Source organism: Tahibacter harae (assembly GCF_024437735.1).
In the GTDB taxonomy this organism is placed as follows: domain Bacteria; phylum Pseudomonadota; class Gammaproteobacteria; order Xanthomonadales; family Rhodanobacteraceae; genus Tahibacter; species Tahibacter harae.
Map to the genome: position 1 here is coordinate 288,357 of NZ_JANFQO010000002.1, position 56,691 is coordinate 345,047.

49 protein-coding genes and 1 pseudogene (2 of these 50 running past the window's edge) are annotated in these 56,691 nt (G+C 69.8%); 24 read left to right on the forward strand and 26 right to left on the reverse strand.

The window, feature by feature from the left end:
* The 4 genes from pgaC to NM961_RS23925 all read right to left on the reverse strand — a co-directional run.
* A protein-coding gene (gene pgaC / locus NM961_RS02780; protein WP_255911023.1) for a poly-beta-1,6-N-acetyl-D-glucosamine synthase crosses the window boundary here: on the reverse strand, window positions 1-946 show its 5' portion. 308 nt of this gene lie to the left of the window's left edge; 946 of the gene's 1,254 nt are visible here — the first part of the coding sequence; the start codon lies at window positions 944-946; its stop codon lies off the left edge, out of view.
* Between the two features lie 2 nt (window positions 947-948).
* On the reverse strand, window positions 949-2,808 hold the full coding sequence (gene pgaB / locus NM961_RS02785; protein ID WP_255911025.1) for a poly-beta-1,6-N-acetyl-D-glucosamine N-deacetylase PgaB: 1,860 nt from the start codon (window positions 2,806-2,808) through the stop codon (window positions 949-951).
* An 8-nt stretch (window positions 2,809-2,816) separates the two neighbouring features.
* Window positions 2,817-5,129, reverse strand: coding sequence for a poly-beta-1,6 N-acetyl-D-glucosamine export porin PgaA (gene pgaA / locus NM961_RS02790; protein ID WP_255911027.1), 2,313 nt, complete (start codon window positions 5,127-5,129; stop codon window positions 2,817-2,819).
* Window positions 5,130-5,576: 447 nt separating this feature from the next.
* Window positions 5,577-5,936 (reverse strand): cation transporter, encoded by a 360-nt coding sequence (locus tag NM961_RS23925; protein WP_343231899.1) that lies wholly within the window; start codon window positions 5,934-5,936, stop codon window positions 5,577-5,579.
* A gap of 222 nt (window positions 5,937-6,158) precedes the next feature.
* Between NM961_RS23925 and NM961_RS02800 the strand changes: the two genes are divergently transcribed.
* The 4 genes from NM961_RS02800 (at window position 6,159) to NM961_RS02815 (ending at window position 10,549) form a co-directional block, all read left to right on the forward strand.
* Window positions 6,159-6,527: a CopL family metal-binding regulatory protein gene (locus NM961_RS02800; protein ID WP_255911029.1), complete on the forward strand. Its 369-nt coding sequence runs from the start codon at window positions 6,159-6,161 to the stop codon at window positions 6,525-6,527.
* A 124-nt stretch (window positions 6,528-6,651) separates the two neighbouring features.
* Entirely contained in the window at window positions 6,652-8,646 is a 1,995-nt protein-coding gene (locus NM961_RS02805) for a TolC family protein (protein WP_255911031.1), read from the forward strand.
* Window positions 8,643-10,034: a multicopper oxidase family protein gene (locus NM961_RS02810; protein ID WP_255911033.1), complete on the forward strand. Its 1,392-nt coding sequence runs from the start codon at window positions 8,643-8,645 to the stop codon at window positions 10,032-10,034. The genes NM961_RS02805 and NM961_RS02810 overlap by 4 nt, the downstream gene beginning before the upstream one ends.
* Window positions 10,035-10,036: 2 nt before the next feature.
* Entirely contained in the window at window positions 10,037-10,549 is a 513-nt protein-coding gene (locus NM961_RS02815; protein WP_255911036.1) for a nuclear transport factor 2 family protein, read from the forward strand.
* 21 nt (window positions 10,550-10,570) lie between these two features.
* Here the strand turns inward: NM961_RS02815 and NM961_RS02820 are convergent, their stop codons facing one another.
* Window positions 10,571-12,601, reverse strand: coding sequence for a glycosyltransferase family 2 protein (locus tag NM961_RS02820; RefSeq protein ID WP_255911038.1), 2,031 nt, complete (start codon window positions 12,599-12,601; stop codon window positions 10,571-10,573).
* Window positions 12,594-13,823: a polysaccharide biosynthesis protein gene (locus tag NM961_RS02825; RefSeq protein ID WP_255911040.1), complete on the reverse strand. Its 1,230-nt coding sequence runs from the start codon at window positions 13,821-13,823 to the stop codon at window positions 12,594-12,596. Before NM961_RS02825 ends, NM961_RS02820 begins: the two co-directional genes overlap by 8 nt.
* A 304-nt stretch (window positions 13,824-14,127) precedes the next feature.
* Here NM961_RS02825 and NM961_RS02830 point away from each other — a divergent pair, with 304 nt between their 5' ends.
* Genes NM961_RS02830 through NM961_RS02840 form a run of 3 tightly spaced genes read left to right on the forward strand, consistent with a single transcriptional unit; the run spans window position 14,128 to window position 19,204 of the window.
* Window positions 14,128-17,799, forward strand: coding sequence for a response regulator (locus NM961_RS02830; RefSeq protein WP_255911042.1), 3,672 nt, complete (start codon window positions 14,128-14,130; stop codon window positions 17,797-17,799).
* Complete coding sequence (locus NM961_RS02835) at window positions 17,784-18,632, forward strand: CheR family methyltransferase (RefSeq protein WP_255911044.1); 849 nt, start codon at window positions 17,784-17,786, stop codon at window positions 18,630-18,632. Before NM961_RS02830 ends, NM961_RS02835 begins: the two co-directional genes overlap by 16 nt.
* Entirely contained in the window at window positions 18,629-19,204 is a 576-nt protein-coding gene (locus NM961_RS02840) for a chemotaxis protein CheB (protein WP_255911046.1), read from the forward strand. Before NM961_RS02835 ends, NM961_RS02840 begins: the two co-directional genes overlap by 4 nt.
* A gap of 93 nt (window positions 19,205-19,297) precedes the next feature.
* Here the strand turns inward: NM961_RS02840 and NM961_RS02845 are convergent, their stop codons facing one another.
* From NM961_RS02845 to NM961_RS02855, 3 genes are read right to left on the reverse strand one after another with little or no spacing between them, the layout of a single operon-like run.
* The gene (locus tag NM961_RS02845) at window positions 19,298-19,480 is read right to left on the reverse strand and encodes a hypothetical protein (protein ID WP_255911048.1); all 183 of its coding nucleotides are present in this window, start codon (window positions 19,478-19,480) and stop codon (window positions 19,298-19,300) included.
* On the reverse strand, window positions 19,477-19,635 hold the full coding sequence (locus NM961_RS02850; RefSeq protein WP_255911050.1) for a DUF3309 family protein: 159 nt from the start codon (window positions 19,633-19,635) through the stop codon (window positions 19,477-19,479). Before NM961_RS02850 ends, NM961_RS02845 begins: the two co-directional genes overlap by 4 nt.
* A gap of 35 nt (window positions 19,636-19,670) precedes the next feature.
* Window positions 19,671-20,036 carry an EF-hand domain-containing protein gene (locus tag NM961_RS02855; protein WP_255911052.1) on the reverse strand — a complete coding sequence of 122 codons (366 nt, stop codon included), beginning with the start codon at window positions 20,034-20,036 and terminating at the stop codon, window positions 19,671-19,673.
* 292 nt (window positions 20,037-20,328) lie between these two features.
* Between NM961_RS02855 and NM961_RS02860 the strand changes: the two genes are divergently transcribed.
* The 4 genes from NM961_RS02860 to NM961_RS02875 all read left to right on the forward strand — a co-directional run bounded on the left by NM961_RS02860 (window position 20,329) and on the right by NM961_RS02875 (window position 23,302).
* A complete protein-coding gene (locus tag NM961_RS02860; RefSeq protein ID WP_255911054.1) occupies window positions 20,329-21,342 on the forward strand; it encodes an SDR family oxidoreductase in 1,014 nt (337 codons plus the stop codon).
* A 30-nt stretch (window positions 21,343-21,372) separates the two neighbouring features.
* Window positions 21,373-21,879, forward strand: coding sequence for a hypothetical protein (locus NM961_RS02865; RefSeq protein WP_255911056.1), 507 nt, complete (start codon window positions 21,373-21,375; stop codon window positions 21,877-21,879).
* Window positions 21,880-22,206: 327 nt separating this feature from the next.
* Window positions 22,207-22,686, forward strand: a complete 480-nt coding sequence (locus tag NM961_RS02870; protein ID WP_255911058.1) for a hypothetical protein — start codon at window positions 22,207-22,209, stop codon at window positions 22,684-22,686.
* Between the two features lie 157 nt (window positions 22,687-22,843).
* The gene (locus NM961_RS02875) at window positions 22,844-23,302 is read left to right on the forward strand and encodes a nuclear transport factor 2 family protein (protein ID WP_255911061.1); all 459 of its coding nucleotides are present in this window, start codon (window positions 22,844-22,846) and stop codon (window positions 23,300-23,302) included.
* A gap of 138 nt (window positions 23,303-23,440) precedes the next feature.
* Here the strand turns inward: NM961_RS02875 and NM961_RS02880 are convergent, their stop codons facing one another.
* Window positions 23,441-24,346 carry a LysR family transcriptional regulator gene (locus tag NM961_RS02880; protein WP_255911064.1) on the reverse strand — a complete coding sequence of 302 codons (906 nt, stop codon included), beginning with the start codon at window positions 24,344-24,346 and terminating at the stop codon, window positions 23,441-23,443.
* 98 nt (window positions 24,347-24,444) lie between these two features.
* Between NM961_RS02880 and NM961_RS02885 the strand changes: the two genes are divergently transcribed.
* Window positions 24,445-25,716 (forward strand): MFS transporter, encoded by a 1,272-nt coding sequence (locus tag NM961_RS02885; RefSeq protein WP_255911067.1) that lies wholly within the window; start codon window positions 24,445-24,447, stop codon window positions 25,714-25,716.
* Window positions 25,713-25,844, forward strand: a complete 132-nt coding sequence (locus tag NM961_RS02890; RefSeq protein WP_255911070.1) for a hypothetical protein — start codon at window positions 25,713-25,715, stop codon at window positions 25,842-25,844. The genes NM961_RS02885 and NM961_RS02890 overlap by 4 nt, the downstream gene beginning before the upstream one ends.
* Window positions 25,845-25,948: 104 nt before the next feature.
* Here the strand turns inward: NM961_RS02890 and NM961_RS02895 are convergent, their stop codons facing one another.
* From NM961_RS02895 to NM961_RS02910, 4 genes are all read right to left on the reverse strand, one after another.
* Window positions 25,949-26,278 (reverse strand): DUF411 domain-containing protein, encoded by a 330-nt coding sequence (locus NM961_RS02895; protein ID WP_255911073.1) that lies wholly within the window; start codon window positions 26,276-26,278, stop codon window positions 25,949-25,951.
* Window positions 26,279-26,497: 219 nt separating this feature from the next.
* The gene (locus NM961_RS02900) at window positions 26,498-27,001 is read right to left on the reverse strand and encodes a nuclear transport factor 2 family protein (protein ID WP_255911075.1); all 504 of its coding nucleotides are present in this window, start codon (window positions 26,999-27,001) and stop codon (window positions 26,498-26,500) included.
* Between the two features lie 57 nt (window positions 27,002-27,058).
* Window positions 27,059-27,718, reverse strand: coding sequence for a c-type cytochrome (locus NM961_RS02905; protein ID WP_255911077.1), 660 nt, complete (start codon window positions 27,716-27,718; stop codon window positions 27,059-27,061).
* Between the two features lie 300 nt (window positions 27,719-28,018).
* On the reverse strand, window positions 28,019-28,420 hold the full coding sequence (locus NM961_RS02910) for a CopL family metal-binding regulatory protein (RefSeq protein WP_255911079.1): 402 nt from the start codon (window positions 28,418-28,420) through the stop codon (window positions 28,019-28,021).
* Between the two features lie 133 nt (window positions 28,421-28,553).
* Between NM961_RS02910 and NM961_RS02915 the strand changes: the two genes are divergently transcribed.
* The 6 genes and pseudogenes from NM961_RS02915 to NM961_RS02940 all read left to right on the forward strand — a co-directional run bounded on the left by NM961_RS02915 (window position 28,554) and on the right by NM961_RS02940 (window position 35,643).
* On the forward strand, window positions 28,554-28,949 hold the full coding sequence (locus NM961_RS02915) for a MerR family transcriptional regulator (RefSeq protein ID WP_255911314.1): 396 nt from the start codon (window positions 28,554-28,556) through the stop codon (window positions 28,947-28,949).
* A 371-nt stretch (window positions 28,950-29,320) separates the two neighbouring features.
* Window positions 29,321-31,639 (forward strand): annotated as a pseudogene (locus tag NM961_RS02920) (heavy metal translocating P-type ATPase); the annotation flags it as partial.
* Window positions 31,636-32,400: a helix-turn-helix domain-containing protein gene (locus NM961_RS02925; RefSeq protein ID WP_255911081.1), complete on the forward strand. Its 765-nt coding sequence runs from the start codon at window positions 31,636-31,638 to the stop codon at window positions 32,398-32,400. The pseudogene NM961_RS02920 and the gene NM961_RS02925, both read left to right, overlap by 4 nt.
* A gap of 86 nt (window positions 32,401-32,486) precedes the next feature.
* Window positions 32,487-33,353: a sterol desaturase family protein gene (locus NM961_RS02930; protein ID WP_255911083.1), complete on the forward strand. Its 867-nt coding sequence runs from the start codon at window positions 32,487-32,489 to the stop codon at window positions 33,351-33,353.
* A gap of 55 nt (window positions 33,354-33,408) precedes the next feature.
* Entirely contained in the window at window positions 33,409-33,714 is a 306-nt protein-coding gene (locus NM961_RS02935) for a hypothetical protein (RefSeq protein WP_255911086.1), read from the forward strand.
* 156 nt (window positions 33,715-33,870) lie between these two features.
* Entirely contained in the window at window positions 33,871-35,643 is a 1,773-nt protein-coding gene (locus NM961_RS02940) for a M14 family metallopeptidase (RefSeq protein ID WP_255911088.1), read from the forward strand.
* A 67-nt stretch (window positions 35,644-35,710) separates the two neighbouring features.
* Here the strand turns inward: NM961_RS02940 and NM961_RS02945 are convergent, their stop codons facing one another.
* Window positions 35,711-36,313, reverse strand: coding sequence for a YdeI/OmpD-associated family protein (locus tag NM961_RS02945; protein ID WP_255911090.1), 603 nt, complete (start codon window positions 36,311-36,313; stop codon window positions 35,711-35,713).
* Between the two features lie 57 nt (window positions 36,314-36,370).
* Window positions 36,371-36,655, reverse strand: coding sequence for a GNAT family N-acetyltransferase (locus NM961_RS02950; RefSeq protein WP_255911092.1), 285 nt, complete (start codon window positions 36,653-36,655; stop codon window positions 36,371-36,373).
* A gap of 127 nt (window positions 36,656-36,782) precedes the next feature.
* Between NM961_RS02950 and NM961_RS02955 the strand changes: the two genes are divergently transcribed.
* Entirely contained in the window at window positions 36,783-38,219 is a 1,437-nt protein-coding gene (locus NM961_RS02955) for a phospholipase D-like domain-containing protein (RefSeq protein ID WP_255911094.1), read from the forward strand.
* A gap of 143 nt (window positions 38,220-38,362) precedes the next feature.
* Here the strand turns inward: NM961_RS02955 and NM961_RS02960 are convergent, their stop codons facing one another.
* Entirely contained in the window at window positions 38,363-40,783 is a 2,421-nt protein-coding gene (locus NM961_RS02960; protein WP_255911096.1) for a response regulator, read from the reverse strand.
* Window positions 40,784-41,151: 368 nt separating this feature from the next.
* Here NM961_RS02960 and xseA point away from each other — a divergent pair, with 368 nt between their 5' ends.
* From xseA to NM961_RS02980, 4 genes are all read left to right on the forward strand, one after another.
* Window positions 41,152-42,501, forward strand: coding sequence for an exodeoxyribonuclease VII large subunit (gene xseA, locus NM961_RS02965; RefSeq protein WP_255911099.1), 1,350 nt, complete (start codon window positions 41,152-41,154; stop codon window positions 42,499-42,501).
* A gap of 70 nt (window positions 42,502-42,571) precedes the next feature.
* Window positions 42,572-44,212 carry an acetolactate synthase large subunit gene (locus NM961_RS02970; RefSeq protein WP_255911102.1) on the forward strand — a complete coding sequence of 547 codons (1,641 nt, stop codon included), beginning with the start codon at window positions 42,572-42,574 and terminating at the stop codon, window positions 44,210-44,212.
* Window positions 44,213-44,308: 96 nt separating this feature from the next.
* Window positions 44,309-45,739, forward strand: a complete 1,431-nt coding sequence (locus tag NM961_RS02975) for an aldehyde dehydrogenase family protein (protein WP_255911105.1) — start codon at window positions 44,309-44,311, stop codon at window positions 45,737-45,739.
* 9 nt (window positions 45,740-45,748) lie between these two features.
* Window positions 45,749-47,041 carry a glycosyl hydrolase family 8 gene (locus NM961_RS02980; protein ID WP_255911108.1) on the forward strand — a complete coding sequence of 431 codons (1,293 nt, stop codon included), beginning with the start codon at window positions 45,749-45,751 and terminating at the stop codon, window positions 47,039-47,041.
* Between the two features lie 82 nt (window positions 47,042-47,123).
* Here NM961_RS02980 and NM961_RS02985 read toward each other — a convergent pair whose 3' ends face one another.
* The 9 genes from NM961_RS02985 to NM961_RS03025 all read right to left on the reverse strand — a co-directional run.
* A complete protein-coding gene (locus tag NM961_RS02985; protein WP_255911111.1) occupies window positions 47,124-47,381 on the reverse strand; it encodes a hypothetical protein in 258 nt (85 codons plus the stop codon).
* A 203-nt stretch (window positions 47,382-47,584) separates the two neighbouring features.
* Window positions 47,585-48,838, reverse strand: coding sequence for a glutamate-5-semialdehyde dehydrogenase (locus tag NM961_RS02990; protein ID WP_255911114.1), 1,254 nt, complete (start codon window positions 48,836-48,838; stop codon window positions 47,585-47,587).
* A complete protein-coding gene (gene proB / locus NM961_RS02995) occupies window positions 48,838-49,992 on the reverse strand; it encodes a glutamate 5-kinase (protein WP_255911116.1) in 1,155 nt (384 codons plus the stop codon). Before proB ends, NM961_RS02990 begins: the two co-directional genes overlap by 1 nt.
* Window positions 49,989-51,290, reverse strand: a complete 1,302-nt coding sequence (gene argH / locus NM961_RS03000; protein ID WP_255911119.1) for an argininosuccinate lyase — start codon at window positions 51,288-51,290, stop codon at window positions 49,989-49,991. The genes proB and argH overlap by 4 nt, the downstream gene beginning before the upstream one ends.
* Entirely contained in the window at window positions 51,287-52,246 is a 960-nt protein-coding gene (argC, locus tag NM961_RS03005) for an N-acetyl-gamma-glutamyl-phosphate reductase (protein ID WP_255911121.1), read from the reverse strand. The genes argH and argC overlap by 4 nt, the downstream gene beginning before the upstream one ends.
* Before the next feature lie 7 nt (window positions 52,247-52,253).
* Window positions 52,254-53,570, reverse strand: a complete 1,317-nt coding sequence (locus tag NM961_RS03010; protein ID WP_255911123.1) for an acetylglutamate kinase — start codon at window positions 53,568-53,570, stop codon at window positions 52,254-52,256.
* On the reverse strand, window positions 53,557-54,666 hold the full coding sequence (locus NM961_RS03015; RefSeq protein WP_255911125.1) for an acetylornithine deacetylase: 1,110 nt from the start codon (window positions 54,664-54,666) through the stop codon (window positions 53,557-53,559). Before NM961_RS03015 ends, NM961_RS03010 begins: the two co-directional genes overlap by 14 nt.
* Window positions 54,663-55,874 carry an argininosuccinate synthase gene (locus NM961_RS03020; protein ID WP_255911127.1) on the reverse strand — a complete coding sequence of 404 codons (1,212 nt, stop codon included), beginning with the start codon at window positions 55,872-55,874 and terminating at the stop codon, window positions 54,663-54,665. Before NM961_RS03020 ends, NM961_RS03015 begins: the two co-directional genes overlap by 4 nt.
* Window positions 55,875-55,921: 47 nt before the next feature.
* On the reverse strand, window positions 55,922-56,691 hold the 3' portion of the coding sequence (locus tag NM961_RS03025) for an N-acetylornithine carbamoyltransferase (protein WP_255911129.1). It continues 238 nt past the right edge of the window; 770 of the gene's 1,008 nt are visible here — the last part of the coding sequence; its start codon lies off the right edge, out of view — the gene reads right to left on this strand; the stop codon is at window positions 55,922-55,924.

The window sequence follows — 56,691 nt, forward strand, 5'->3', positions numbered from 1 at the left end:
CGGCCATGACATAGGCCCAGACCAGGCTGAGCAGGTATTCCACCAGCACCGGCCACATGCGCCGCGAACGCCAGTTGCGCGCCAGCGGCAGGGCGTAGCGCAGGATCACCTCCACTCCGCCCTGGGCCCAGCGCAGGCGCTGCCGCCACAGGCCCTTGAGTGTTTCCGGCATGAGAATCCAGCACATGGCATTGGGTTCGTACAGCACCGACCAGTGATCCAGCTGCAGGCGCCAGGTCAGGTCTATGTCCTCGGTAATCATGTCGGTGCTCCAGTAGCCCGCGCGGTGCAGCGCGGTCTTGCGGAAGGCGCCGATCACGCCGGAAACGCAGAACACCCGGCCGTAGACGCGCTGGGCGCGCTTGATCAGGCCGATGATGGAAGAGAACTCGCCGACCTGGAGCTTGCCCAGCAGCGTAGAACGGTTGCGTATGCGCGGATTGCCGGTGACCGCGCCCACGCGCGGCTGGCTCAGCAGGTGATGCATCATCCAGCGCGTGGCATAGCGGTCGAGCAAGGCGTCGCCGTCAATGCAGATCAGGTATTCCGCATTCGACGCCAGCGCCGCCATGCGCAGGCCCATGGACTTGCCCTGGTTGCTGGCGAAATGGATGACGCGCAGTTGCGGATACTCCTGCAGCAGCGCGTCCAGCTGTTCGCCGGTATCGTCGCGGGAGCCATCGTTGACGGCGATGATCTCGATATTCGGATAGTCCTGCTGCGCCAGGTAGCGGATGGTCTCGCGCACGTTCTCGCCCTCGTTGTGGCAGGGCACGATCAGGCTGACCAGCGGATACGCCGGCAATTGCGGCGGCTGGTCGCGGCGCGGATGGCCGCGCTCCCAGCGCAGGTAGTAGAGGATGCCGCCGCTGATCCAGATATAGGACATCAGCAGCGGATAGAAGAAGGCAAAGCCCAGCAGCAGCGGCAGCAAGGGGGTGCTCATGCTCAGGGCCGCCGGTAAGGGTGATCGGCCGCGGAAATCGCGCGGCGCACGGTTTCCAGCGGCGGTTCGTCGCGCAGGAAATCGTCGGAGTAATAGGCCAGGTGACGCGCGCCCGCCTGCTGCAGCCGATGCAGCTGGCGTACCAGGGTATCGGCCGGGATCGCCCGTGGCGTGCCGCGCCAGTCGCGCGCCTGCAGCTCGAACACCAGGCGGTCGGCGGCGCCGGGCAGACGCAGCGCCGCTTCGGCCAGGCCTGCCAGCCAGGCATCCGCATCGGCCGCCTGCTCCAGCCACGGCATGCTCATCAGCGCGACCTGGTCGTAGCTGGCGAGGAAGCGCGCCGCACTGTGCGCACTGTGCAATTCATCGGCTTCGTCCAGTACCGGCCCGGCAAACAGGTTGCGCGCGCTTTTCAGGCCGGGACGCCAGGTACCGGCGCGGCGCAGCAGTTCCTGGGTGAAGGCAATCAGCGCATCGGTGCGTGCCCGGCCCGGCGGCGGCGCGGCGGCGGCCAGCGCGTCGTCGTCGCGCAGCACCGCGTCGTCGCCGAACAGCACGCCGGCGGCATAGCCGCTGGCGGCGAGGTCCTCGTACATATCACCGATCAGCTGGCGGCTTTCGGCCAGGAACGGATCCAGCCGCGGCGGATCCTGCGGCCCGTGCGCACGCGGCGGCGCAATCTGCAGCCGCTGCTGCTGCACCGCGTCGGGCAGTACGAAGCCCAGTACCGGCATCCAGGCGAATACTTCCACGCCGGTGCGCGTGCGCAGCTGCCAGGCTACGCGCGAATACAGGTCGGCGCGCAGCGGCAGGTGGCGGTTGGGGAAATACACCGCAGCGGCGGCGCCGTCGCCGTCGGGATCGGCGAAAGCCTGCAGCCACACCTGATTGACGCCGAGCCGGCGCACGCGCTCCAGCAGCGCGTCGAGATTGCGTTCCAATTGGGCCGCGTCGGCGTCGTAGACCGCGTCCAGATCGATCTGCACCGCGCGCACCGGCCCGCGCCGCAGCGGACGGCGCAGCTCATTGGCCAGGCCGGCGGAATCCGGATTGGCGCTGAGCAGGATGCGCGCAATCGATGCGTCCCCGGCCGGCTGCTGGCCGGCCAGGCTGAAAGAGACTTCCATGCCCAGCGTCGCGGCGATTTCCTCGCCGACCCGGCTGTGCGCGCCGTAGGGCCACACCACCGCCCGCGGCGATGTGCCGGTCAACGCGCGGATCTGCTGCGCACTGCGCGCAAGATCGTCATGCAGGCGCTGGCGCAGCGCGGCTTCGGTTTCGTAGCCGGCGGCGCTCCAGATGCGCGTGGTCGCCGCCGGCTGCTGTCCGCCCAGTGCATTGGCCGGCACGGCCCGGTGCAGGTCGTAGCTGTGCGAAACCACGTCGACCAGGCCGGAACCGGCCAGCTCGCGCAGTTGCTGCGGGCTGAGAAATTCCGCGCGCACATGCTTGCTGCCGGCGTATTCCACCGTTTCTCCCGGCGCCAGGTCCAGCCAGCGCCCAACCACCGCCACCACGGCCGGATAGCGGTACGCGCGCAGCAGCGGCAGCACGCGCGTGGTGGCACTGACCAGGCCGTCGTCGAAGGTCAGCAGCACGGATTTCTGCGGCAGCGTGCCGCGGCCGGCGCGCGCGGCGATGACCTGGTCCAGGCTGACCACGCTGTAGCCCTGCGCCCGCAGCCATTCAAAATGATCGACCAGATGGCGCGTGCTGATCGCCTCGCGGTCCGCATCGACATTGCCGTCGACCGCATCGCGCACGTCGTGATAGGACAGAACCGTCAGCGCCGCGGCGGGCAGGCTCAGCGCCAGCAGCAGCAGGGCGAGCAGGACACGCTTCATCAGGGCAGGCATCGCCATTGCGGGCATCACCATGGCAGGCCGCCCCAATGCAGCGCGGCGAATACTTCGCGGCGGGTCTCGCTGCGGCCGTCGTAGGCCTGGCGGAACCAAGCCAGGCCGTAGCGCAGCGACCAGGACGGTCCCCACTGCCACTCGTGTTCGTAGTTCAGGCGCAGCACGCTGCTGCTGCCGTAATCCTGCTGCCAGTAGCGGCCGGCCCAGACGCCCAGGCGCTGGTTCCAGCGGTTTTCGTAGCGGCGCCAGCTCATCCAGTCGAGCACGCCGCCGAGCAGGCCCATGCGGTCGCGCTCCGGATTGAAATACGGCCCGCCGGCCAGGCTATTGCGCGAAGCGGCGAACTCGCCATGCAGATCCAGCTTCAGATGCGGCTGCGTGATGACCTGCTCGCGCCAGGCCAGCGCGGCGCTGTCGCGCTGGTTGCCGTCGCTGAAATCCAGCCGCGCCAGGTGCAGGCTGAGATCGCTGCGCTCATTGCGCTGCCAGCCGCCGCCCAGCGCATAGGAGCGCGCGGTGATGCCGTAGTAGCGGCCGCGCAGCGGCGCATCGCGGCTGGCGCTGCTGGTCTGTGCGCCCAGCCACCAGCGATCGGAGACGCGCCAGCGCAGCGCGGTCTCGAACGCATCGCGCTGCGAATGGCCGTCTTGCGGCGTGAACCAGGCAGCACGCAGATCCACGCCGGCATGGTCGTAGCGCAGGCCCAGGCCGTTGCGCTCGTAGGCCACCGTGCCTTCGGGAATATCGGCGTCCTGCTTCTGCGCCTGCGCATAGACGCGCCAGAAATCGCCGATCAGCGGCGTGGCCAGACTGAATTCCCCGCCCTGTTCGCGGTTGCCGAATACGGCGCTGTCGCCCTGGGCACGGCGCGCGCCCAGATCCAGCTGCCAGCCGCGGAAGGCGTCCCATTCCTCGCGCTGGCGCTGCACGTGGCGGTTGGCCGGCACAGCGGCCTCGATCTCGCGCAGCGGCGCGTCGATGCGCTCGTAGTGGCCCAGCGCGCGCTCGGCGCCGAGCAGATCCAGGCGCAGAGCCAGGCTTTCCTCATCCAGGCTGCGCGCAAGGCGGTACTGGCGCAGGGCGCGCTCAGGCCAGCCGCGGCGCAGGTAGATCGTGGCAAGTTCGCGCTGCAGGTCGGCCCGTGCCGGCGCCTCGACGGCCAGGGCTTCCAGCCGCGCCTGGGCCTGTTCCAGATCGTCGCCGAAGGAAAGCAGCAGGGCCAGGCTGATCTCGGCGCGGGCGCGCTCGCCGTTGGCCAGCGGCTGGGCCGCGCCGGGCGAGCGCGTCCACGGCGGGTTGTGCGCGATAGCCGCCTCGACGGTGCGGCGCGCCGCGGCGAAATCCTCGGCTTCGAGCTGGGCGTACATCAGCGACAACTCGACATCGGTCTGGCGCGGCTGCGCCGCCAGCGCGGCCTGGTACTGCGTGATCGCCGCGCGCGGCCGGCGCAGATAAAGCAAGGCGTCGGCATAGGCCACCTGCACGTAGGACGGCAGTTCCACGCCTTCGTGCAGCAGGGCTTCGGCGGCCACCACTGTTTCCTGCATGCGTTCGAGCTGGCGCAGCGCGAGTACGCGGTCCAGGCGCGCACGCCGGCGCTGCTCCACCGCATCCGCGCTCAGCGTGACCAGGTTGGCCTCGGCCCGGGCCAGCGCATCGCGCGCTTCGGCCAGTTCGTCGGCGCGGTTTTCCGGCAGGTACAGCGCCCAGCGTATGGCCTGGGCGGCGCGGTCGGTATGCAGGCGGTCGCGTTCGGCGTCGCTGAGCGGACCCTGCGCCAGCGCGGCCTGGGTCGCGCCGAGGTCGGCCAGCGCCGCGCGCACGCCGGCGGCGGCTTCGGCGGAATCGGCCTGCAGCCGCTGGGCGCGCTGGTAGAGATCCAGCGCATCCGCCGTACGGCCGCTGCGCTGGCGCACATAGGCCGCGGCCAGCAGCACGTCGGCACCGGCCTGTCCCTGCAACAGCGCATCGGCGCGCGCGTTGGCGGCCTCCGCATCGCCGGCCTCGGCCAGGCTCATCGCGGCGCCGGCGGCCGCGGCCGTCAGATCCGGCTGGCGCTGCAGCGCCGCGTCGAACCAGGCAGCGGCAACCGCGTACTGGCCCCGGTTGCGCGCCGCCCGCGCCGCGGCCAGCCGCACAGCAGCCGGCCACGATTCCGGCGCCTGCGGCGGCAGCAGGGACAGCGCATACGCATCCTCGCCCGCACGATGGGCCGCCATGACCGCCGCGCCGCGCAGCGCGGCGTCGTCCGGACGGCGTTGCAGCTGCGCGCGCAGCTGCGGCAGTTCCGCGCCGGCATCCGCGGGCGCGGCCTGCGCATCCATTGCCGTACAGACTGCGCAGGCCAGCAAGGCGCTGGCGGCCGCACTCCGGCGCAAGCGCCCGGCGGCACTTCCTGTCGTCACCAAATTCCCCCCGATTCCTGCGTACCGGGTTCAGCAGCACGCGGGCCAATTGTCGGCGCGCAGCCTAGGCAGCGCCGCCGCGGGGCGGCAAGCAAACAAGCCTTACCAATCGCAAACTAGTGTGTATCTTGTAACTAGTTCCATGACTTCCGCGGCGCATCGTGCGTACGCGCGGCAAACAATGTGCGTTAGTCCATCAGCGCGGCAGAAACATCGGCGCGGCGATGCGAATCGCCCATACGGCGACGTGCGCCTGCGGCCGCAGCGTCCGCGCGAGCGAGCGGCCCGCACCGCAGCAACGCAAATTCCCGCCCGCAATCCCGAATCCCGACGCACCAGCCAGTCGGCAACGCTCAGCCCGCCAGATCATCCAGAATGGGACAATCCGGCCGCGCATCGCCATGGCAGTTGTGCGCCAGATCCGCCAGGCTGCGGCGGGCCTGCAGCTGCGCGAGCTTCTCGTCCAGCGCCTGCACATGCGCCAGGGCCAGGCGCTTGACCAGGGCACTGGAGCGGCGCCGGTCGTCCGCAGGCCGAGCAGGTGTTCGATCTCCTTGAGCGCGAAACCCCGCCCGCGCGCACGGTGGCCTGCTCGCCGGCCAGGTTCACCGCCGCATCGGTAACGCCGGGCACGCGCAGCGCACGCTCCACCCGCCCGGCGCAGGACATGCGGGTAATGTCCAGATGCAGGGCTTGCCGCGGTATGACGGAATCAGTGGGGCTCATGGGTACTCCTGTCGGTCAGGAGTGCAGCCTGATCCTTCCCATCGTGGCAAGGTCAAGCGAAGGGATTCGATATTCGGGATTCGGATTTGAAGTCGAGAACTTCGCGCCTCAATCTTTCCCGCTCAACGACCAGTTTCACATCCCGAATTTCGACTCCCCGCGCTTGAAACTTCCGCCCACACCCCGCAGTCTATGCGCCGCCTTTCGCTATCCGGACCGTTTGTGCTGCGTACCGCGCTCAAGATCCTGCTTGCTGTCGTGCTCTGCCTGAACGGGTTTCTTGTGCCCGTTGCGATGGCGGCGCCGGTGCCTGCGGATGCGCAGATGCAGGCCGAAGCCGCCGTCCCCTGTCATGGCGATGCCGCCGATACGGCGCTGGCAAAGCAGGCCCGGCAGGGCGCGCCCGATTCCCCCGCCCATCCCGACTGCTGCAAGCGCGGCCACTGCCTCTGCGCGGTGCTGTTCTCGCTGCAGGTGCCCGAAGTCGGCCTGCCCGCGCTGGCGCCGCAGGCCGGCGCCGTTGGCGGACGCGATGGCGTGGACTACGCCAGTCTGCGCAGCGCGGTGGCGCTGCGTCCGCCCATAGCCTGATCGTCTCCGCGGCGCATTTGCCGCCGCCGCAGTGGAAACGCGCCGCGCCGCGGCGCATGGTTCCCCGCGGGTCCGCGTCCGCCGTCGCAAGAGGGCGCGGGCCTGCCCACACACGAGCACGATCATGCAAACCCGATATCTGCCGTTGCCGCTGGCGGCTGCGCTGGCGCTGCTGTCCGGCTGTGTCGCCGTGTCGCGCCGCGAAGGCGCAGCCAATGTCGAACAGCTGCTGCAGCCGCGCCTGAGCACGCCGTTCCAATGGCGTGCCGACCCGTCCGCCGCGGTTATCGACGCCCGCGCCGCCGAGCTGCTGGCACAACCGCTCACACCGCTGAGCGCCTTCCAGCTGGCCCAGCTGCGCAATCCGGCCATCGCCAGCCATTACGCCGAACTGGGCATCGCCCAGGCTGCGGTGGTCGAAGCCAGCCGCATAGGCAACCCCGGCTTCTCCATCGCTTCAAGCAAGGAGCAGGGCCCGGCCAAGATCACCACCGGCGTCAGCCTGCCGCTCAGCGACCTGCTGCTGTTGTCCTCGCGCCGCCAGTTCGCCGCCGGCGAATACGAGCGCAGCCAGCTGCTGATCGCCCAGGCGCTGTTTGATCTGGCCGCCGACACCGCCTCGGACTGGTACGCCGCCGCCGGTGCCGAACAGGTCGCCGCCATGCGTGCGGCCGTGGCCGAGGCGGCGGACGCCTCGGCCGAGCTGGCCAGGCGTTTCCACGACGCCGGCAATATCAGCGCGCTGCAGCTCAAGCTGGAACAGGCCGCCGCGAGCCAGGCGCGCATCGCCGCTGCCGCCGCCCGGGCCGAGGCCCAGCGCGCGCGGCTGGCGCTGAACACACGCATGGGGCTGTCCGGCGCCGAAGCCGCGCGCTGGCGGCTGGACCTGCCGCTGCTGGCGCCGGTGGAAACCGAGGACGAGGCCGCCGGCCTGCTCGCCCTGGCGCAGCAGCAGCGGCTGGATCTCGCCGCCGCCCGGCGCGACGTGGAATTGCTGGACCAGGCGCTGAAACTGGTGCGGCGCTGGCGTCTGCTGGGCAACGTGGAGGTCGGCTATGAACGCGAGAAGGAAAGCGACGGCAGCCGTTCGCGCGGCCCCACCCTGACCCTGGCGATCCCGCTGTTCAACCAGGGCCAGGCCGCCATCGCCCGCGCCGAAGCCCAGCTGGAACAGGGCCGCGCCAGCCTGGCGCAGCTGCAACTCGGCGTGGACAACGCCGTGCGCCTGGGCGTGGAACAGGTCGCCGCCCAGCGCGCCATCGTCGCCGATTACCGCGACGCCCTGGTGCCGCAGCGCGAGGCCGTGGTGCAGCGCGAGCTGGAACGCTTCAACTACATGCTGATCGGCGCGTTTGAACTGCTGCTGGCGCGGCAGCAGGAATACGACGCCTACCAGGGCTATCTGCTGGCCGTGCGCGACTACTGGCAGGCCCGGGTGGAACTGGCCCGCGCGGTAGGCGCGGAGCTGCCCAGCACCGCGGCAGCGCGCACCCGCGCGCTGGGCGTGGAATCCGTGCTGCAGCCGGCGGCCGGGGCCGGCAGCGGACACGGCGGACATGGCAACCACGGCCAGATCAACGACAAGGCGCAGGACCACAGCGCACACGGCAAGCCGCAGCAGGATGGTGCCGGCGGCGGCCATGCGGGCCGCGGCACGCAGGAGCCTGCCGACGGCAAATCGCAGGATGCCGGCGATCACAGCGCGCATCAGGGGCAGAGCGGCGAGTCGCAGGATCACAGCACTCACCAGATGCGGAGCCACGAGTCGCAGGATCACAGCGCCCATCAGAAGCAGAGCGGCACCGCGCAAGACCACAGCAAGCACCGTGACGGCCAGGACGACGAAGCCGGCAACGGCCACGAAGGCCATGGCGATCACGGCAAGCAGCCGCTCCCTGCGAATCCGGCCGGCCCCAGGAACGAAAGCACCGGCAGCAGCCACGAAAACCACTCCGGTCACAGCAACCGAAACAGCGACGGCAACGACGCAGGCCACGGCGACCACAGCAGCCGCCAGAACACCGGCAACAAGAAACCAGAAGCCGCCGACGACCACAGCCAGCACCACAACCACGGCGACCACAACGCCGCCCAGCCGCCCCACGGAGCCCAGCCATGACCACCCGACGCGAACTGCTGCAACTGATGGGCGCCGGTGGCGCCGGCCTGATCGCCGCCGCCGCGGCGCGGCCGCTGCAGGCCCAGCCCGGCGGCGATGCGCTGCCGCGGCGCCAGGGCCGCAGCGCCCAGGGCTACCGGCCCGTGCGCACGCTCAACGGCTGGACCCTGCCTTACCGCATGAACAACGGGGTAAAGGAATTCCACCTCGTCGCCGAGGAGATCGAGCACGAATTCGCCCCCGGCGCGCGCGCGCGCTGCTGGGGCTACAACGGCACCACGCCGGGGCCGACCATCGAGGCCGTCGAAGGCGACCGCGTGCGCATCTTCGTCACCAACCGGCTCAAGGAAGGCACTACCGTGCACTGGCACGGCATAGACCTGCCCAACGGCTTCGACGGCATCAGCGGCCTGAACCAGCCGCGCATCGAGCCCGGCGAGACCTATGTATACGAGTACACACTGAAACAGCACGGCACCCACATGTACCACCCGCATGCCGACGAAATGACCCAGATGGCGTTCGGCATGATGGGCCTGTTCATCATCCATCCCAAGGACGGCGAGGAAGAACCCATCGACCGCGACTACGCCTTCCTGCTGCACAACTGGGCGCTGCATCCGGGCACCTACCGGCCGGATCCGTCGGTGATGCAGGACTTCGACCTATGGACCTTCAATTCGCGCGTATTCCCGGCCATCGACCCCGTCGTGATGCGCACCGGCGAGCGCCTGCGCCTGCGCATAGGCAACCTGTCGATGTGGAACCACCCCATCCACATGCACAGCAACCCGTTCTGGGTCACGGGTTCGGACGCCGGCCGCTGGCCGCGGGCGCAGTGGCGGCGCGAAGTGACCGAGATCGTCGGCGTGGGCCAGATGCGCGATCTGGAATTCGTCGCCACCGAGCCCGGCGACTGGGCCCTGCACTGCCACATGGCCCATCACACCATGGGCCCCATGGGTCACGAGATCCCCAACACCGTCGGCGTGGACCAGCGCGGCGTGGAAGCGCGCATACGCAAGCTGCTGCCGGGCTACATGGCCATGGGCAAGGACGGCATGTCCGAGCACAGCGAGCATGTCGCCATGGGCATGCAGGGGCCGGAGAACACCTTGCCCATGATGGCCGGCCAGGGCCAGTTCGGCCCGATCGAGATGGGCGGCATGTTCACCGTGGTCAAGGTGCGCGACGATCAGGCGGCAGACGACTACGGCGATCCAGGCTGGTACCGTTATCCCAAGGACCAGATCGCGCGCCGCGTCAGCAGCGATCCGGATTTCGGCCAGCCGCAGCGGCGTGATCCTTACGGCAAGGCAGCCGCGCGTCCCGCGACGCCGGCAGCGCCGCCCATGGATCATTCCGGCCACGGCAAACACGGAGACTGATCATGCAAACCGCACCGCCACGGCCGATCCGCGCCGCCCTGATCCTGGCCACCGTCCTGTTCGCCGCGGCCGCCGCGGCGACGGAGCCGCGGGTGGAACAGCCGGCCGCGCCCGCCCTGCCCGATCCGGCGGCCACGGCCGCGGCCGCCGTGGCGGAACAGTTCCACAATGCGCTGCAGCGCGGCCAGGGCGAGGCCGCACTGCAGCTGCTGGACCCGGCCGTGCAGATCTACGAGGCCGGCCATGTGGAACGCAGCCGCGACGAGTACGCCGCCAGCCACCTCGCCGCCGACATGAGCTATGCCCGCACGGCCCAGGCCACGGTGAAATCGCGCAAGGCCGAGGTCGCCGGCGAGCTGGCCTGGGTGGCCAGCGAATCGGAAGTGCAGACCGAACGCCAGGGCAAGCCGGTCAAGCTCGCCAGCCTGGAAACCCTGGTGCTGAAGAACACGCCGCAGGGCTGGCGCATCGTGCATATCCACTGGTCCTCGCGCGAGCTGAAGCCCGCGCCCTGAACGGCGCGCCGCGGCAGGAACTCAGCCCAGCCGCCGCAGCACCTGCTCCACCGCCGCGGCATTGTCCGCCTGCAGCTGCGCGATCAGCCGCTGCAGGCGGCCGTCGCCGAACAGGCGCGCATGCACGGCGGCATAATCGTCGAGCACGCCGCGCGCCGTTTCCAGCAGATCGTCGTAAGCCGCCCACACAATGAATTCGTGATAAGGCACCGCCTCGCGCAGCGGCACATCTTCGCTGACCACGATCACGCCCTTGAGCAAGGCCGGCAGCACGCGCAGCTCTTCCAGGGTGTGGTGATCGCCGGTCTGGTGCACGTTGAGCAGGACGCGGCTGGCGCGGTACAGCGCGCCCACGCCGGCGCCGTCCCAGATGCCGCGGACGTTGCGCAGCGGCAGGCTCCGTGCGCGCGCCTGGCGCAGCAGCACGGCGCGGCGCGGCTGGCGCGGATCGGCGAAGGTGGCCAGCAGCGGCAGCGGACGCGCCGCGGCGGCGAAATCCGGCGCATACAGCAGCGGAGCGATGGCCACACAGCGCGCGAGGTAGTCGCCGTGCCGGCCGCCGGCGGCGATATGGGCCAGGTTCTGCCGGCTGTAATCGATTACCGCAGCGGCTTGCAGCAGGCGCTCCAGCCCGGCGATGCGCACCAGATAGCGTTCCTCGCCGCGCCCCGTGGGCACGGTGCCCGCCACCGCGCCGGCGCTGTCGCGGCCGCCGGGGCGGACCAGGGTGTGTTCCCACTGGAAGGCGATGCGGTGCGCCTGCCTTGTAGAAGAAACGTCATTTTCAACAACGTCGCCGAAGCACAGGCGCAGAGCCTGCGTGCGCCGCCGCAGCGCCAGGCGGAACAGGGCGACGCAGTAGTCGTGGTATTCGCGCAGGAACGGCGCGGGCCGGGCGGCATAGATCAGCCAGGATGCGCCGGCAGGCTCAGCTACCGCGCCGGCGGTGCGCGAGCCCGGCCACAGCGCAAGCCACCGGCGCCGCAGCGCGCCGCGCAGGGCCGAACGCCGCAACCGCGACAGCGCAGCCTCGGCGGCAGCGGCCGCGCCGTCATCCGATGACGCAGCGCCACCCGGCGCCGCGGGCGCGGGCCGCCCGCCGTCCTGCGCGGGCACCGCCCGGCGTGCGGGCAGCAGCGCCTCCGGCGCGACGACCTTGCCCATGCGTCCGCGCAGCACGTCGAAGACGCCGCGCAGCAGACAGGCCGCCCGTGCCGGCCGCCGCGGCGCCAGCAGCAGCGCACGTCCCAGTTTCTTGAGCGCTACCAGCGCGGCGACGCCAGTCCCCGCATGCCGCCGCGCCAGTTCGATCTCGTTGCGCGCGTGGTAGTAGTACATGCCGTCGCGCAGCGCCGGCCAGTCGCGCTGGCTGCCGCCGCCGGCGTGCCACAGGCGCGCGCGCGGCACCAGCCAGCTGGCCACGCCGGCGTCGCGCAGGCGATAGCAGTAGTCGATTTCCTCGCAGTAGAGGAACCAGGCGCCGTCCAGCCAGCCGTGTTTCTGCACCAACGCCAGCGGCAGCAGCAGGCAGCTGCCCGCGGCCGCGCCGACGCGGCAGGCCTGCGCCGCATTCCAGCGCGGGCTCCACGGCACCGCCCGGTCGCGCCGCCACGGCCGCGGCCGGCCGTCAGGCTGCAGATATTTCTGCGGAAAATTCAACACAACCGCGTCGCCGCGCCGGCACAGCGGTGCGCCGCCGTAGAGCGCGTCGCCATGTTCGCGCCAGGCGGCCATGAGTTCGTGCAGGGTCTGCGCCTCGACCTCGGCATCGCTGTTGAGCAGCAGCAGCGCGGCCGCGCCCCATTCCTGCGCCTGGCGCAGGGCAGCGGCATGGCCGCCGGCATAACCCCGATTTTCCGCGTTGACGATCAGCCGTACCGCCGGAAACGCCGCGGCGATGCGCGCGGCGCTGTCGTCGGCCGAGGCATTGTCGACCACGATGACGCGGAAGTTTTCATACGTGGAGGAATACAGCGACGCCAGGCAGTCCAGCGTCGCCTGCGGCGTATTCCAGTTCAGCACCGAGACGGCGAGCAGCGGCGCTTCAGTCATGCGCCGGCTCCACCCGCGGCAGCCCTGTCCAGGGCACGAAGGCCAGCTGCACCAGGCCGCAGACCAGCCAGGCCAGCGCGCCGGCCGTGAACCCCAGCGACGGGGTCAGTCTCAGCAGCACGGCCAGTTGCAGCGCCAGGGTCAGGCCGTTGATCAGCGCAAGGCGGCGGTGGCGGCGCTGCGCCAGCAGCCAGGCGCCGAACGGCGCATAGATCGCCAGCGCGGCCACGCCCAGCAGCATCAGGCGCAGCGGCGCAGCCAGTACTGCGGCGGTAGCCGCATCGTGCAGCCACAGCCGCAGCAGCGGCGGTGCGAGCGACGCCAGCAGCAGGCTGGGCACAACCACCAACAGCAGCGAAGCCCGCAGCATGGCCCGCAGCTCCCGGCGCGGCGCGGCCGCCGCGGCCAGGCGCGGCAGGAACGCGCGCTGTATGGGCATCTGTAACTGCAGCAGCGACAGCACCACCGTGGCGGCGAGGAAATAGCGGCCGTAGTCGGCCGCCGGCAGCAGCACCGCCAGCACCAGCCGGTCGACCTGGCCGGTGAGCAGGCCCAGCGCCGCTGCCGGCGCATACGCGGCGACGGCGCGGCCCGCGGCATACGCGGTTGCCGCGGGCGCGGCCGGCGCCTGCGCCCGCACCGCGCGCAGGTTCAGCACCAGCTCGACCAGGCCGATCAGCACGAACGGCAGCAGCCAGGCCACGGCGCTGGCTTGCCATTGGGTAATCAGCAGCAGGGCCAGCGCGTGCTTGCACAGCAGCGCCAGGGCCAGGCGGCGATTTGCCTCGCCATGGCGCTGCAGGCCGTTCCAGTAGCCCAGCGCGGCGCCGTTGCAGAACTGGAACAGCCATTGCACCAGGGCCAGGCGCAATGGCCAGGCCAGGGCCGCGTCCGGCGGATACAGCGCCAGCAGCGCCTGTCCCGCCACGAATAGCGGCAGCGCCAGCCGCAGATAGCTGCGCAGATAGGCGCCGAAAACCGCCGGCGCCCGCTCCGGCGCCGCCGCGAGATCGCGCAGCAGCGGCGGCCCCAGGGCCAGCTCCAGCGCGAACAGCAGGCCTTGCAGGGCCAGGCACTGCGCCACCAGGCCCCACTGTGCCGGACCCAGCAGGCGCAGATACAGCGGCAGCAGAAATACGGTCACCGCCGCCATCAGCAGCAGCTGGCCGTAATTGGCGAGCAGATTCAGCGCCAGCTGCCGGCGCGGCGCGATGGCGTTCATGCGCTGCCGCCGGCCGCGCCGCGCGTTGCATTGCGTCTTGGCAAACCTTCCTCCCCGCGGCGCCGCCGCTTTCCCCGCCAGCCAACGTGCACGTCCTTCCTTCCCGGCCGGGCAGTATTTTCACCCAGAGAAACCATTCGTAACCGTACAGGCCGAGGCGCCGGAAATTATTTCGCTACCATGGCCTGGCGTGCTTCTACGCCTGCGGCCGGACGGGAATTTCCGTTCGCCGCCGTATCGATCCAGGGTCCCGCGGTGCTCCTGTGGCAGGCGGTCGCGTTGCAGCGGAATGCAGGAATCGTCGATGGAAAGTCGCGCGTCAGCGTCTTGGCTGGCCAACCAGCCCATCCAGTTCAAGCTGGCTCTCGCGTTTGCCGGCGTGCTGCTCGCCTTCGTCGGCGCCTGCGTCGGCATAGTCAGCGCACTGGGCAGCCAGCAGGCCGCGCGCCAGGCGATGCAGCGCACCACCGCCGGCGTGATCGCCGCGCAGCAGCTGCGCAGCGTGATGCACGAGTACGAAATCGCCATCTACGCCGTGCTTTCCGACGACGCCGAGGCAGCCGCCCGGCTCGAACCGCTGCGCCGCCGCCTGGATGCGGCGACGGGCGAACTGGTCTCCCGCGCCGCCGGCAACGAGGAACTGCATGCGCGCGCCCTGCTGGTGCAGCAGCGCCAGCGCGACTGGATCGCCACCGCGGCCGATCCGCTGCTGGCCCAGGCCGCGGCGGTAGCGGCGGCCGAACGCGAACGCAGCCTGCACGCGCTGACCCAGCGCTTCGGCGAACTGGACCGCCGCCATGGCGAACCCGTGCTGGACCTGCTGCAGGAGATCGAACAGCAGGCCCTGGCCGACCTGGCCCGGCGCACCGCCGAGCTGGATCGCGCCACCAGCTTCACCGAGATCACCGTACTGGCCATGCTGGGCCTGGGCGTGCTGGCCGGCGTGCTGGCGCTGTGGCTGTCCGGCCGCCTGATCGTGCAGCCCGTGCGCGAGCTGACCGGCCTGATGACGCGCCTCTCCGAACAGGACCACGCCATCGTCGTGCCGCAGCAGCAGCGCCGCGACGAGATCGGCGCCATGGCGCGCGCGCTGGAAGTGTTCAAGCAGACTGCGGCGCGCACCTATCTGCAGAACTGGAACAAGACCGCCATCAACGAAGTCGCCGCCGCCCTGCAGCGCTGCGCCGACGCACGCGAATTCGCCGACACCTTCTGCGCCGAGCTGACGCCCCGGCTGCAGGCCGGCCTGGGCCTGTTCTTCCATTTCGACGAGGACAACGGCCAGCTCGAACTGAGCGGCAGCTACGGCTTCAAGCAGCGCCGCCACCTCGAAACCCGCTACGCACCGGGCGAAGGCATCACCGGCCAGTGCGCGCGCGAACGCAAGACCATCGTGCTCTCGCCGGTGCCGGAAGACTATGTCCGGGTGCATTCGGGCAGCGGCGAAGCCACGCCGCGCAGCGTCATCGCGCTGCCGCTGAACCTCAAGGAACGCCTGCTCGGCGTGGTGGAATTCGCCAGCTTCGGCCCGTTCAGCAGCCAGCAGCAGGAACTGCTGGACGAGCTGCTGCCCATCGTCGCCCTGAGCTTCGACAACCTCAGCCGCGCCCTGCGCACGCGCGAGCTGCTCAGCCGCAGCCAGGCCCAGGCGCAGGAGCTGCAGCGTTCGGAGGAAGCCCTGCGCGTGCAGCGCGAGGAGCTGCGTTCCACCAACGATGAGCTGTCGGCCAAGACCGTGCAGCTGGAGGAACAGCAGCAGCGCCTGCAGGCTTCGGAGGAAGAACTGCGCGTACAGGCCGAGGAACTGCAGGCTTCCAACGAGGAACTGCGCCAGAAGACGGAAACCCTCAACGAGCAGAAGCAGGTGCTGGAGATCCTGCAGCGCGAGACCGAGAACAAGGCGCAGGAACTGGCCCGCGCCAGCCAGTACAAATCCGACTTCCTCGCCAACATGTCGCACGAGCTGCGCACGCCGCTCAACAGCATGCTGATCCTCTCGCGCGGCCTGGCCGACAATGACGACGGCCGCCTCGCGCCGGACCAGGTCGAATCGGCGCGCGTGATCTTCGACGCCGGCAGCAATCTGCTGCGCCTGATCAACGACATTCTCGACCTGTCCAAGATCGAGGCCGGCAAGATGGACGTGCTGGTCGAGCCGCTGTCGCTGCAGAGTTTTGCCCAGGGCCTGATGCGTACCTACCGGCCGCTGGCGCGGGAGAAGGACCTGGGCTTCAGCATCGAGGTGGACGAAACCCTGCCGGCGGAAATCCATACCGACGGCTCCAAGCTGGAGCAGATCGTCGGCAACCTCGCCGGCAACGCGATCAAGTTCACCCGCGAAGGCCAGGTCGGCATCCGCTTCACGCCCTGCCCGGCCGGCCTGGCCGCGCCGCTGCAGCTGGCACCGCAGGACCTGTTCTGCATCGTGGTGGAGGACAGCGGCATCGGCATACCGCCGCACAAGCTGGCGGCGATCTTCGGCGTGTTCGAGCAGGTCGACGCCAGCACTGCGCGGCGCTACGGCGGCAGTGGCCTGGGGCTGTCCATTGCCCGGCGCCTGGCCCAGTTGCTCGGCGGCGAGGTGACCGCGGAAAGCACCGAAGGCCGCGGCAGCCGCTTCAGCGTGGTGCTGCCGCGCCTGGCCCTGTCGCGCAGCGCCGGCAGCGAGGCGCCGGCACCGGCCGTTGCCGCACCCGCAGCGGCCGTTCCCGCGGCCTATGCGCCGCTGCCCTACCCGGCGTCCGCGCCTGCCGCGCCGCCGCAGACGCCGCGCAACCTGCCGGCCGCCTGGGTCGACGACGACCGCGGCAACATCCGTCCCGGCGACACCGTCATCCTCACCATCGAGGACGATCCGCTCTTCGCCCGCATCCTGGTCGAGCAGATCCGCGCCAAGGGCTTCCGCGCCCTGGCCGCGCCCGACGGCGAGAGCGGCCTGGTCCTGGCCGGCGAATACCGCCCCAACGGCGTGCTGCTGGATGTGCTGCTGCCCGGCATGGACGGCTGGGCGGTGATGCGCCGCCTGCGCACCAGCCCGGCGACCCAGGGCATTCCCGTCCACTTTATCTCCGGCGTGGACGAATCCGCCCGCGGGCGCGAGCTGGGCGCGGTCGGCTTCCTTACCAAGCCGGCGCCGCGCGAAGCCCTGGCCGAGGCCTTCGACCGCCTGCTCGCCAACGACCAGGGCCGCCTGCGCCATGTGCTGGTGGTGGACGACGACGTGGATTCCTTCCTCATCGTGCAGAACATGCTGGCCTCGGCCTCGGTGCAGGTCGACAGCGCGCATACCGGCGCCGAAGGGCTGGACGCGCTGCGCGAACGCCATTTCGACTGCCTGGTGCTGGACCTGCAATTGCCGGACATGTCCGGCTTCGACTTCCTCGACCAGTACGCCAAGCTCGACGGCACGCCGCCGGTGGTGATCCATTCCGCGCGCGATCTCTCCAGCGACGAAAGCCTGCGCCTGCGCCAGTTCACCGACAGCATCGTGATCAAGGGCGCGCGCTCGCCGCAGCGCCTGCTCGACGAGGTGCGCCTGTTCCTGCACAGCATGCGCCAGCCCGGCGGCGACAGCTACGTGGCGCGCGACGTGGACACGGGCCTGAGCGGACGCAGCGTGCTGGTCGTCGACGACGACATGCGCAACATCTTCGCCCTGTCCAAGACCCTGCGCGCCAAGGGACTCAACGTGCTCATGGCCCAGGACGGCCTGAAGGCGCTGCGCCAGCTGGACGAGAATCCGGCCATCCAGCTCGTGCTGATGGACATCATGATGCCCGGCATGGACGGCTACGAGACCATACGCGAGATCCGCAAGCGTCCGGCACTGAAGAAGCTGCCGGTCATCGCCATCACCGCCAAGGCCATGCGCGGCGACCGCGACCGCTGCCTGGAAGCCGGCGCCAACGACTACCTCTCCAAGCCGCTGGATATCGACAAACTGCTGTCGATGATGCGCGTATGGCTGCACGCCTGATGGCCAGGCCGGACGTCGAGGAAGTCGAGGTCGAACTGTTCGTGCGCGCGCTCAAGCTGCGCCACGGCTACGATTTCGGCGAATACGCCCGCGCCTCGCTCCGCCGCCGCGTCAACGCGCTGGTGCAGAGCCTGGGCACGGAGACCATCAGCGAGCTGACCGCGCGCGTGCTGCGCGACGACACCTTGCTGCCGCGCATCATCGCCGGGCTGTCGGTGCCGGTGTCGGAGATGTTCCGCGACCCGCCGGTGTTCCGCAAACTGCGCGACGAGGTGCTGCCGCTGCTGGCCTCGTATCCGCGCATCAATATCTGGCAGGCCGGCTGCGCCTTCGGCCAGGAGGTCTATTCCCTGGCTATACTGCTGCACGAGGCCGGCCTGTACGACCGCAGCCAGATCTACGCCACCGATTTCAGCGACGCCGCCATCGCCCGCGCCCAGGAAGGCATTTTCCCGGCGCGCGAGGCGCGCCTGTATTCGGAGAACTATCTTGCCGCCGGCGGCCGCCATTCGCTGGCCGACTACTACCACGCGCGCTACGAGCTGATCACCATTGACGACGCGCTCAAGCGCAATGTGACGTTCGCCAACCACAACCTGGTCTGCGACGGGGTATTTTGCGAAGCCCACCTGATCCTGTGCCGCAACGTGCTGATCTATTTCACCGACCCGCTGCAGAACCACGTGCTGGAACTGTTCCGCGACAGCCTGGTGCGCAGCGGGTTTCTCTGCCTGGGCACGCGCGAGAACATTTCCTTCGCCCGCGCCGCGCGCGATTTCCGCGCCCTCGACGCCCGCCTGCGCATCTTCCAGCTAGAACAGTCCCGGCCATGAGGCCGCGCACGGATGTGCTGGTGCTGGGCTGTTCCGCCGGCGGCCTGCGCGCCCTGCACATACTGCTGGCCGGGCTGGATACGCGCCTGGCCCTGCCGGTGGTTGCGGTCTGCCATACCGGCTCGGACGATGTCAGCCTGCTGTGCGAACTGCTCAACCGCTCCAGCACGCTGCCGGTGCACGAAGCCATGGAACGCACCACGCCGCAGGCGGGCCACGTCTATATCGCGCCGTCGGGCTATCACCTGCTGCTGGGCGGCGACGGCCGCTTCGCCCTGTCGGTGGACCCGCGCGTAGGCTTCGCCCGGCCGTCGATCGACGTGCTGTTTGAAAGCGCCGCCGACGCCCATGGCCCGCGCTGCGCCGGCCTGGTCATGACCGGCGCCAACAGCGACGGCGCGCTGGGCCTGGCGCGCATACGCGCGCACGGCGGACTCGGCCTGGTGCAGGATCCGGCCGAAGCCGAAGTCAGCGTAATGCCCGCTGCCGCCCTGGCGCAGGCCGGCGCCGACCACTGCCTGCCGCTGGCGCAGCTGGCGCCGCTGCTGAACCGCCTGTTTGCGCCGGAATAAGGGCCGCCGCGCAGTGGATCCGCAGCGTGGCGGACAGCGCGCGGCCTTGGCGCACGGCGGCCATGGCCGGCGCGTGCCGTTCCTTTGAATTTTTCAGCCGATTTCCAACGGCCGCAGTTTCGGCACCACCGGCACATCCAGCGGCGGCGCGTCGGTGGGCCGGTGCGTGTTCTTGCGCGGATCCGGCGGATCTTCCTCGCCCGGTTCACGCTGCGGCAGGTCGGCCGGATCGGGCACGCCGTGTATGCGCCCGGGCGCGAACTTGCCCGGCCTCACAGCCAGCCACCGAAGATCAGCACGGCCAGGACGATCAGCACTACCAGCAGGCCGCCGCCAGGCGCATAGCCCCAGCTGCGGCTGTAAGGCCAAGTCGGCAGCGCACCGATAACGAGCAACAGCAGCACGATCAGCAGAATGGTCGAAAGGGTCATGATTCACTCCTTGAAGTTGCGGGCGGCAGGCGCGTTCAGCGCTTGTCCGGGCGGTCGGTCCAGTAGGCATTCCATTCGTCGCGGGAGATGGCGCCGTCGCTGTCCTTGTCGATGCGGCTGAAATCCATGCCCTGGGCTTCGTCGGCGCCGAGTTCGTCCTTGACCAGCTTGCCGTCCTTGTTCGCATCGAGCTGGTCGAACGACTTGGCGGAAACATCGCCGCGCTTCTCCGGCGCAGGCTGGGGCTCGGCCGGCTTGGGCGTCGGCATCTGGCGCCGTTCCGGATCCTGCTGCTGTTGCGCGCTGTCCACGGGCTGGGGCCGCTCGCTCTGCGGCGCCTGTGCCAGCGCCGCGGCGGACAGGCCCAGCACGGTGCCGATCAGATAGGACGTGAGCTTCATGCGCCTGCTCCGGCGGCAAGGCGGATTGCCTTGCGCCAGAGTACGCAGGAAGCATGCCGGACAGCCGCCGCGCCGTTGTGGCGGCGAAAAACCCGGCCCAGTCCGGCCCCGCCCGGCGCAGTCCGCCACCGCCGCCGCGCAGCCTGCACGAAAGCGCAGCGCCGCCTGTCGTATTGCACGGCAGGCGGCAGCGGCGCGCGGTATACAGCGGCCACAAACGCACATTTCACGGTGTTTGCGCACTGGCACCGATCTTGCCGATGTCTGCGGCAAACCAATCCGGAAAACCGCCATGCCGCAGAACGACAAACCCGCGCGCGAACAGGCCAGGGACACCGTGCAGCGCCAGCGCCGCATCCAGCAGGACGTGGACCGCAGCGAACGCAAGCAGGCCGGAAAAGCCAAGCCGGAAAGCGAGGAAAAGCGCCCCGCCGCGGTACAGGCCGGCGCGCGCGAACAGCCGGAGAACCCGCTGCCGGCCCAGCACCTGCGCAAGCCCGGCTACGAACACGAACTGGATCCGCAGCCGCGCTTCCTTGCCCCGGACTACGTCGGCAGCGGCAAGCTCGAAGGCATGGCCGCGATCATCACCGGCGCCGACTCCGGCATAGGCCGCGCCGTGGCCGTGCTGTTCGCGCGCGAAGGTGCCGATGTCGCCGTGCTGCATCTCAACGAACACGAGGATGCCGCGGTCACGCGCCAGCACGTCGAGGTCGAAGGGCGCCGCTGCCTGGTGCTCGCCGGCGACGTGCGCGACGCGCAATTCTGCAACGATGCCGTGCAGCGCTGCGTGGACGCCTTCGGCCGCCTCGACATCCTGGTCAACAACGCCGCCTTCCAGCAGCACTGCGCCTCGCTGGAAGACTTGAGCGAGGAACACCTTCAGGAAACCCTGCAGACCAATATCGCCGGCTATTTCCACATGGCCCGCGCCGCCCTGCCGCATCTGCGCCGCGGCGGCTGCATCATCAACACCGGCTCCGAGACCGGCCTGTTCGGCAGCAAGGAGCTGCTGGACTATTCCGCCACCAAGGGCGCCATCCACGCGTTCACCATGGCCCTGGCCAGCCAGCTCGCCGAGCGCGGCATCCGCGTCAACGCCATCGCGCCCGGACCGGTGTGGACGCCGCTGAACCCGGCCGACCGCAGCGCCGCGGAAGTCGCCGAATTCGGCCAGGACAGCGCCATGCACCGGCCGGCCCAGCCCGAAGAGCTGTCGCCGGCCTACGTGTTCCTGGCCTCGCCCGTCTGCGCCAGCTACATCAGCGGCGCCGTGCTGCCGGTGATGGGCGGACCACGCGGCTGAACGATCCATCCACGCCAGAGGAGAAGCGCCATGCCCCGCGGTGACAAATCCGCCTACAACGCGCGCCAGAAACGCCAGGCCGAACATATCGAGGAAAGCTACGAGGACCGCGGCGTCTCCAAGGAAGAAGCCGAGCGCCGCGCCTGGGCCACGGTAAACAAACAGGACGGCGGTGCCCTGCCCGGCCCCAAGACCAAGCACCCCCGGCGCAGCGGCGCTGCGCGCAAACGGGCTGCGGGCAAGACGGCAGCCAGCAAGAGCAGCGCGAAGAAAGCGACGACGAAGAAAATCGCCGCAAAGAAAGCAGCAGCGAAGAAAGCGCCGGCGAAGAAGACCGCGGCAAAGAAAACAGCTGCGAAGAAGGCGCCAGCGAAGAAAGCAACAGCGAAGAAAGCCACGACCAGACGTGCCGCGGGCAAACGCGCCGGTTCCCGTGCCACGAAGAAGACTGCGGCACGCAGCAGTGCGCGCAAGTCAACGGCCCGCAGGACCAGTTCCGACCGCAAGCGCACAGGCCGCCGCAGCGCTGCGAAATAAGCCGGTGCGCACAAAGAAACCGCGACTTGATCACGTTCCTGCGGCACACCCGACGCTGACCTCAGGACGCTTCATGCGCAAGAGTTCATTGGCCAACCGCGCCGGCGCAAAGCCCAACTATGCCTGCGAGCGGCGAGGCCATCCGCACAGGGCGAGAGAGACTTGGCCGCCGAAGCGCCTGACCGGCCGGTAGGGATGCATTGACGTCGAGCGGGAATGGCGCCCCTGGCGCCACCACCCACAGCGCCCGGTCCGCCCAACTTCCGGTACATGCATGGCCGCTACCCAGCCAGCACACTCGTAGGAACAAAGGACGTTCCTGTACCTATGACAATTTTGACAGTCTTCAGCGCAAACCGCTTCCTGCTGCTCCGCCGGACGGTTATCTGCGTCCTGGCCGGACTACTGATCTTCTACCACTGCACTGTCCTCTACGAACTCTATCTTGGCGGAGGCAACTACGAGGGGCTGTACGACAGGTCACTGAACGGGACGCCGAAGTCCTACGAATACATCCAGTCGGCACTGCGTCTGCTCATCGTCACCAGCCTGATCCTGGTGGCCTGCGGCATCCGCAGCGCCCTGTGGCTGATGTGGACGAGCATAGGCACACTGGTTGTTACCCACTACTGGGCGTATTTCGGCGATATCCCGGTCGCCTTTGTCGCAGGGCGTCATCCGCTCTCCTACCTGAAGGGTTTTATCTTCCCGACGATCATCACACTGATGATGCTGCTGCCGTCCCGGCCGGCACGCCCTGGTGCCGCGCTTTCGCAGCAATCGGCGTCCATCTCCCCGACGGAATGACGCGGGCGGCGCATCGAAGACATCGAAACCGTCGTTCTCCCGGCGCTTGCTGCAGGCCTGACGCGGCCCGAGGCGAAATCCGCCATCCCGGCGGAATCCCCACTGCGCAGCGCAGCGGTCCGTGGCACCATCGACCGGTCAACGACAGGACCTGCGCATGCGCCGCGAATCCGATCTGATCGAAACCTTCTACCAGGCCTTCCAGCGCCGCGACGGCGCAGCCATGGCCGCCTGTTACGCGCCGGATGCGAATTTCCGCGACCCGGTGTTTGAACTGCGCGGCGCCGATGTCGGCCGCATGTGGCGCATGCTGTGCGAGCGCGGCAAGGATCTGCGCGTGGAATACAACGCCGTGCAGGCAAATGGCGATCGCGGCAGCGCCAACTGGCAGGCCTGGTACAGCTTCAGCAAGACCGGCCGCCCGGTGCACAACCTCATCCATGCCGAATTTGAATTCCGCGACGGCCGCATCGCCCGGCATGTGGACAGCTTCGATTTCTGGCGCTGGTCGCGCCAGGCGCTGGGGCCGGCCGGACTGCTGCTGGGCTGGACGCCGCTGCTGCGCAACAAGGTGCGCGCCGAGGCGCGGCGCGGACTGGAAAAATTCACCGGGTGAAAACGGCGGCCGGCACCGCGCGGCCCCGGAGGCGCTTGGAGGCCGGCGTCGCCGCAAACCGGCGGCCGGTCAGAAATACGGCGGTGCGCAGCGCATTCCGCTGCCGTCCGGCCGCAGTCCCGCCACAGTCCGCGAAATTCAATCCGGCTGACAGCCCTCCAGCTCGCCGCGCCGCGCCAGCAGGAAATCGATCAGCGCGCGCAGCGCCGGCGAAACCCGGCGCTCGGTATAGACCAGGTTCAAGGGCACGGCCTCGCCCACCCACTGCGGCAGCACGCGCTGCAGGCGGCCGGCGCGCACGTCCTGCACTACGTCGGCCCAGATGCGATAGGCCACGCCGCGGCCCTGGACGGCCCAGCGGCGCACCATTTCCGCATCGTTGAAGGTCCAGCGCGGTGCGACCTGGACTTCGCATTCCTCCGCGCCGCGCACGAAGCGCCAGCGGTCGGCCGGACGCTGCTGGCGCATATAGCAGACGGTATCGTGCGCGGGCAGTTCCTGCGGCTGCAGCGGCAGGCCGCGGCGCGCGATGTAGTCCGGCGCCGCGCAGGCCACGCGCAGCAGCTGCGCCAGCGGCAGCGCGATCAGGCTGGAATCGACGGGATGGCCGTAGCGCAGGGCCAGGTCCACCGGCGCGGCGTAGAAGTCGGCGATGGCATCGTCCAGGGTGATCTGGAAGCGCACCTGCGGATGCAGCGCGGCGAATTCGTCCAGCCAGCCGGCCAGACGGTTGCGGCCGAAATCCGCCGGCGCGGTGATGCGTACCAGGCCGCCGCCGTCGGCGCCCGCGGCCAGCGCCAGGCGGCCGGCGCCCAGCGCCGCCAGTGCCTCGCGCGCATGCGGCAGGTAGCGTTCGCCCTCGGCGCTCAGGCGCAGGCTGCGCGTGGTGCGCAGGATCAGGCGCGCGCCCAGCTGGGCTTCCAGCCGCTTCAGTGCCGCGCTGGCCACGGCCAGGGTGATGCCCAAGGCGCGCGCGGCGTGGCTCAGGCGGCCACTGTCGGCGCAGGCGACGAAGACGGCGATGTCGGACAGGGATTCGCTCATTCTCAACTGCGGATTGATTCTGTGTCGGCGCCGCCGCCGCTGTCGCGACGATACGCCCATCGCTACCCTGGCCGACAGTTCCGCTTTTGCCGCCGCCGATGAAGCCAAGCACCCTGCCCGATTCCCCCTCCACCGCCGGCGGCTGGACCCGCGCCGCACTGATCGCGATTGCCTGCGGCGCCCTGATCGTCACCCTGAGCATGGGCGTGCGGCAGAGCTTCGGCCTGTTCATGCAGCCGGTAGGACGCGACTTCGGCATAGGCCGCGAGTATTTCGGTTTCGCCATCGCGGTGCAGAACCTGCTGTTCGGCCTGGCCCAGCCCTTCGTCGGCGCCGTCGCCGACCGCTACGGCGTGCGCCGCGTGCTGGTAGTCGGCGCGCTGGTGTACGTGGCCGGCCTGGCCCTGGCTGCGGTGGTGCTGGCGCCGGGCGGCATCATGCTCAGCCTGGGCGTACTGGTCGGGCTGGGGCTCAGCGGCACCACCTTCGTCGTCGTGCTGACCGGCGTGGCCCGGCTGGTGCGGCCGGAACAGCGCAGCATGGCCTTCGGCCTGGTCACCGCCGGCGGTTCCTTCGGCCAGTTCGCCGTGGTGCCGCTGGCGCAGGCACTGATTGCCAGCTGGGGCTGGCGCCACGCACTGTTCGGCCTGTGCGTGCTGATCCTGGCCACGGCCGCCGCCGCCGTCGGCCTGCGCAAGCCCGCCGCCGGCAGCGCCGCGGCCGGCCCGGCCGGGGACAGCTACGGCAGTCTCTCCGCTGCGCTGGCGCGCGCTGCGGCACATCCGCACTACTGGCTGCTCAATGCGGGCTTCTTCGTCTGCGGCTTCCATATCGCCTTCATCGCCACGCATTTCCCGGCCTATCTGGTCGACCAGGGCATAGCCGCCAGCGTGGGCGCGACGGCGCTGGCCCTGGTCGGGCTGTTCAATATCGCGGGTTCGTACCTGTTCGGCCTGTGGGGCGGACGCCATTCGCGGCCGCGGCTGCTGGCGGCGCTGTACGCGGCGCGCGCCCTGGCCATCGCGGTATTCCTGCTGGTGCCGCTGAGCGCGGCTTCGGCGCTGGTGTTCGCTGCGGTATTCGGCTTCCTCTGGCTGGGCACGGTGCCGCTGACCAATGGCGCGGTAGCGAGCATGTTCGGCGTGCGCTACTTGTCCACCTTGTACGGCATCGTCTTCCTCAGTCACCAGGTCGGCAGCTTCGTCGGCGCCTGGGTCGCCGGCCGTCTCTACGACAGCAGCGGCAGCTACGGCCCGATCTGGGTCGCCAGCATCGCCCTGGGCCTGCTCGCCGCTGCCGTGAGCTGGGCTACACGCGACGAATCCGTGCCGGCGCAGGCGCCGCTGCGTGCGGCGGAATCCACGCCGTGACTCCGCGCCGCTGGCATCGCGGCGGCTGGCTCGCGGCGGTGCTGCTGGCCCTGGCCGCGCTGGCGGCACTGTGGCTGCGCTGGGGCGAGGCCGTATTCCTCAATCAGTTAGGCGCGATGCTGTGCTGAACGCCGCGCCGTCACCGGCGCCGCATTCGCGCCGGTGACGGCAATCGCGCTGCGCCGCAGACCGCCGCGCGGGCAGCCTGCGGCCATGTCCGGCGCGACCGCGCTCAGCGCGAACCGTGCTGGCTGAAGGCGGACACGCTGCCGTCCTCGCCCACCAGTTCCACGGTATGCGGCGCCACCCGCCCATCCGGCATCTCCATGCCCGGCGAACCCGGCGGCATGCCCGGCAGCACCAGGCCGCGCGCGCGGGGTTTCTCCTGCAGCAGGCGCCGGATATCCGCGGCGGGCACGTGGCCTTCGACCAGATAGCCCCCGACTTCCGCGGTATGGCAGGAGCCTTTCCCCACCGGCACGCCCAGCCGCGCCTTGACCGCGCTGAGATCGTCGCTGTCGTGGACCTCGACCGGGAAGCCGGATTGCTGCAAGTGTTCCACCCACAGATGACAGCAGCCGCAGGCGGCGGTTGTGCACGACGACGCGCGGCAGCGCGGATCCGGCCGGGGCCGCGGCGTGCTTTGGCGCCGCCGCCGCAGCGCCGGCCTTCTGCGCCGGCAGCGGATGTCCGGGTTCCGCGGCGCGCGCATTCACGCCGGCCAGCAGCAGCGCGCCCAGTCCGGCAGCAAGGAAGGCGCTGAAGAATCGCCGGGAAAAATTCATCGCTGCGCCCTCGACGACCAGTGGATGTGGACGATCTTCCAGCCCTGTGCGGTCTTGCGCAGTACGGCGGTTTCGCTGGAGGAAATCGCCAGCGGCTTGCCGTCCTTGCTGGCGCGGATCTCGCTCTCGCTGCCGACCCAGACCAGGTCGCCCGAAGCCTGGGCGGTGCGCCGCTTCAGCGCGACATGGGCGGTCTTGAGGAATTCGGCGTCGTGCTTGGCGTGGCCGCCGAGATAGTCCTCGCGCGAATGCTCGGCGCCGCCGCTTTCGAGAATCAGCACCGCCGGATCGAGTTCCGCCGCAGCGCGGTCGAGTTCGCCCTGGCCCAGGGCCGCGGAGAAGCGCTCCAGCGCCGCCACCGCAGCGGCCGCGGCGGGCGCGATAGTCAGCATGGCGCCGGCGGTGTCGCGGCCGGCGGCGATCTGCGCCGTGTGTTTTTCATTGCCGTGGGCCCAGGCCTGCGGCGCGGCCAGGGTCAGGGCCAGGACGAGCGAAATCATTCGTATCATGGTGTAAATCTCCCGTAGTGAAGAGGCGCTGTGCCTCGAAATGCGAACTCAGTGTTGGTGGCCGTCATCGGCCTGGGCACCGCCGTCGGCGGGCGCGGCCATGGGATCGTCCACGGGTTCGAAGGAAGAGCGCGGCGCGTCGTGGGCGTGAGGCCCGCGGCGATCGCCGCCGCCCACGGCGGTCTCGCCGCCGCCGTGGCTGTGGCCGTCGCTGGCTGCGACCTGGGCGCGGTACTGCGCGGCGTCCATGCGCGGAAACTGCTGCAGGAAGGCGACCATGCCCCACAGATAGCGGTCGTCCATGCTTTTGCCCCAGGCCGGCATGCCGGAAGCCTTGATGCCGTGCTTGAGCGCCCAGAACGCCGCGCGCGGATCGACCTGCCCCAGCGCATCCCAGCGCGGCGGACGCGGATACAGGCCGGCGCTGAGTTCGGTCTCCGCCGCACCGGGGCTGAGATGGCAGCTCACGCACATCGCGTCGTAGTTGCCCGCACCGCTGCGGATCAGCGCGGCATCCGTCAGATCCGGCGGCACCAGCGCCGCGGCACGCACAGCGATGGAACGCTGACGGGCGATGTCGAGCAGTTTGTACGTCGCCGGCCAGTGCGGCGTATCGGCACCGACATCGTAGACGCCGGACCCGATCACGCCGGCGATGGCGGCCGCGCCGGCGAAGGCCAGCAGCAGCAAGGTCCTCAGCAGTTTCATGGACGCATCCTCCCGCGCGTTTCGCGCTGCGGCGATGCGGCGTTTGCGCCGGCAGTGGATTGGCTGCCGCGCCAGCCGGCAGGCGCACGGCCGGCACAGTCGCTTTTTGTGCCGGCAGGCGGCGGGAATGCGCGGCCGGCACAGCCGGCAAGCGGCGATACCGCCGCGGCAGGCGCGACGGCGAAAAACGGAAGTGGCATGGGATCTTCCTCACGGGCCATGCGGCGCAGGCAAAGCGCGCCGCAGGCATGGCTGCGAAGGCGGACGTGCACAGGCACGCCGCAGAAGAGCGTCAGCCGCTCAAGCCGCGGGAGGTCGGAAAGGCGGCGTGTCGTGGCCGGGCGGCGAGCGCCGCGCCGGCAGCGGGAAAACGAGGAATGCGAGCGCCGGAGCGGCAGCGGCCGGTGCCGGCATGCCCAAGGCGGGCGGCAGTACGCAGCCGCAGGCACAGGCCGCGCCGTCGCAGCAGGAGCGCTCCGGGTCGGTGCAGGAGGTGTCGTTCTGTACGGGCGCGGCGCAGTCGTGGGATGCCGCCGGCCGGTCGTGCTGCGCATGGCCAGCATCCGCAGCCGCGCCCGCTGCAAGCACGGGCGGCGCCTGGCCGTGACCGGCATGGTTCATGCGCGCCATCGCCCAAGGCGCTGCAATCCCGTTGAGGACCAGTGTCATTGCAAGCAGCAGATGGAAGGCGAGGCGGCGCATCGGCCGGCTAGACTGCCCTGCGCCGGGGAAAGTTTCAACGCAGCCACGACAGTTCTTTTTTTGTCCGAGGATTGACTCTGGACTTGAGTCCAGAGTGCAGACTGACGCCTCACGAGGAGTAAGCATGGCTTCTTTGAGCATTGGTCAGCTGGCGCAACAGGCGGGTGTCGCCATCGACACCGTGCGCTATTACGAACGCAACGGACTGCTGGCGCCGGCCGGCCGCCTGGCCTCGGGCTACCGCCGCTACGGCACCACGGAACTGCGCCGCCTGTGCTTCATACGGCGCGCCAAGGCACTGGGTTTTTCGCTGGATGACATACGCACCCTGCTGACGCTCAGCGACGAGCAGGACGTGAGCCGCATCCGCGAGGCGGCGCAGCGCAAGCGCGACGACATCGAACGGCGCATCGCCGAACTCGAACGCATCCGCGCCGCGCTGGATACGCTGATCACCGCCTGCCCCGGCCATGGCCGCGCCGAAGCCTGCCCCATCCTGCGTGCCCTGACGCAAGAGGATTCCCCATGAAACCCACGACGCAGAAAATATCCGGCTGCTGCGCGACTCCGGCTGCGGATGCGCAGGCCAGGCAATCGCCGCATCATCACGCCGATCCGGAAAAAGCCGGCGGCGCCTGCCACACCGGCGCGGACGCCGCGACGCAGGCGCAACCTGCCAGCTGCAGCGCAAGTTCCACCGCAGATCAGCAAACCGCGCATTCGCCGCAGCGTCACGCCGATCCGCACAAGGCCGGCGACGCTTGCCACACCGACGCACACACCGCAACGCAAACGCAATCCGCCAGCTGCTGCGCGCATTCCACCGCGGAACCGCAGGCCGCGCACTCGCACCATCACCCTGCCGATCCGGGCAAGGCCGGCGGCACGTGCCACGCGGGCACGCACGCAACGGAACATTCGCACCCTGCAGCAACCGCCGGCAGCGCCGGCGCCGGCGCGCTGCGCGATCCCGTCTGCGGCATGAGCGTCGCGCCGGATGCGCCGCATCGCGCCGGACACGGCGGACAGGAATACCGCTTCTGCTCCGCCGGCTGCCGCAGCAAATTCGTCGCCGCGCCGGACCGCTACCTCAATCCGGCCGCCGCGGCGCCGGCGCCGGCAGGCACGCGCTATACCTGTCCCATGCATCCGGAGATCGAACAGGATCATCCGGGCACCTGCCCTATCTGCGGCATGGCGCTGGAACCGCTGATGCCCAGCCTGGACGACGGCGAGAACCCGGAGCTGACCGATTTCCGCCGCCGCTTCTGGTGGACGCTGCCGCTGTCGCTGGCCGTATTCGTGATCGCCATGGCCGGCCACCGCCTGCCCGGCCTGTCGGCCACGCTGCGCACCTGGCTGGAACTGGTGCTGGCCGCACCGGTGGTGCTCTGGGCCGGCGCGCCATTCTTCCAGCGCTGGGCCCAGTCCATCGCCAACCGCAGCCCGAACATGTGGACCCTGATCGGCACCGGCGTGGGCGCGGCCTTCGGCTACAGCCTGGTGGCGACGCTGCTGCCGGATCTGTTTCCCGCGGCCTTCCGCGAACATGGCCGCGTCGGCGTCTACTACGAGGCCGCCGCGATCATTGTCTCGCTCACGCTGCTGGGCCAGCTGCTGGAATTGAAGGCGCGATCGAGCACCTCGGCCGCGATCAAGTCCCTGCTCGGCCTTGCGCCCAAGACCGCACGGCGGCTGCGCGATGACGGCGGCGAGGAAGACATTCCGCTGACCCACGTGCATATCGGCGACCGTCTGCGCGTGCGTCCCGGCGAGAAGGTTCCCGTCGACGGCGAGGTGCTGGAAGGACGCTCGCCGGTGGACGAATCCATGCTGACCGGCGAACCGGTTCCGGTGGAGAAGACACCCGGCAGCGCGGTGATCGGCGCCACCATCAACGGCAACGGCAGCCTGGTGATCCGCGCCGACCGTGTCGGTGCGGACACGGTACTCGCGCAGATCGTGCAGCTGGTGGCGCAGGCGCAGCGTTCGCGTGCGCCCATGCAGCGCCTGGCGGACAAGGTCAGCTACTGGTTCGTGCTCGGCGTGCTCGCGATCGCCGCGGCAACCTTGCTGGGCTGGGGACTTTTCGGCCCGCCGCCGGCCTGGACCTATGCCTTCGTCAACGCCGTCGCCGTGCTCATCATCGCCTGTCCCTGTGCGCTGGGGCTGGCCACGCCCATGTCGATCATGGTCGCCACCGGACGCGCGGCCCAGGCCGGCGTGCTGTTCCGCGACGCCGAGGCGATAGAGCGCCTGCGCACGGTGGATACCGTGATCGTGGACAAGACCGGCACGCTGACCGAAGGGCGGCCGGCCTTCCGCGAGATCGTCCCCTTCGGCAACTGGAGCGAGGCCGACGTGCTGGGCCTGGCGGCGAGCCTGGACCAGGGCAGCGAGCATCCGCTGGCCGATGCCATCGTGGCCGAAGCGCGCCGGCGCCAGCTGTCCTTGCAGCGCGTGGACGGCTTTGAATCGGTCACCGGCATCGGCGTACGCGGCCGCGTGGCCGGCCACGATCTGCACCTGGGCAATACCGCGCTGATGCAGGAAGCCGGCGTGGCGACGCAGGCGGCGCAGGCGCAGGCCGAGCGGCTGCGCACCGAAGGCGCCAGCGTCATGCATCTGGCCGTGGACGGCGCGCTGGCGGGACTGGTGGCCGTGGCCGATCCGATCAAGCCGAGCACCGCCGAAGCCATCGCCGCGCTGCATGCGGCGGGGCTGCGCATCGTGATGGCCACCGGCGACGGCCGCACCACTGCCGAAGCCGTGGCGCGGCAGCTGCACATCGACGAAGTGCACGGCGAAGTGCGCCCGCAGGACAAGGCCGCACTGGTGGCCCGCGCCCAGGCGCAGGGGCACCGCGTGGCGATGGCCGGCGACGGCATCAACGACGCGCCGGCGCTGGCCGCGGCCGACGTGGGCATCGCCATGGGCACGGGTACCGATGTCGCGATGTCCAGCGCCCAGGTCACCCTGGTCAAGGGCGATCTGCGCGGCATCGTGCGGGCGCGCCAGATCTCCCAGGCCGCCGTGCGCAACATGCGCCAGAACCTGGCCTTCGCCTTCGCCTACAACGCGCTGGGCGTGCCCATCGCGGCGGGGCTGCTGTATCCGGTATTCGGCGTGTTGCTGAGTCCCATGATCGCCGCGCTGGCCATGAGCCTGTCGTCGGTCTCGGTCGTGGCCAACGCGCTGCGCCTGCATAGCGGCCGATGATGCAAGATCCCGCTGCCAGGAATGGCGCGCCGTGGCACGGGCGCATTGCGCTCGGCGCCGGCTGGGGCCAGTTCCGCGGCCGCGCCGGCGACAGCCACGCCCACCGGCATCCGGCGCTGCAACTCGCGCTGGGCGACGGCCGGCCGGTGCGCGCCGAAATCGCAGGGGAAACGGTTGCAGCGCCCGGCCTGCTCATCGGCTCCGGCGTTGCGCACCGGCTATGGCCAGGGCCGGTATGGCTGCTCTACGTGGAGCGCGAATCCGATGCCGGCCGCCGGCTGTCGACGGCCGGCACGGACGGCCTGCGGCGTCTGCGCGCGCGGGAACGCGACCAGTTGCTGGCCCTGTGGCAGCGTCCCGCGCCGGACGCGGTGCGGCTGCAAGCCGTGATCGACGCACTCTGCGGCACGCCGGCTGCCGCCGTGCCGGAACGGATTTCGACGCGCCGCCTGCGCACCCTGATCGCCGCACTGCCGGCGCAGCCCGCCGCCGCGTGGACGCTACCGGCGCTGGCGTCCGCCGCGGCACTGTCGCCCAGCCGCTTCGCGCATGCCTTCCGCGCGCAGACCGGCATGGCCGTGCGTCCGTATCTGCGCTGGCTGCGCCTGGCGCGTGCGCTGGAAGGGGCGAGCCGGGGCGCAGGCCTCACCGCGGCCGCGCTGGATGCCGGCTTCGCGGATGCCGCGCATTTCAGCCGCACCATGCGCCGCCATTTCGGCGTGACGCCGAGCAGCATCCTGGCCGCGCTGCGGGAAGCCTGAGCCGCCGACTCAGCCACTACGTTCAAGCCGCGCCGCGCACCGGCCGGCCACACTGAGCGCCATCTTCCCCCGGCGCCGAGGCGGCCATGCAATGGAGAACGATCGTGCGCTACGGCGCTTATCCGCTGGTATTCGGCGGCGCAGCCGCAGGTGTGTTCGCCGCCGCCGATGCGGCGCACACCGCGGGGCTGCGCTTGGCGCTGACCGCCGCCGGCGGCCTGCTCGCGGTGGCGCTGCTGGAACGTCTGCAGCCGTTCCGGCCCGAGTGGAACCAGGATCATGGCGATACCTGGACCGACGCCATCCATCTGCTGGTCAACCTCGGCCTGCTGTCGGCCGCGGCCGGCCTGCTGCACGCCCTGGCCGGTGCACTGCCGGCGACAGCGCCATGGCCGCGGCACTGGCCGGTCGGTGTGCAGATCATCGCGGCGGGCGCGGTAGTCGATCTCGGTCTCTACGCCATGCACCGGCTCAGCCATCGCATTGCGTGGCTGTGGCGGCTGCATGCGATCCATCACAGCGCCGAACGCCTGTACTGGATGAACGGCGAGCGCCGTCATCCACTGAGCGCGGTGCTGCTGGCCGGCCCGGGGCTGGCGGCCACGGCCCTGCTCGGCGCGCCGCCGGCCGTGGTCAGCGCCTGGCTCACCCTGCTGACCGTGCACCTGGCCTTCCAGCATGCCAATCTCGACTACTCGCTGGGTCCGCTGCGCGGCATCCTCGGCGTGGCAGAAAGCCATCGCTGGCACCACAAGCGCGAGTACGAGGACGCCGAGGTCAATTTCGGCGAGTTCTGGCTACTGTGGGACCGCCTGTTCGGCACCTACCGCGATCCGCGGACGCCGCTGGCGGCGAACGCGGTAGGTCTGCGCGAAGCCGGCTTTCCGGCCACGTATGCGGCGCAGTGGCGCTGGCCTTTCGCGCGGCGCACCGGCCGCCCGCCGCCCGCGTGAACCCGGGGCGGCGGCGGCGTTGCTATCCTGCGCCACCGCCACCGGATGAACCGCCATGCCCGTGCTGATCCTGCTGACCGTGCTGTTCGCCGCCGTCGGCGTGTCTGTCTTTCTCGTGCTCATGCTCATGCTGATCATCGGCCTCAACGGCATGAGCGGCGCCGCGGCCCAGCCCTGGCTGATCGGCGCGGCGCTGATCCTGTTCGTGGTGCCCAACCTCGGCGCCGGCAGCCTGCTCAGCCTGATCTCGCGCAAGCTCGCCGGTCCGGGCTGGAGCGTGCTTGCGGCCAGCGGCTGGTCGGCGCTGGCCTTCATCGCGCAGTTGGGGCTCGCGGCGCTGCTGTGGCGCGGCCTGCGCTGACGCAGCGCAGGGCCGGAGCGCGGCCCAATGCGGACATTGCGCGTCCGCATACGGCCATTTCTGCGAATTGATCCGCGACATGCCGCAGCCGCATGTCGCCGCGCGGACAGCTTGGCTATGCTTGCCCGTTCCGGTCCAACGCCAGGCTACGCATCCATGATCCGATCCGCCGCCTTCCTCGCCGTCTCGCTGCTGCTGGGCTCCGCCGCCACCGCCGCCGCGCCCAATGATCTGCGCACCGTGTCGGAGCAGTCCGGCTTCAAGCGCACCGGCCGCTACGACGAAGTCATAGACCTGTGCGCGCGCTTCGCCGCGGCCTATCCCGATGCCGTGGCCTGCGAAGAATTCGGCCGCACGCCGGAAGGCCGGCCCATGCTGGCGCTGGTCGTCAGCAAGAGCGGCGCACGCACCGCGCAGGCCGCGCACGAACAGGGCATTCCGGTCAGCCTGTTCCAGGGCGGCATCCACGCCGGCGAGATCGATGGCAAGGACGCGGGCTTCCTGCTGCTGCGCGAACTGCTGCAGGGCAAGGCGGGCAAGGGGCTGCTGGAAAAGCAGGTGCTGGTGTTCGTGCCCGTGTTCAACATCGACGGCCACGAGCGCTTCGGCGCGTGGAACCGGCCCAACCAGCGCGGCCCCGAGCAGATGGGCTGGCGCACCACGGCGCAGAACTACAATCTCAACCGCGATTATCTCAAGGCCGACGCCCCCGAAATGCGGGCCATGCTGGGCCTCATCAGCCGCTGGGATCCGCTGGTCTATGTCGATCTGCACGTCACCGACGGCGCCAAGTTCGAGCACGATGTGGCGATCCAGGTCGAGCCGCTGTATTCCGGCGACGAGGAACTGAAAAAGCTCGGCCGCCAGCTGCGCGACGAGACCATGGCGCGGCTGGCCAAGCAGGGCTCGCTGCCGGTGGGCTTCTATCCTTCGTTCGTGGTCGGCGACGATCCGGCCTCGGGCTTCGCCGACGCGGTCGCGCCGCCGCGCTTCTCCACCGGCTACCTGCCGCTGCGCAACCGCTTCGCCATGCTGGTGGAAACGCATTCGTGGAAGCCGTATCCGCAGCGCGTGCGCATCACCCGCAACACCATCCTCGACGTGATGCAGCTCGTGGCCGAACGCGGCAGGGACTGGCGCGTGGAACAGCGCACTGCCGACGAACGCGCCGCCACGCTCGGCGGCACGCGCGTGGCGCTGGACTACGCCGCGAGCGAGCAGGCCCGCACCGTCGAATTCCGCGGCTATGCGTATACGCGCACGCCGTCGGAGATCTCCGGCCAGCTGATGACGCGCTACGACGAGAAGAAACCGCAGATATGGAAAGTGCCGCTGCGCGACGACGTGCGCCCCAGCGTGCAGGTGGACGCGCCCAAGGCCGGCTACATCGTGCCGGCGGCCTGGGCGCAGCAGGTCGCTGCGCGGCTGGACGTGCACGGCGTGAGCTACCGGCGCATCGAACGCGCCCTGCCCCAGCTGCCGGTGCAGACCTTCCGCGCCGCCAGCGCGACCTTCGCCAGCCGGCCGGTGGAAGGCCACAGCCGCGCCACCCTGCAGGGCGAATGGAAGGACGAGACCCGCGATCTGGCCGCCGGCGCCTTGTTCGTGCCGCTGGCCCAGGCGCGCTCGCGCATCGCGGTCGCCCTGCTGGAACCGCAGGCGCCCGATTCCCTCGCCGCCTGGGGCGAATTCAACGGCGCCTTCGAGCAGAAGGAATACATGGAAGACTACGTAGCCGAGGACGTCGCGCGCGAACAGCTCAAGCGCGATCCCAGGCTGGCCGAGGAATTCCAGAAGAAACTCGCCAGCGACGCGGAGTTCGCCAAGGATCCCGCCGCGCGCCTGCAGTTCTTCGCGCGGCGCCATGCGTCCTGGGACGAACGCTTCAACCTGTATCCGGTGGTGCGCACGGAGCGCGCGCCGGAGTAGCCGCAGGCGTCCCATCGCCTTGAAAAACCGGCGCCGGTTTCACGGCGCCGGCAGCGCCCGCGGCGCCTCAGCCCTGCATGTACTTCCAGTTGCGCGGCTTGCCCTCGGCCATCCATTCGACGGCCTGCGCCAGGCGTTTCTGCCGCGTTTCCTCGCGCTTGGCCTCGGTCAGCCATTCGATGTATTCGCGTTTGTTCGACGGGCTGAAGGCGGCGAACACGGCGGCGGCCTTGCGGTTCTTTTCCAGCGCGGCGGCGAGATCCCCGGGCACCTCGGCCGGCGGCCTGGGCGCGGCGTCCTTGGTCTTGCGCGCGGGCTGTACGCCGTCCTCGTTGAGTTTCATGGCCTGGCGGATATAGCCGGCCAGCACTTTCCTGCCCGGCGCTTCCTTGATCGCGGTGATGCGGCCGAACTGGCCCATGGCTTCCGCGTTCTTCGCATCGGCGAGAAACAACGCGCCTTTCCAGAAGCCGAAGGCGCAGTGCTGCTTGAACGCCGCCATATGGCAGAGCGGACCGCGGTAGTCGAAGAACGGCGAACTCCATTTGATGGTTTCCTGCACCTCGGGACAGTGCTGGTGCACCGCCTCGCGCAGGTATTCAAGTATGGGCCGGGCGAATTCGGCGGACCTGGCGATATAGGCGTCTACGCGCGGATCACGGGTTCCCATGGTTCATCCCGATGCAGTCGGCGAGGTGCGGCGGCGCCGGACGGCGGCGCGGTGGACTCAGTTGCCGGCGAGCAGGTCGGCCTGCTGCGGATGGCGCTGGAACCAGACCCGGGCGTAGGAGCACAGCGGGCGTATCTTCCAGCCGCGTTCGCGCGCCGCGGCCGCGGCGGCTTCGGTCAGGCGCGCGGCGATGCCGCGGCCGCCGACGGCCTCGGGCACGCCGGTGTGGACGATGCTCATGAGAGGGCCGGAAAGCTCGTAGTCCAGCTCGCAGCGGTGGCCGTCGACCCAGGCCTCGAAGCGGCGGGCAGCGGTGTCGTGGGTGATCGGCAGATCGTCCATGCGCAGGGCTCGGCGGCGGAGGGCCGGGCAACGCTACACCCTGGCCGCGCGGCTGACCAGGGCGTGCATTGGCATCGGCCGGCGCGACCACATTTCCTGTACTGACTCAGCCGTTACACTCGGGCCCATGTCCGTACCTGAATGCTTTCCCTCACCGCCCGCCTCGCCCTGGCGCCGCATGGCCGAACAGGCCTTCAGCCGCGCCGCCGGCGCGCCCCTGGTCGGCGCCAATGCGGTGGAACTGCTGATCGACGCCGAAGTGCATTTCCAGGCCTGGCAGCAGGCCATCTCCGGCGCGAAGAAATCACTATTTCTGGAAAATTACATAATCCGCGACGATTCCGTCGGGCGCCGCCTGCGCGACGCGCTGGCCGAGCGCGCGGCGGCCGGGGTCAAGGTCTGCGTGGTGCGCGACTGGCTGGGCTGCCTGGGCCTGGACGGCAGGCGCTACTGGCAGCCGCTGCTGGACGCCGGCGGCGAGGTGCGCTCCTACAATCCGCCGCGCTTCGCCAGTCCGCTGGGCTGGATCAGCCGCGACCACCGCAAGCTGCTGGTGATCGACAACGAACTCAGCTACATCACCGGCGTGTGCGTATCGGAGAAATGGCTGGGCGATCCGCGCAAAGGCATCGCGCCCTGGCGCGATACGGGCGTCAGCCTGCGCGGCCCGGCGGTGGCCGAGCTGGTGCTGGCCTTCGCCGATCTCTGGGCCCAGCTGGGTCCGCCGCTGCCGGCGGAATTGTTGCAGACCTCGGCAGAACCCGCCGGCGACGTCGACGTGCGCGTGATCGCGACCCAGCCCAGCACCGCCGGACTGTTCCGCCTGGACCAGCTCATCGCCGCGATGGCGCGCGAGCGCCTGTGGCTGGCCGATGCCTATTTCGTCGGCCTGCCGCCGTACGTGCAGGCGCTGGCCGCCGCTGCCCGCGACGGCGTGGACGTGCGCCTGCTGGTGCCGGGCGCCAGCGACATCCCGGCCGTAGCGCGGCTGTCCCGCGCCGGCTACCGGCCGCTGCTGGAAGCCGGCGTGCGCGTGTTCGAGTGGAACGGTTCCATGATGCACGCCAAGACCGCCGTGGCCGATTCGCGCTGGGCCCGGGTCGGCTCCAGCAACCTGAACATCGCCAGCTGGATGGGCAACTGCGAGATCGATCTTGCCGTGGAAGACCGCGGCTTCGCCGCGCAGATGGAAGAGCAATACCTCAAGGATCTGAGCCTCTCCACCGAAATCGTGCTGCGCCGGAAAAAAGGCCACAAGGCCGCGCGCAGCAGCCGCCGTCACGGCGGCAGTTCCAGCCGCGCCGCCGCCGGCGTGATGCGCCTGGCGCACAGCGTCGGTGCCGCGCTCGGCGACCAGCGCGTGCTGGGCCGGGCCGAGGCCACGTCCCTGCCCTGGATCGCGCTGTGCCTGCTGCTGCTGGCCGGGCTGGGCCTGTACTGGCCCTGGCTGCTGGCCTGGCCGCTGAGCGTGCTGACCGGCCTGGCCGGGCTGAGCCTGCTCGCCCGCGCGCTGCAGGCGCGCAAGCGCAGCGCGCCGCCGCTGCAGACCGCGGACAAGGGCTGAAAGCCGCCGCTTGCAGCCTGCGGAAATCCGCATCGCGCTGCAGTCGCGCGGCTTGGCGCTGCTTTGCGGCGACGCGCGGCCGCACCGCACCCGGTACCGTCGCGCCGCAGTCCTGCGTCGTGTAACCAGGCCGTCGCGATCGGCTACAGCACCGCGCCGGCGAAATCGAAGTCGAAATCCGCCAGCCAGTCGCATACCACCACGCCGTTGGCGTAGTGCGCGCCGCTGCGCAGCAGTTCGCCGATGTCGCTCATGTCCTGTACGCCGCTGGCAATCACGATCTTGCCCAGGGCGCGCACCGCGGCGAACGCATTAGCGCGCGCCGCCCAGGGCGAGCCCGGCCCATCCCCGGCCGGACGCTCGAAGCGCACCACACCGAAGGCCGCGTGCTGCAACCAGCGCTGGGCGCGCTCGCTGTCGTCGTTGGCGCGCAGGCAGAAGCGCGCGCCCACGCGCTGCAAGGCCTCTATCGCGGCATCGCCGGGTTGCTGTTCGATCAGGTCGGCGATGTCGAATTCCAGCGCGATGGCCGCCGCCGGCACCGACTGGGCGCGCAGCTCGGTCGCGAGCCAGGGCGCGAAGGCCGGATCCAGCAGCGCCTCGGCGCTGATCGGCAGGAACAGGCGCAGTTCGTTCAGTGCGTTGGCATGGATATGCGCCTGGCGCAGGGCCAGGCGGATCAGGCGCTTGTCGACCTGGGCCACCAGGCCCAGGCCGCGCGCCAGCGGCAGGTATTCCTCGGTATCGATCAGGATGCTCTGCGAACTGCGCGGCGGCTTGAGCTGCATGCGCGCCAGGTACTGTCCGCTGAGGTTGCCGGCCAGCGGCGCGAACGGCTGGTAGGACAGCACCGAATTGCTGGCATCCGCCGGCGTGCGCAGGATGGCGCGTACCAGGCGCAGGCGCGGATCCTCGCTGGCCTGGTTGGGGTCGCGCAGTTCCAGGCTGGCGCCGTTGCCGCCAGCGGCCTGCAGGTTCAGCGCCTGCTGGCGCACGCGCCGGATCAGGCTTTCGGCGCGCTCGGCCGGCCCGCTCAGGCGCAGCGCGGCCAGGCTGAAGGACAGGCGCAGCGGATCGTCCGCCGACAGCCAGCTGCGCGCGGAGAGACGCTGGCGCGCCTGCTCCAGCGCCTCGCGCAGGGCCAGTTCATCCTCGCGCTGGGCCAGGGCCAGGAATACGTATTCGCCGTAGGCGCACAGCGGCCGCGCGAACGGCAGTTCCGCGGCGATGGCCAGGCCCAGCTGCTGACCCAGGGTGCCGGCCGTGACAAAGCCGACGCGCTCGCGCACCGATTCGATATCGTCCACCGCGAGGTAGACCAGGGCCGGACAGGCTTCGCCGCCGCTTTCCAGCAGGTTCTGCAGCTCCTGCAGGAATACGTCGCGGCCCGACAGCGTGCCGCGGCGCTCGCCGCGCGCGGAACCCGCGCTGGCCGACAGCGCGCGGGCGCGGCGTACGCGGCTCTCCACCGTCATCAGCAGATGGCGCGGCTTGACCGGCTTGGTGAGGAAATCGTCGCCGCCCATGGAGATGGCGTCGAAGCGCCGGTCCAGGTCCTGTTCGCCGGAAAGAAACACCACCGGCAGGAAGGCGCAGCCCGGCTCGGCGCGGATCATCTGCGCGACTTCGATGCCGTTGCCGTCGGGCAGGTAGAAATCCAGCAGCACCAGGTCGGGATGGAAGCTGTGCACGGCCTGGGTCACGCCGGCGGCGCTGGCGCAGACCTGGGTGGTGATGCCGCGGTGATGCAGTACGGATTCGCAGAACTTGGCCTGGGCCGGATCGTCCTCGACCACCAGCACGCGGTAGCCCAGGCTGCGGCGCTGCTCCAGCAGTTCCTCCAGCCGCGCCAGGATGGTTACCGGATCGCGGCTGGAAATCACCGCGTCGGCGCCGGCGCGCTGGGCGTAGAGCACGCGGGCCAGGTCGGCCGATTCGGCCAGCACCAGGCATACCGGCGGATCGCGCTGCGCTTCGCGCGCCCGCGCAAAGGCTTCCAGCACCGCGTGCAGCTGCGGCACGAATTCGTCCTCGACCAGCAGCACGTCGGGCACGCTCTCGGCCATGGCCAGAAGCGGCGCGGCGTCCTCGAACGGGCGCACCAGGAAACGCTGTGCGCCCAAGGTCGGCGCCAGCGCCTCGATCGCACGCGCCGGCGACGCCAGGTAGTGCACCTGGCCGCGCACATGGCTGGCCACGGCGCGCCTGGCCGGGCTGCGCGGCGCCGGCCGCGGCGTATCGGACTGGGCCAGTTTGTCGATAAGACCAGCCAGCGCCTGGCGCTGAGCCGCGCTGGGAATCGCGCCGGTCTCGACGAAGGAGCACAGGAACACGATCACTTCCAGCGTCGGCGCGGCGATCTCGGCCAGGTCCTGCGCCTCGGCCTCGGCGTTGATGCGTTCCAGTTCCTCGTGCAGCAGGCTGGCCTTGGCGCCGTCCCAGGCGCCGGACTGGCTGCTGCGCCAGTCCGCGACAAATGCCTCCAGGCGCTGACGCAGATTGCGCCCGCCCGCCGAAGCCCGCGGCGCCTCGGCTTCCGTCGTCGTATCGGCCATCGTGTTCATCGCCCCTGATGTACGGCCGTACTATAGCGACTGCCACGGCGGTGCAGCGCGTCCGCAGCGGCGCGATATGAAATCGTGTGTGTCGGCAGCGGCGCAAGCTGAATCCGCGGACGCCGGAATTTCGCCGCCGTTCGCCGCGGCTGGCGGAAGATGGATCCGTCGCCGCCGCAGCGCACGACACGCCCGCAGCGCCGGCGACTGCCGGCCGCGCCAATCCGCCGCCGCAGACGCCGGCGTTTCCCTTCCGCGAATCAACCAGTTACGCCGGCAGCACGGAAACCGGCCCAAGGCCTCGCACCGGCGCTGCGGCGCCGGCCTGCTAGACTCTGGAATCCGCCCGGCCCCGCCGGGCACTGCCCAGCTCATCGATGTCCGAAGATCGCATCGACTACGCCAGCACGCGCGAGGTGCTGACGCCCTCGCAACTGACGCGGCGCGCCCGCGACCTGCTGGAGGACGAATTCGGCCTGATCTGGCTGGCGGGGGAAATCTCCAATTTTTCGCGTCCGTCCTCAGGCCACCTGTACTTCAGCCTCAAGGATGGCAGCGCCCAGGTGCGCTGCGCCATGTTCAAGCCCAAGAGCACCTGGCTGCGCTTCCGTCCCGCCGACGGCATGCAGGTGCTGGCGCGGGCGCGGGTCAGCCTGTACGAGGCGCGCGGCGAGTTCCAGCTCATCGTCGAACACCTGGAAGAAGCCGGCGAAGGCGCGCTGCAGCGCGAATTCGAGCGGCTCAAGGCCCTGCTCGATGCCGAAGGCCTGTTCGCCGCCGCGCACAAGCGCGCGCTGCCGCGCCATCCGCGCCGCATCGCCGTGGTCACTTCGGCTTCCGGCGCGGCCGTGCGCGACGTGCTCAGCGTGCTGACGCGGCGCTGGCCGCTGCTGGCGGTCGACGTGGTGCCGGTGCCGGTACAAGGCAGGGAAGCGCCGCCGGCCATCGTCACCGCGCTGCGCCGGCTTTCCGCGGCGGCCGCGCACGACCTGATCCTGCTCACCCGCGGCGGCGGCTCGATCGAGGACCTGTGGGCCTTCAACGACGAAGGCGTGGCCCGCGCCATCCATGCCAGCAGCCTGCCGGTGGTATCGGCCATAGGCCATGAAGTGGATTTCACCATCGCCGATTTCGTTGCTGACCTGCGCGCGCCGACGCCCTCGGCCGCGGCCGAACTGCTGGCGCCCGATGCCGCCGCGCTCGCCCGCGCGCTGCAGCAGCGCCAGCAGCGCCTGCACCTGCTGTGGCAGCGCCGGCTGCAGCGCGGACAGCAGCAGCTGGACCGCCTGCACGCGCAGTTGCAGGCGCGCAGTCCGGCCCAGCGCCTGGCGCTGGGCCGCAGCCGGCTGCAGGCACAGTCGCTGCGCCTGCGCCATGCCCTGGCCCAGAGCCGCCAGCGCAGCCGCGAGCGCCTGCATCTGCTGCACATGCGCCTGCTGCGCCGGCATCCGCGCGAACGCCTGCAACAGCTGCGCAGCGGGCTGGAGCGGCAGCAGCACCAGTTGCAGCAATGCCTGCGTTCCGGCGTGGACGCGCGCCGCGCACACCTGGCCGCACTCGGCCGCGCCCTGCACGCGGTCAGCCCGCTGGCGGTGCTGGCGCGCGGCTACGCCCTGCTGCAGCGCGAGGACGACGGCCGCGTGGTGCGCGCCGCCACCGATGCCGCGCCCGGCACGCGCCTGCGCGCACGCCTGGCCGAGGGCGAGCTGAAACTGCGGGTGGATTGACGTTTCTCCACATTGACCGCTTCCCGCCGCGCGGCCGAGAATCCGGCCTTGCTGCGCGAAGGAGCGAGCCATGAAGGCGTCCGACCTGTTCGTAAAGGCGCTCGAAGCCGAAGGCGTGGAATACGTCTTCGGCCTGCCGGGCGAAGAAAACCTCGACCTGCTCGAATCGCTGCGCAAATCCCCGATCAAGCTGGTGCTGACCCGGCACGAGCAGGCCGCCGGCTTCATGGCCGCGACCTACGGCCGCCTGACCGGCCGCGCCGGTGTCTGCCTGGCCACGCTGGGGCCGGGTGCGACCAACCTGGTCACGCCGGCGGCCTACGCCAATCTCGGCGGCATGCCCATGCTGATGCTGACCGGGCAGAAACCGATCAAATTGTCCAAACAAGGACATTTCCAGATTGTCGACGTGGTCGACATGATGCAGCCGCTGACCAAGTACACGCGCCAGATCGTCTCGGCCGACAACATCCCGGCGCGGGTGCGCGAAAGCTTCCGCCGCGCCGAGGAAGAACGCCCGGGCGCCACCCACCTGGAACTGCCCGAGGACATCGCCCGCGACGACACCGATGCCATCGTGCTGCCGCGCAGCTACCACCGCCGTCCCATCGCCGACGACAAGGCCGTGGGCCACGCCGCCGCGGCCATACGCCAGGCGCGGCGGCCGCTGCTGATGATCGGCGCCGGCGCCAACCGCAAGACCTGCTCGCGCATGCTGCGCGAGTTCGTCGACGGCACCGGCATCCCCTTCTTCACCACCCAGATGGGCAAGGGCGTCATCGACGAACACCACCCGCTTTGGCTGGGCAATGCGGCGCTCAGCGACGGCGATTTCGTGCACCGCGCCATCGAGCATTCCGACTGCATCATCAACTGCGGCCACGACGTGATCGAGAAGCCGCCGTTCTTCATGCGCCGCGGCCTGCGCACGGTGATCCACGTGAATTTCTCCAGCGCCGAAGTGGATACGGTGTATTTCCCGCAGATCGAGGTCGTCGGCGATGTGGCCAACTCGGTCTGGCAGCTGGGCCAGGCGCTGGCGCCGCAGGCGCACTGGGATTTCAGCTGGTTCGACACCGTGCGCGAGCATCTGGAACGGCATCTGCAGCGGGGTGCGGACGATGCGCGCTTCCCCATCCATCCGGTGCGCCTGGTCGCCGATACCCGCGCGGTAATGCCCGACGACGGCATGCTCTGCCTGGACAATGGCATCTACAAACTCTGGTACGCGCGCTACTACCGCTGCCGCCAGTCCAACACCCTGCTGCTGGACAACGCCCTGGCGAGCATGGGCGCGGGCCTGCCGTCGGCCATCGCCGCCAAGATCGTGCATCCGCAGCGCAAGGTGGTCGCAGTCTGCGGCGACGGCGGTTTCATGATGAACGCACAGGAGATCGAGACCGCGGTGCGCCTGGGCCTGGACCTGACCGTGCTGGTGCTGCGCGACGATGCCTACGGCATGATCAAGTGGAAGCAGGCACACATGGACTTCCCCGCCTACGGCATGGACCTGGGCAACCCGGATTTCGTGCGCTACGCCCAGAGCTACGGCGCCCACGGCCACCGCCCCGACTCCGCCGCCGCGTTCGCCCCGCTGCTGCGGCACTGCCTGGATACGCCCGGCGTGCACCTGATCGACCTGCCTATCGACTATTCCGACAACGACCGCGTGCTCAACCACGAGATCCGCGAACTCAGCGCGGCGATCTGAGGCCGGCCTCCCTGGTCCCGGCCGCAACGCCGAATCCCGCGACGGCAGCCGTCGCCCACGAATCCCGCGGCCAACGCCGCCGCCAAGGAGGCTTCCATGCTCGCAGCACGCTATCCCTACTACCTGGCCAGCAAGCCCGTCGCGGCCAATACCGGTCTGGAAGTCACCGACAAATACACCGGCAAGGTGGCCACGCGCGTCGCCCTGGCCGATGCCGCGGCCATCGACGCCGGCATCGCCGCCGCGGTGGCCGCGCAGGAAGCGCTGCGCCGCTTCGCGCCCTACCAGCGCCAGGCGGTGCTGGAACACTGCGTAAAGCGCTTCCGCGAACGCGCCGAGGAAATGGCCCTGGCCCTGTGCGTGGAAGCCGGCAAGCCGATCCGCGATTCGCGCGGCGAAGTCTCGCGCCTGATCGACACGTTCAAGGTCGCCGCGGAAGAAAGCGTGCGCATCGACGGCAGCGTCATCAACCTGGAAATTTCCGCCCGCGCGCGCGGCTACCGCGGTTTTTCCAGGCGCGTGCCCATAGGGCCGTGCTCGTTCATCTCGCCGTTCAATTTCCCGCTGAACCTGGCCGCGCACAAGGTCGCGCCGGCCATCGCGGCGGGCTGTCCCTTCGTGCTCAAGCCGGCCAGCCGCACGCCGATAGGTGCGCTGATCATCGGCGAAGTGCTGGCCGAGACGGATCTGCCCCAGGGCGCGTTCTCCATCCTGCCGGCGCACCGCGACGGCGCCGACCTGTTCACCACGGACGAGCGCTTCAAGCTGCTCTCCTTCACCGGCTCGCCGGCGGTAGGCTGGGATCTCAAGGCCCGCGCCGGCAAGAAGAAAGTGGTGCTGGAACTCGGCGGCAACGCCGCCTGCATCGTCGACGCGGACCAGCGCGAACGCCTGGATTTCGTCATCGAGCGGCTGGTATTCGGCGCGTTCTATCAGTCCGGCCAGAGCTGCATCAGCGTGCAGCGCATCCTCGCCCATGCGGACATCTACGACGAGCTGCGCGAACGTCTGGTGGCGAAGGTGGAAACGCTCAAGAGCGGCGATCCGCGCGAGGAAGACACCTTCATCGGCCCCATGATCGACGAGCGCGAGGCGCAGCGCCTGGAAGGCTGGATCAAGGAAGCCGCCGGCGCCGGCGCGCGCCTGCTCTGCGGCGGCGCGCGCCAGGGCGCAATGCTGCAGCCGGCGGTGCTGGAAAATGTGGACCCGGCGCAGAAAGTGTCCTGCCAGGAAGCCTTCGGCCCGGTCGTGCTGCTGCAGCGCTATACCGATTTCGAGGCCGCCCTGGCCGAGGTCAACCACAGCGATTTCGGCCTCCAGGCCGGGCTTTTCAGCTTCGATACGCGCAAGGCCCTGCGTGCCTGGGACGTGCTGGAAGTCGGCGGCGTCATCGTCGGCGATGTGCCCAGCTTCCGCGTCGACAACATGCCCTACGGCGGGGTCAAGGATTCGGGCCTGGGCCGCGAGGGCATACGCTACGCGATCGAGGACATGACCGAGTTGCGCCTGCTGGTGCTGCGGGACTGAGGAGCAGCCATGCGCCCGCTGATCATTCCCGCCTTCGCCGCCCTCGCCGCCCTCGCCAGCTCCGGCGTGCCGGCGCAGACACCGGCCCATCCGTTTCCGCAACACCTGCCGTACGCCGCCGGCAGCATCCGGCCCAGTCACCGCAGCCAGGCGCAGCTGGACCAGGATGTGCGCGAGGCCTATGCACGCTGGAAGACGGCGTATCTGCGCACCGCCGGCAGCGACGGCGGGCTCACGCTGTACCGTGTGCTGTGCGATACCGACAGCGCGGGCAATACCGTGTCCGAGGGCCAGGGCTACGGGCTGGTCATCGTCGCGCTGATGGCCGGCGCGGAGACTGAAGCGGCGGCCATCAGCGCCGGGCTGTGGCGCTACGCGGACCTGCATCCCAGCGGCAACGACAGCCGCCTGATGAGCTGGAACATCAACGCCGCCGGCCAGGTGCAGCAGGGCAATACCAGCGCCTTCGACGGCGACAACGATCTCGCGCTGGGCCTGCTGCTGGCCGCGGCGCAATGGCCCGGCGGCGCGAACGGTGTGGATTTCCGCGCCCGGGCGCTGGAGGTGATTGCCGGCCAGGCCGCCTCGGCGATGGGGCCGGCTTCGTACCTGCCCCTGCTCGGCGACTGGGTGACGCCCAACGGCGCGCAGTACAACCAGTACACGGTGCGGCCTTCGGATTTCATGCCGGCGCACTTTGTGAACTTCGCCGCCGCGGCGAACGCGCCGCTGTGGATGCAGGCTGTGGCCGCCGCACGCGCAGCGACCGAGCATCTGCAGGGCAGCTACGCGGCCAATACCGGCCTGATGCCGGATTTCGCGGTGCGCGAAAGCGCCGCGGTGACGACGCTGCGGCCGGCGGATCCAGGCTTCCTGGAAGGCGCCAACGACGGCAACTACAACTACAACGCCGGCCGCGTGCCCTGGCGCCTGGCCACCCATGCCCTGCTCCACAGCGACGTCGCCAGCGCGCGTCAGGCGCGGCGCATTTCGCAGTGGGCGCAGGCCTCAACCGGTGGCGTGGCAACGAATATCCGCCCCGGCTATCGGCTCGACGGCACGCCGCTGGCGACCGACTATTTCAGCAGTTTCTTTGCCGCGCCCATCGGCACGGCGGCCATGGTGACGCCAGCCCAGCAGAGCTGGCTCAACGCGATCTACGACAGCGTGCGCACGCGCCAGGAAGGCTATTACGAAGACAGCGTGGCGCTGCTGTCGCTGCTGCTGATGAGCGGCACGTACTGGGATCCGGTGGCCATGGACCGCCTCTTCGCCGACGGCTTGCAGCGCATCACGCCCTGAACGGCGCGAGCGTTACAGCCGCGACCCGGCGGCGCCGCGCGCTGCAGCGGCCGCCGCTGCAACGCGGCCGCCGGTGCAGGCATCAGACTTCGTCGAGGCGCTTGGCCGCGGCCACGCCGGCGGTCTGCAGCGCCGCGGCCGCGGCGCGGTCCGCCGCGTCCGGCACGACGACAATGGTCGGCAGCACGACGATGTTCTCGTAGCTCGGTGCGGCGGCGTTGTGCTGCACGTTAGGGGTGCCGGCGAACAGGCTGATCGTGGCCAGGCCCAGCGCGGTGGCGCAGGCGGCGGCGAACTTCGGCGGCAGAGTGGAAGAAGACAGGAAGCGATACGCAGTCATGGCGGTACTCCAGGGGGTTGCTGCACTTGCCCTGACTTGGATGAGCACCGGCATGAATCGGTTGCGTGGTTTTGCCCCAACTGATGGCAGGGTTCGCACGCTTCGGCGCAGCGCCGCGGAAACGGCATGACTTCCGGCCGCCTGTACGCCGCAGCCGCGGGCATGACTTGCGGCACGGCAGCGTGCACTGCCGTGCCGCGCGATCACTGCGGATGGCGTACCTGGCCCGTACCGCTGACCACGTAGCGTTCTATGGTCAGCGATTCCGCGCCCATGGGCCCGTAGGCATGCAGGCGCGTGGTGGAAATGCCGATCTCGGCGCCCAGGCCCAGCTCGCCGCCGTCGCTGAAGCGCGAGGAGGCATTGACCATGATTACCGCCGAACGCAGCGCCTGGATGAAGCGCTGCGCCTGGACCGGCTCGCCGGTGGCTATGACTTCGGTGTGGTCCGAACCGTAGCTGCGGATATGCGCAATCGCCGCGTCGAGATCGTCCACCACGCGCACCGCCAGCACCAGGTCGAGGAATTCCGCCGCGTAGTCCGCCTCGGTGGCCGGCCGGCTGCCGGCGAAGAAGTCGCGGCTGCGTTCGCAGGCGCGCACTTCCACGCCGCGCGCCTGCAGTGCCGCGGCCGCCAGCGGCAGGAACTGCGCGGCGATATCCGCGTGCACCAGCAGGGTTTCCAGCGCATTGCACACGGCCGGGCGCGTGGTCTTGCCGTCGATCAGCAGGCGCAGCGCCAGCGCGGTGTCGGCCGAGGCATCGACGAACAGGTGGCATACGCCTTTGTAGTGCTTGATCAGCGGCACGCGCGCATGCTCGGCGGCGAAGCGGATCAGGCCTTCGCCGCCGCGCGGTATGGCCAGGTCGACGATGTCGCTGAGCTGCAGCAATTCGATGATGCTTTCGCGGCGCAGGTCTTCCAGCGCGCTGACCGCCGCGGCACCGATGCAGCAGGCTTGCAGCGCCCGGCCCAGCGATGCGGCGATGGCGCGGTTGGACTGCTGCGCCTCGGAACCGCCGCGCAGGATCACGCCGTTGCCGGCCTTGAGGCAGAGTGCGGCCGCATCGGCCGTCACGTTGGGCCTGGCCTCGTAGATCATTGCGATCACGCCCAGCGGCACGCGCACACGCTGTATGCGCAGGCCGTCGGCGCGCACGTCCTCGCGCGTGACCTGCCCCACCGGATCGGGCAGGCCGGCCACATGGCGCACGCCGGCAACCATGGCGGCGACGCGCGCGGCATCCAGGCGCAGCCGGTCCAGCAGCGCCGCCGCCGTGCCACGGGCCGCGGCGGCCGCCATGTCCTGCGCATTGGCGGCGAGGATCTGCGCTTCGTCCTGCTCCAACTGCGCGGCCATGGCCAGCAGCAGTGCGTTGCGCGCGGCGCCGTCGAGTTCAGCCACCTGCTGCGCGGCCGCGCGGCAGGCCAGGGCTTGTTCCTTTACCGTGCGCATCAGGCGCCGACTCCGCTGAGGGCGACCAGATCGTCGCGGTGGACCACGGTCTCGCCGTAGCTGTAGCCGAGCAGGCTCTCGATTTCGGCCGATTTGCGCCCGGCGATGCGGCGCACTTCCGCGGCGGCGTACTGGCTGATGCCGCGGGCAATGCTGAAGACCTGGTCCTGCTGCTCAGTCTCGATTTCCACCATGTCGCCACGGGCGAATTCGCCGCGCACGCCGACAATGCCGCCGGGCAGCAGCGAAGCACCGCCGCTGCCCAGGGCGCGCGCCGCGCCCGCATCGACGCGGATGCAGCCGCCGGCCAGCGGCGCATGGCGCAGCCAGTATTTGCGCGCATGAAGGCGGGTTTCCGCGGCGCGGAAGCGGGTGCCGCGCAGGCGGTCCTGTGCCAGCAGGCGCAGCGCCTGCGCATCCGTGCCGTTAAACAGCAGCGTGCCGATGCCCGCGGCGGCGGCCTTCGTCGCCGCTTCCAGCTTGGTGCGCATGCCGCCGGTGCCGGCGCTGCTGCCGGCGCCGCCGGCCATGGCGAAGATGGCCGGCGTCACCGCGGCAACGTCGTCCACGGGCACGGCGGTGGGGTCGGTGCGCGGATTGGCCGAATACAGGCCGTCGATATCGGTCGCGATAAGCAGCAGGTCCGCATCGACCAGGGCGGCGACGATGGCGGCCAGATTGTCGTTGTCGCCGAGTTTGAGTTCGTCCACGGCAACGGTGTCGTTCTCGTTCACCACCGGCAGCGCGCCCAGCGCGAGCAGTTCGCGCAGGGTGGCGCGGGCGTTGAGGTAGCGGCGCCGGTTGCGCAGGTCGTCATGGGTCAGCAGCACCTGGGCCACGGGCCGGTCGAAGAAGCGCTGCCACAGCGCAACCACCGTGGTCTGGCCCAGCGCCGCCAGCGCCTGGCGCGCGGCCAGGCCGTGCGCGGTCTCGGGCTGGGCGCGCACCAGCGCGCGGCCGGCGGCGACGGCGCCGGAAGAAACCAGCACCACCTCGCGCCCGGCGCGATGGCTGGCGGCGATGAATTCCGCCAGGCCCAGCGCGTAGCGCGTGCTCAGGCCGCCGCCGTTGGCGGCGAGCAGGCTGCTGCCCACCTTGAGCACGGCACGGCGCCAGCGCGGCAGCTCCTGTTCGCTGTGGCGCCGCGCAGTCATGCGGCGCCGCCCAGCGCGGCCCAGCGCTGCTGCAATTCGTCCAGGCGCAGATCCGCCGCGCCGCCCGGCGACACGCGCGCATCCAGGCTGGACTGCGGCGTGCGTCCCTGCCCCGCCTCGGTCGCGGCTTCGGCAGCGCGGCGATAGGCTTCGCGGAACGGCACGCCCGCGGCGGCCTGTTCTATGGCGACATCGGTGGCGTACATGCTGGGCTCGATCGCGGCTTGCAGCGCCGGGGCATTCCATTGCAGCGCCTGGAGCAGTCCCGGCAGCAACGCCAGCGCGCCCAGGCCGCGGCCGAAGCCGTGCACGATGGAGCCCTTGCTGAACTGCAGGTCGCGCTGGTAGCCGGAAGGCAGCGAAAGCAACTGTTCCACTTCGCAGCGTGCCGCGGCGACGGCGGAATAGCTCGCCCGCATCAGCTCGACCACATCCGGATTGCGCTTGTTCGGCATGATGGACGAACCCGTCGTATACGCCGCCGGCAGCTGCACGAAGCCATATTCGGCAGTGGTGAACAGGCTCAGGTCCCAGGCCAGGCGGCGCAGGTCCAGCAGGGCCGAGGCCAGCGCATCCAGCGCGGCCAGCTCGAACTTGCCGCGGGACAGCTGCGCATAGATCGGCGAAACCTGCAGCCGCGCGAAGCCGAGTTTCTGCGTGGTGAAATCGCGGTCCAGCGGCAGGTTGACGCCGTAGCCGGCGGCGGTGCCCAGCGGGTTGGCATCGATCAGGTCCAGCGTATCGGCGGCGCGGCGCGCATCGTCGATGAAGGCTTCGGCGAAACCGGCGAACCACATTGCCGTAGACGAGACTACCGCGCGCTGCAGATGGGTATAGCCCGGCATGGGCAGCGATTGCGCCGCGGCGCGGTCCAGGCAGACGCGCGCCGCAGCGCGGCAGTGTTCGATCAAAACGCGCAGCTGGGCCTTGAGCCACAGGCGCGAGGCGACCAGCACCTGGTCGTTGCGGCTGCGGCCGGTATGCACCTTGCGGCCGGCGTCGCCCAGGCGTTCGGTTAGGCGTGCCTCGATGGCGGAATGGCCGTCCTCGTAGCGCTCGTCCAGCACGAAGCGGCCGGCGCGGAAATCCTGCGCCAGCAGATCGAGTTCGCGCAGCAGCGCGCTGCATTCCTCGGTGCTGAGCAGGCCGATGCGGGCGAGGCCTTCCACATGCGCCTGGCTGGCTTCCACGTCGTACAGGAACAGCTCGCGGTCCAGCAGTACGTCGTCGCCCGCCAGGAAACGCATGATGCGCGGATCGACTTCCACGCCTTGCTTCTGCCACAACAGGCCGCTCATGCGTCGTCTCCGGTCAGGGGAATCGCCAGGTGCTCGGGCAGGCCCAGCGCGGTATTGAGGTTCTGCAGCGCCTGGGTGGCGGCGCCCTTGAGCAGGTTGTCCAGCGTGGCCACGACGACGATGCGCTTGCCGCCAGGGGCCAGCGCGAACGCGCCGATCTCGGCGTGATGCTTGCCGGCGATGCGGCTGACCCAGGGGGCATCATCCAGCAGCCGCACCAGGGCTTCGCCTGCATAACGCTGCGCATACAGCGTGCGGATCGCGTCGCGCGTCGCGGGCTGCTGCAGCCACAGGTTGGCAGTCAGGGTGATGCCGCGGAAATGCGGCGCCACATGCGGCATGAATTCCACCGGCAGGCCCAGTTGCTCGCTGACTTCGCGCTCGTGCACATGGCCGGTGAGCGAATACGGCATCAGGTTGTCGCGCAGCTTTTCGACGTCGTTCTTGTCCGACGGCGTGGTGCCCGCGCCGGAATAGCCCGATACGCCGAAGCAGGCCGGCGGTGCGGCCAGCTGATCCCTGAGGGGTGCTATCGCCAGCTGCATGGCCGTGGCATAGCAGCCTGGATTGCTAATGCGGCGCTGGCCGCGGTAGTTGTGCCGGGTCAGTTCGGGCAGGCCGTAATACCACTGCTTGTCGAAGCGGTAGTCCGCGGAAAGATCCACGATCACGCGCTGCGGCGCGACCGCATCGATCGCCGCCACGTACGGCGCGGCCTTGCCGTTGGGCAGGGCCAGCACCACGGCATCGACAGGCTGCTGCGCGGCGGCTTCGGCGTCGAGGTTGCTGTAGCGCAGTTCGCCACGGTAGCCGGCGACGTGATCGGCCACGCGCTGTCCATCCAGCTCGCGCGAGGAGACAAAGGCCAGCTCCAGCTGCGGATGGCCCGCAACCAGGCGTATGAGTTCGGCGCCGGTATGCCCACGCGCGCCGATGATGCCCAGGGTGTGTTTCATGCCTGCCTCAGCCGATCAGGGTTGCGGGCCGCTCGCGGCAATGCGCGACACAGCGGGCGATCAGGTCGAAGTCGCCCAGTCCATACCAGAACACTTTCCATTTTTCCTGTTTGTAGCATCCGTCCGACTCGGCATAGTAGAACGGATTGACCAGGTTGCCGTGGCGCGAACGCCAGAACAGGCGCGGATTTTCCTCGCGCATGACCTGCCAGACGGCGCGGCCCAGGCCTTCGCCCTGGGCCTCGTCCAGTACGGCGAACTTGTCGAGATAGGTCAGACCTTCGGCCTCGGTCAGGATTACCGCGGTGCGGTAGTTCTCGCTGACGTAGACCCGGAACGGCGTAGTGCGCGCGAAATAGTCCTCGACCAGGCGGCGGCCGAAACTGGATTCGATCAGGCCGCGCAGGCGCGCCTGATCCACGCCGTCCCAGCTGGTGAAACGCAGCACTTTTTCGCCGCGGCGGATCAGCGTGCCCGAACCCTTGTGGGTGAACAGCTCCTTGGCCAGTTCGGCCGGGCGCGTGATCGACACCGACGAGGCCAGCGGCAGGTTCTCCAGCAGATCCTTGATCTGCTCGATCTTCAGGCGCATGCCGCCGTTGATCCAGGGCTGGCTCATCAGATGATCGTATTCGGTGGACAGGTTGATCGAATCGATCACCTTGCCCTCGCCATCGAGCAGGCCGCCGGTGCCGGTGAGGAAAATGATCTTGTACGGCTGCAGCACCTGCACCAGTTCGTTCGCGGCGAAATCGGCGTTGATGTTGAGGATCTGGCCGCTGGGCGTCTCGCCCAGGCTGGCGATGACCGGGATGGAGCCGGCGTTGAGGCTGGCCTCGATCGGCGCCAGGTTCACCGCCTGCACTTCGCCGACCAGGCCCAGGCGTTCGGCATCGAGGAAACGCGATTCAAACACACCGCCGACCACCGAAGTCGCGCGCACATCCAGGGTCTGCAGCGATTCGACCAGGCGCAGGTTCTCGGTCTGCATCACCCGGCGCACGATGGCCAGGGCCTCGGGCGTGGTCACGCGCAGGCCGTCGACGGTCTGCTTGACGATGCCGGCGGCGGACAGCTGCTCGTCCAGCTGCGGCCCGGCGCCGTGCACCACGATGGGCGTAAGGCCGACCTGCTGCAGGAAGGCCAGCGACGACGTCAGCGCCTCCAGATCGTCGCGCAGCACCGCGCCGCCGACCTTGACCACGGCGAAGCGCTTGGCGTCGACCTGGGAGAAGCGCTTGAGATACTGGTGGATCTCCTTGGCGCTGGCCATGCTGGAGAGCAGGCGCACTATGGTCTGGCGGACGTCCTTATTTGCGGCCATTTTCGATTATCCGTACGTAGCTTTCGCAGACGCGCTGCAGTTGATCCAGGGCGACCCATTCGTCCGCCGTATGCGCCTGGGCGATGTCTCCCGGGCCGTAGACGAAGGCGGTGTAGCCGGCGGCGGAGAACAAGGCGGCCTCGGTCCAGAAATCCACCGCGTTGCCGATGGGCAGGCCGAGTTCGTCGGCGATATCGCGCGCCGCCAGACGGCGCGTTTCCGCCGCGGCGGTATCACCGGCCGGCAGCGACGCGCCGAAGAACGTAGGCTCGAATTCCTCCGGGATATAAGGCCCGAGCTGGCGGAAGGTCTGCAGCAGTTCGTCCGTGTCCATGCTCGGCAGGGGGCGGAAGCCAAAGCGCACCTCGCAGCTGGGCGCAATCACATTGGCCTTGATGCCGCCTTCGACGCGGCCGATGTTGAAGCGCAGCCCGGTCAGGCCGCCGAAGCGGTGATGGGCCAGCGATTCCACATGGTTCAGCGCGCGCTCGCCCCAGCGCAGAGCCTGGTGCACCGCGCTGTCGCCCGCGGCATTCGCACCCGAGGCATGTCCGGCACGCCCGGCGAAGCGCATGCGCACCGAGCTGATGCCGCGGTGGGCCAGCACGGCCTCGGCGCGGGTGGGCTCGGCCACGAGCACGGCGTCGAAGGCGCGCGGCTGCTTGAGAAAACCGGCGATGCAGCGCGCATCGTTGGCTTCCTCGTCGGAAGAAAACAGGAAGGCGCAGTCGCCGTCGCTGGCGCGCGCGGCGGCGACCATGGCGGCGGCGGCGCCCTTGATGTCGCAGGCCCCCATGCCTATGGCGCGGTCCGCGGTAACCAGCAGGTCGAAGGGATCGCGCGTCCAGGTCGACGAAACCGGCACCGTATCCAGATGCACATTGATCAGGAAGCGCGGATTGCCGCGCACCGAATACAGGCTGACCGCGCCGGCGCCGAAATCGGTCAGCTCGTGGCGGAAGCCCGGCAGCTGCGCCTGCAGATAATCGAAGATGCCGCCGGTGCCGATGGCCCGCGGCGGATTCTGCGTATCGCAGGCGACCAGCGCGCGCAGATGCGCGAGGCAGGCATCCAGCAGGGGTTGGCCGGTGCTCACTGGCGGTTGACCTCGGCCCAGAGCGTGGAACTCATGCCGTACAGGCGGATGAAGCCTTCGGCCTCGGCCACGCCCCAGTCGGCCGACTGGGCATAGGTCGCGCCCTTGGCGTTGAGGATATGCGGCGACTTGACCGCGACGGCGTGCACCGTGGCGCCCTGGGTTTCGAGCGTGACTTCGCCGTTGACGCAGGCCTGGCTGGAGGCCAGGAACGCTTCCAGATCGCGCTTGAGCGGATCGTGGTAGAAGCCTTCGTAGACCAGCTCCACCCAGCGCCGCGCCACTTCCGGCTTGAAGCGGTTCTGGTGGCGCGACAGCACGGCTTCTTCCAGCGCGCGGTGCGCGGCCAGCAGGGCGACCAGACCCGGCGCTTCAAAGATGATGCGGCCCTTGAGGCCGATGGTGGTGTCGCCGGTATAGATGCCGCGGCCCACACCGTAGGGCGCGAGCAGCGCGTTGAGCCGGGCGAGGATGGCGTGGCCCGCCATGCGCTCACCGTCGAGCGCCACCGCCTCGCCCTGCTCGAAACTCAGGCGCACACGCAGCGCCTGCGCCGGCCATTCCGCGCGCGGCGCGCACCAGCCGCGGGCGCCCTCGCCCGGCGCTTCCCAGCGGTCGATCTCGCCGCCGGACATGGTCAGGCCGAGCAGGTTCTCGTTGATGGTGTAGCTCTTCTGCTTGGCCCGTACTTCGTAGCCGCGTTCTTCCAGATAACGCTGCTCGTAGGCGCGCACCTCCTTGTGTTCGCGCTGGATCTCGCGGATCGGGGCGATGATTTCATAGTCGCCCAGGGCCTTGACCGCGAGGTCGAAGCGCACCTGGTCGTTGCCCATGCCGGTGCAGCCGTGGGCGATGATGCGGCTGCCGATCTCGTCGCAGCGGCGCAGCGCGGCCTCGACGATGAGATAGCGGTCGGACACCAGCAGCGGATACTGGCCCTGGTAGCCCTCGCCCGCCCAGACGAAGGGCTTGACGAAGCCGCTCCATATCGCCGGGCCGCCGTCGACCGTGACATGACTGGCCGCGCCCAGCTCCGCCGCGCGCGCCTCGATGTAGGCGCGCTCCTCCGCATCCACGCCGCCGGTGTCGGCGAACACGGTATGCACGGCGTAGCCGCGCTCCTTCAGGTAGGGAATGCAGAAGCTGGTGTCCAGGCCGCCGGAAAAGGCGAGCACGACATCCTTGGCGGCGCCGGTGGAATCGGTCATGGGAAAGGTTCCAGGTTGGAAAAGGTGGATAAGAAGAAAGAATGGGCTCAGCGCTGCGCCAGCAGCGCGGCCATGACGGCTTTCTGCACGTGCAGGCGGTTCTCGGCCTCGTCGATGGCGATGCAGGCCGGCGAATCCATCACGCCGTCGGTGGCCTTGACGTTGCGCCGCAGCGGCAGGCAATGGCTGAACACGCCGTTGTTGGTCAGCGCCATCTTGGCTTCGTCGACCATGAAATGCCGGTGCGCCTCGCGGATCGGCTTTTCCTGCTCCCAGCGGCCGAAGAACGGCAGCGCGCCCCAGCTCTTGGCGTAGACCACGTCGGCACCGGTATAGGCGGTTTCGACATCATGGCTGATCGTGAGCGAGCCGCCGCTTTCGGCCGCATTGGCCTTGGCCAGCTCCATGTAGCGCGAATCCAGCACGTAGTCCGGCGTGGGGCACAGCAGCGTGACGTCCATGCCGAAGCGCGTGGCGATCAGCAGCGCGGAATTGGCCACGGCCGTATTCAGCGGCTTGGGGTGATAGGTCCAGGTCAGCACGTACTTCTTCTTGTCCAGCGTGCCGAAGTGTTCCTGCAGGGCGAGGATATGAGCCAGTTCCTGACAGGGATGGGTGATGGTCTCCAGGTTGATCACCGGCACCGTGGAATACTGGGCGAAGGCCTTCAGCACCAGATCCTCGCGGTCCACTTCCCACTGCTGGAACTTGGGAAAGGCGCGCACGCCGATCAGGTCCACATAGCGCGACAGGACGCGCGCGACTTCGGCGATGTGTTCCTCGGTATCGCCTTCCATCACCGCGCGCGGCGCGAACT

Excerpts from the sequence above, each read along its gene's own strand:
- pgaB (WP_255911025.1), bottom strand. The coding sequence starts at position 2,808 with ATGGCGATGCCTGCCCTGATGAAGCGTGTCCTGCTCGCCCTGCTGCTG.
- pgaA (WP_255911027.1), bottom strand. The coding sequence starts at position 5,129 with ATGGATGCGCAGGCCGCGCCCGCGGATGCCGGCGCGGAACTGCCGCAG.
- NM961_RS23925 (WP_343231899.1), bottom strand. The coding sequence starts at position 5,936 with ATGAGCCCCACTGATTCCGTCATACCGCGGCAAGCCCTGCATCTGGAC.
- NM961_RS02805 (WP_255911031.1), top strand. The coding sequence starts at position 6,652 with ATGCAAACCCGATATCTGCCGTTGCCGCTGGCGGCTGCGCTGGCGCTG.
- NM961_RS02810 (WP_255911033.1), top strand. The coding sequence starts at position 8,643 with ATGACCACCCGACGCGAACTGCTGCAACTGATGGGCGCCGGTGGCGCC.
- NM961_RS02815 (WP_255911036.1), top strand. The coding sequence starts at position 10,037 with ATGCAAACCGCACCGCCACGGCCGATCCGCGCCGCCCTGATCCTGGCC.
- NM961_RS02820 (WP_255911038.1), bottom strand. The coding sequence starts at position 12,601 with ATGACTGAAGCGCCGCTGCTCGCCGTCTCGGTGCTGAACTGGAATACG.
- NM961_RS02825 (WP_255911040.1), bottom strand. The coding sequence starts at position 13,823 with ATGAACGCCATCGCGCCGCGCCGGCAGCTGGCGCTGAATCTGCTCGCC.
- NM961_RS02830 (WP_255911042.1), top strand. The coding sequence starts at position 14,128 with ATGGAAAGTCGCGCGTCAGCGTCTTGGCTGGCCAACCAGCCCATCCAG.
- NM961_RS02835 (WP_255911044.1), top strand. The coding sequence starts at position 17,784 with ATGGCTGCACGCCTGATGGCCAGGCCGGACGTCGAGGAAGTCGAGGTC.
- NM961_RS02840 (WP_255911046.1), top strand. The coding sequence starts at position 18,629 with ATGAGGCCGCGCACGGATGTGCTGGTGCTGGGCTGTTCCGCCGGCGGC.
- NM961_RS02850 (WP_255911050.1), bottom strand. The coding sequence starts at position 19,635 with ATGACCCTTTCGACCATTCTGCTGATCGTGCTGCTGTTGCTCGTTATC.
- NM961_RS02855 (WP_255911052.1), bottom strand. The coding sequence starts at position 20,036 with ATGAAGCTCACGTCCTATCTGATCGGCACCGTGCTGGGCCTGTCCGCC.
- NM961_RS02860 (WP_255911054.1), top strand. The coding sequence starts at position 20,329 with ATGCCGCAGAACGACAAACCCGCGCGCGAACAGGCCAGGGACACCGTG.
- NM961_RS02865 (WP_255911056.1), top strand. The coding sequence starts at position 21,373 with ATGCCCCGCGGTGACAAATCCGCCTACAACGCGCGCCAGAAACGCCAG.
- NM961_RS02870 (WP_255911058.1), top strand. The coding sequence starts at position 22,207 with ATGACAATTTTGACAGTCTTCAGCGCAAACCGCTTCCTGCTGCTCCGC.
- NM961_RS02875 (WP_255911061.1), top strand. The coding sequence starts at position 22,844 with ATGCGCCGCGAATCCGATCTGATCGAAACCTTCTACCAGGCCTTCCAG.
- NM961_RS02880 (WP_255911064.1), bottom strand. The coding sequence starts at position 24,346 with ATGAGCGAATCCCTGTCCGACATCGCCGTCTTCGTCGCCTGCGCCGAC.
- NM961_RS02885 (WP_255911067.1), top strand. The coding sequence starts at position 24,445 with ATGAAGCCAAGCACCCTGCCCGATTCCCCCTCCACCGCCGGCGGCTGG.
- NM961_RS02900 (WP_255911075.1), bottom strand. The coding sequence starts at position 27,001 with ATGATTTCGCTCGTCCTGGCCCTGACCCTGGCCGCGCCGCAGGCCTGG.
- NM961_RS02905 (WP_255911077.1), bottom strand. The coding sequence starts at position 27,718 with ATGAAACTGCTGAGGACCTTGCTGCTGCTGGCCTTCGCCGGCGCGGCC.
- NM961_RS02910 (WP_255911079.1), bottom strand. The coding sequence starts at position 28,420 with ATGCGCCGCCTCGCCTTCCATCTGCTGCTTGCAATGACACTGGTCCTC.
- NM961_RS02925 (WP_255911081.1), top strand. The coding sequence starts at position 31,636 with ATGATGCAAGATCCCGCTGCCAGGAATGGCGCGCCGTGGCACGGGCGC.
- NM961_RS02930 (WP_255911083.1), top strand. The coding sequence starts at position 32,487 with ATGCAATGGAGAACGATCGTGCGCTACGGCGCTTATCCGCTGGTATTC.
- NM961_RS02935 (WP_255911086.1), top strand. The coding sequence starts at position 33,409 with ATGCCCGTGCTGATCCTGCTGACCGTGCTGTTCGCCGCCGTCGGCGTG.
- NM961_RS02940 (WP_255911088.1), top strand. The coding sequence starts at position 33,871 with ATGATCCGATCCGCCGCCTTCCTCGCCGTCTCGCTGCTGCTGGGCTCC.
- NM961_RS02945 (WP_255911090.1), bottom strand. The coding sequence starts at position 36,313 with ATGGGAACCCGTGATCCGCGCGTAGACGCCTATATCGCCAGGTCCGCC.
- NM961_RS02950 (WP_255911092.1), bottom strand. The coding sequence starts at position 36,655 with ATGGACGATCTGCCGATCACCCACGACACCGCTGCCCGCCGCTTCGAG.
- NM961_RS02955 (WP_255911094.1), top strand. The coding sequence starts at position 36,783 with ATGTCCGTACCTGAATGCTTTCCCTCACCGCCCGCCTCGCCCTGGCGC.
- NM961_RS02960 (WP_255911096.1), bottom strand. The coding sequence starts at position 40,783 with ATGAACACGATGGCCGATACGACGACGGAAGCCGAGGCGCCGCGGGCT.
- xseA (WP_255911099.1), top strand. The coding sequence starts at position 41,152 with ATGTCCGAAGATCGCATCGACTACGCCAGCACGCGCGAGGTGCTGACG.
- NM961_RS02970 (WP_255911102.1), top strand. The coding sequence starts at position 42,572 with ATGAAGGCGTCCGACCTGTTCGTAAAGGCGCTCGAAGCCGAAGGCGTG.
- NM961_RS02975 (WP_255911105.1), top strand. The coding sequence starts at position 44,309 with ATGCTCGCAGCACGCTATCCCTACTACCTGGCCAGCAAGCCCGTCGCG.
- NM961_RS02980 (WP_255911108.1), top strand. The coding sequence starts at position 45,749 with ATGCGCCCGCTGATCATTCCCGCCTTCGCCGCCCTCGCCGCCCTCGCC.
- NM961_RS02985 (WP_255911111.1), bottom strand. The coding sequence starts at position 47,381 with ATGACTGCGTATCGCTTCCTGTCTTCTTCCACTCTGCCGCCGAAGTTC.
- NM961_RS02990 (WP_255911114.1), bottom strand. The coding sequence starts at position 48,838 with ATGCGCACGGTAAAGGAACAAGCCCTGGCCTGCCGCGCGGCCGCGCAG.
- proB (WP_255911116.1), bottom strand. The coding sequence starts at position 49,992 with ATGACTGCGCGGCGCCACAGCGAACAGGAGCTGCCGCGCTGGCGCCGT.
- argH (WP_255911119.1), bottom strand. The coding sequence starts at position 51,290 with ATGAGCGGCCTGTTGTGGCAGAAGCAAGGCGTGGAAGTCGATCCGCGC.
- argC (WP_255911121.1), bottom strand. The coding sequence starts at position 52,246 with ATGAAACACACCCTGGGCATCATCGGCGCGCGTGGGCATACCGGCGCC.
- NM961_RS03010 (WP_255911123.1), bottom strand. The coding sequence starts at position 53,570 with ATGGCCGCAAATAAGGACGTCCGCCAGACCATAGTGCGCCTGCTCTCC.
- NM961_RS03020 (WP_255911127.1), bottom strand. The coding sequence starts at position 55,874 with ATGACCGATTCCACCGGCGCCGCCAAGGATGTCGTGCTCGCCTTTTCC.